Annotated in this window: 49 protein-coding genes and 3 pseudogenes (2 of these 52 cut by a window edge); 21 read left to right on the forward strand and 31 right to left on the reverse strand. The window is 54.1% G+C overall.

Translation table 11 applies throughout. The features are described 5' to 3' along the window. A protein-coding gene (locus AC6I4B_RS05280; RefSeq protein ID WP_497770141.1) for a DUF1460 domain-containing protein crosses the window boundary here: on the forward strand, positions 1-709 show its 3' portion. It extends 86 nt beyond the left edge of the window; only the last 709 of its 795 coding nucleotides appear in the window; the start codon falls outside the window, past its left edge; the stop codon is at positions 707-709. A gap of 112 nt (positions 710-821) precedes the next feature. On the opposite strand, the pseudogene AC6I4B_RS05285 reads toward AC6I4B_RS05280, so the two are convergent. The 6 genes and pseudogenes from AC6I4B_RS05285 to AC6I4B_RS05310 all read right to left on the reverse strand — a co-directional run. Further along, positions 822-1,055 (reverse strand): annotated as a pseudogene (locus AC6I4B_RS05285) (aromatic amino acid transport family protein); the annotation flags it as partial. A 111-nt stretch (positions 1,056-1,166) separates the two neighbouring features. Then, entirely contained in the window at positions 1,167-1,946 is a 780-nt protein-coding gene (locus tag AC6I4B_RS05290) for a heme ABC transporter ATP-binding protein (protein ID WP_497770143.1), read from the reverse strand. Continuing rightward, positions 1,939-2,934 (reverse strand): FecCD family ABC transporter permease, encoded by a 996-nt coding sequence (locus AC6I4B_RS05295; RefSeq protein WP_497770144.1) that lies wholly within the window; start codon positions 2,932-2,934, stop codon positions 1,939-1,941. The genes AC6I4B_RS05290 and AC6I4B_RS05295 overlap by 8 nt, the downstream gene beginning before the upstream one ends. Then, a complete protein-coding gene (locus AC6I4B_RS05300) occupies positions 2,934-3,749 on the reverse strand; it encodes a heme/hemin ABC transporter substrate-binding protein (protein ID WP_497770146.1) in 816 nt (271 codons plus the stop codon). Before AC6I4B_RS05300 ends, AC6I4B_RS05295 begins: the two co-directional genes overlap by 1 nt. After that, complete coding sequence (locus tag AC6I4B_RS05305; protein ID WP_497770147.1) at positions 3,746-4,777, reverse strand: hemin-degrading factor; 1,032 nt, start codon at positions 4,775-4,777, stop codon at positions 3,746-3,748. Before AC6I4B_RS05305 ends, AC6I4B_RS05300 begins: the two co-directional genes overlap by 4 nt. Before the next feature lie 62 nt (positions 4,778-4,839). Further along, positions 4,840-7,191 carry a TonB-dependent receptor domain-containing protein gene (locus tag AC6I4B_RS05310; protein WP_497770148.1) on the reverse strand — a complete coding sequence of 784 codons (2,352 nt, stop codon included), beginning with the start codon at positions 7,189-7,191 and terminating at the stop codon, positions 4,840-4,842. Positions 7,192-7,394: 203 nt separating this feature from the next. Between AC6I4B_RS05310 and AC6I4B_RS05315 the strand changes: the two genes are divergently transcribed. Then, complete coding sequence (locus tag AC6I4B_RS05315; protein ID WP_497770150.1) at positions 7,395-7,682, forward strand: Rdx family protein; 288 nt, start codon at positions 7,395-7,397, stop codon at positions 7,680-7,682. A gap of 64 nt (positions 7,683-7,746) precedes the next feature. Beyond that, positions 7,747-8,091, forward strand: coding sequence for a nitrous oxide-stimulated promoter family protein (locus AC6I4B_RS05320; protein WP_497770151.1), 345 nt, complete (start codon positions 7,747-7,749; stop codon positions 8,089-8,091). Between the two features lie 230 nt (positions 8,092-8,321). Here the strand turns inward: AC6I4B_RS05320 and AC6I4B_RS05325 are convergent, their stop codons facing one another. From AC6I4B_RS05325 to hypA, 9 genes are all read right to left on the reverse strand, one after another. Then, a complete protein-coding gene (locus AC6I4B_RS05325) occupies positions 8,322-8,456 on the reverse strand; it encodes a hypothetical protein (RefSeq protein WP_497770153.1) in 135 nt (44 codons plus the stop codon). After that, positions 8,456-9,319 carry a [formate-C-acetyltransferase]-activating enzyme gene (locus AC6I4B_RS05330; RefSeq protein ID WP_497770154.1) on the reverse strand — a complete coding sequence of 288 codons (864 nt, stop codon included), beginning with the start codon at positions 9,317-9,319 and terminating at the stop codon, positions 8,456-8,458. Before AC6I4B_RS05330 ends, AC6I4B_RS05325 begins: the two co-directional genes overlap by 1 nt. Continuing rightward, positions 9,285-11,582, reverse strand: a complete 2,298-nt coding sequence (locus AC6I4B_RS05335; RefSeq protein ID WP_497770156.1) for a formate C-acetyltransferase — start codon at positions 11,580-11,582, stop codon at positions 9,285-9,287. Before AC6I4B_RS05335 ends, AC6I4B_RS05330 begins: the two co-directional genes overlap by 35 nt. Positions 11,583-11,939: 357 nt before the next feature. After that, on the reverse strand, positions 11,940-14,021 hold the full coding sequence (gene flhA / locus AC6I4B_RS05340; RefSeq protein ID WP_497770157.1) for a formate hydrogenlyase transcriptional activator FlhA: 2,082 nt from the start codon (positions 14,019-14,021) through the stop codon (positions 11,940-11,942). Between the two features lie 74 nt (positions 14,022-14,095). Further along, positions 14,096-15,106, reverse strand: coding sequence for a hydrogenase expression/formation protein HypE (gene hypE, locus AC6I4B_RS05345; RefSeq protein WP_497770159.1), 1,011 nt, complete (start codon positions 15,104-15,106; stop codon positions 14,096-14,098). Then, positions 15,103-16,224, reverse strand: a complete 1,122-nt coding sequence (gene hypD, locus AC6I4B_RS05350; RefSeq protein ID WP_497770161.1) for a hydrogenase formation protein HypD — start codon at positions 16,222-16,224, stop codon at positions 15,103-15,105. The genes hypE and hypD overlap by 4 nt, the downstream gene beginning before the upstream one ends. Next, positions 16,224-16,496: a HypC/HybG/HupF family hydrogenase formation chaperone gene (locus AC6I4B_RS05355; RefSeq protein ID WP_497770163.1), complete on the reverse strand. Its 273-nt coding sequence runs from the start codon at positions 16,494-16,496 to the stop codon at positions 16,224-16,226. Before AC6I4B_RS05355 ends, hypD begins: the two co-directional genes overlap by 1 nt. Next, entirely contained in the window at positions 16,487-17,359 is an 873-nt protein-coding gene (hypB, locus tag AC6I4B_RS05360) for a hydrogenase nickel incorporation protein HypB (RefSeq protein WP_497770164.1), read from the reverse strand. Before hypB ends, AC6I4B_RS05355 begins: the two co-directional genes overlap by 10 nt. 3 nt (positions 17,360-17,362) lie before the next feature. Beyond that, entirely contained in the window at positions 17,363-17,713 is a 351-nt protein-coding gene (hypA, locus tag AC6I4B_RS05365) for a hydrogenase maturation nickel metallochaperone HypA (protein ID WP_497770166.1), read from the reverse strand. Between the two features lie 214 nt (positions 17,714-17,927). Here hypA and hycA point away from each other — a divergent pair, with 214 nt between their 5' ends. The 9 genes from hycA (at position 17,928) to hycI (ending at position 25,835) form a co-directional block, all read left to right on the forward strand. Next, entirely contained in the window at positions 17,928-18,395 is a 468-nt protein-coding gene (gene hycA, locus AC6I4B_RS05370) for a formate hydrogenlyase regulator HycA (protein WP_497770167.1), read from the forward strand. A gap of 83 nt (positions 18,396-18,478) precedes the next feature. Next, positions 18,479-19,087, forward strand: a complete 609-nt coding sequence (locus AC6I4B_RS05375; protein ID WP_497770169.1) for a 4Fe-4S dicluster domain-containing protein — start codon at positions 18,479-18,481, stop codon at positions 19,085-19,087. Beyond that, on the forward strand, positions 19,084-20,910 hold the full coding sequence (gene hycC / locus AC6I4B_RS05380; RefSeq protein WP_497770170.1) for a formate hydrogenlyase subunit 3: 1,827 nt from the start codon (positions 19,084-19,086) through the stop codon (positions 20,908-20,910). Before AC6I4B_RS05375 ends, hycC begins: the two co-directional genes overlap by 4 nt. Before the next feature lie 2 nt (positions 20,911-20,912). Next, a complete protein-coding gene (locus AC6I4B_RS05385; protein ID WP_497770172.1) occupies positions 20,913-21,836 on the forward strand; it encodes a respiratory chain complex I subunit 1 family protein in 924 nt (307 codons plus the stop codon). A gap of 16 nt (positions 21,837-21,852) precedes the next feature. After that, on the forward strand, positions 21,853-23,562 hold the full coding sequence (gene hycE, locus AC6I4B_RS05390; protein WP_497770173.1) for a formate hydrogenlyase subunit HycE: 1,710 nt from the start codon (positions 21,853-21,855) through the stop codon (positions 23,560-23,562). 93 nt (positions 23,563-23,655) lie between these two features. Continuing rightward, entirely contained in the window at positions 23,656-24,198 is a 543-nt protein-coding gene (locus AC6I4B_RS05395) for a formate hydrogenlyase complex iron-sulfur subunit (RefSeq protein ID WP_497770175.1), read from the forward strand. Next, positions 24,198-24,965 (forward strand): NADH-quinone oxidoreductase subunit B family protein, encoded by a 768-nt coding sequence (locus AC6I4B_RS05400; protein WP_497770176.1) that lies wholly within the window; start codon positions 24,198-24,200, stop codon positions 24,963-24,965. The genes AC6I4B_RS05395 and AC6I4B_RS05400 overlap by 1 nt, the downstream gene beginning before the upstream one ends. Beyond that, on the forward strand, positions 24,962-25,372 hold the full coding sequence (locus tag AC6I4B_RS05405) for a formate hydrogenlyase maturation HycH family protein (protein ID WP_497770178.1): 411 nt from the start codon (positions 24,962-24,964) through the stop codon (positions 25,370-25,372). Before AC6I4B_RS05400 ends, AC6I4B_RS05405 begins: the two co-directional genes overlap by 4 nt. After that, the gene (gene hycI / locus AC6I4B_RS05410; RefSeq protein WP_497770179.1) at positions 25,365-25,835 is read left to right on the forward strand and encodes a hydrogenase maturation peptidase HycI; all 471 of its coding nucleotides are present in this window, start codon (positions 25,365-25,367) and stop codon (positions 25,833-25,835) included. The genes AC6I4B_RS05405 and hycI overlap by 8 nt, the downstream gene beginning before the upstream one ends. A gap of 169 nt (positions 25,836-26,004) precedes the next feature. Here hycI and AC6I4B_RS05415 read toward each other — a convergent pair whose 3' ends face one another. The 11 genes and pseudogenes from AC6I4B_RS05415 to AC6I4B_RS05465 form a co-directional block, all read right to left on the reverse strand. Continuing rightward, a complete protein-coding gene (locus AC6I4B_RS05415) occupies positions 26,005-29,010 on the reverse strand; it encodes an alpha-mannosidase (protein ID WP_497770181.1) in 3,006 nt (1,001 codons plus the stop codon). A gap of 30 nt (positions 29,011-29,040) precedes the next feature. After that, positions 29,041-30,120, reverse strand: a complete 1,080-nt coding sequence (locus AC6I4B_RS05420) for an ABC transporter ATP-binding protein (protein WP_497770183.1) — start codon at positions 30,118-30,120, stop codon at positions 29,041-29,043. Between the two features lie 59 nt (positions 30,121-30,179). Further along, a complete protein-coding gene (locus tag AC6I4B_RS05425; protein ID WP_497770184.1) occupies positions 30,180-30,995 on the reverse strand; it encodes a carbohydrate ABC transporter permease in 816 nt (271 codons plus the stop codon). Beyond that, the gene (locus AC6I4B_RS05430) at positions 30,995-31,876 is read right to left on the reverse strand and encodes a carbohydrate ABC transporter permease (RefSeq protein ID WP_497770186.1); all 882 of its coding nucleotides are present in this window, start codon (positions 31,874-31,876) and stop codon (positions 30,995-30,997) included. The genes AC6I4B_RS05425 and AC6I4B_RS05430 overlap by 1 nt, the downstream gene beginning before the upstream one ends. Positions 31,877-31,984: 108 nt before the next feature. Then, the gene (locus tag AC6I4B_RS05435) at positions 31,985-33,241 is read right to left on the reverse strand and encodes an ABC transporter substrate-binding protein (RefSeq protein ID WP_497770187.1); all 1,257 of its coding nucleotides are present in this window, start codon (positions 33,239-33,241) and stop codon (positions 31,985-31,987) included. 97 nt (positions 33,242-33,338) lie between these two features. Continuing rightward, a pseudogene (locus tag AC6I4B_RS05440) lies at positions 33,339-36,373 on the reverse strand (beta-galactosidase). A 769-nt stretch (positions 36,374-37,142) separates the two neighbouring features. Next, complete coding sequence (locus AC6I4B_RS05445) at positions 37,143-37,634, reverse strand: DUF1240 domain-containing protein (protein WP_497770189.1); 492 nt, start codon at positions 37,632-37,634, stop codon at positions 37,143-37,145. Continuing rightward, the gene (locus AC6I4B_RS05450) at positions 37,624-38,121 is read right to left on the reverse strand and encodes a DUF1240 domain-containing protein (RefSeq protein ID WP_497770190.1); all 498 of its coding nucleotides are present in this window, start codon (positions 38,119-38,121) and stop codon (positions 37,624-37,626) included. Before AC6I4B_RS05450 ends, AC6I4B_RS05445 begins: the two co-directional genes overlap by 11 nt. A gap of 9 nt (positions 38,122-38,130) precedes the next feature. After that, positions 38,131-38,436, reverse strand: a complete 306-nt coding sequence (locus tag AC6I4B_RS05455; protein WP_497770192.1) for a hypothetical protein — start codon at positions 38,434-38,436, stop codon at positions 38,131-38,133. Then, on the reverse strand, positions 38,412-38,891 hold the full coding sequence (locus AC6I4B_RS05460) for a hypothetical protein (protein ID WP_497770193.1): 480 nt from the start codon (positions 38,889-38,891) through the stop codon (positions 38,412-38,414). The genes AC6I4B_RS05455 and AC6I4B_RS05460 overlap by 25 nt, the downstream gene beginning before the upstream one ends. Continuing rightward, positions 38,888-39,409 carry a DUF1240 domain-containing protein gene (locus tag AC6I4B_RS05465; RefSeq protein ID WP_497770195.1) on the reverse strand — a complete coding sequence of 174 codons (522 nt, stop codon included), beginning with the start codon at positions 39,407-39,409 and terminating at the stop codon, positions 38,888-38,890. The genes AC6I4B_RS05460 and AC6I4B_RS05465 overlap by 4 nt, the downstream gene beginning before the upstream one ends. Positions 39,410-40,173: 764 nt before the next feature. Between AC6I4B_RS05465 and AC6I4B_RS05470 the strand changes: the two are divergent. Then, positions 40,174-40,242 (forward strand): annotated as a pseudogene (locus AC6I4B_RS05470) (IS1 family transposase); the annotation flags it as partial. Positions 40,243-40,367: 125 nt separating this feature from the next. Here AC6I4B_RS05470 and AC6I4B_RS05475 read toward each other — a convergent pair. Together AC6I4B_RS05475 and ascF are read right to left on the reverse strand one after the other, a co-directional pair. Further along, positions 40,368-41,792, reverse strand: coding sequence for a 6-phospho-beta-glucosidase (locus AC6I4B_RS05475; RefSeq protein ID WP_497770196.1), 1,425 nt, complete (start codon positions 41,790-41,792; stop codon positions 40,368-40,370). Positions 41,793-41,819: 27 nt separating this feature from the next. After that, positions 41,820-43,274, reverse strand: a complete 1,455-nt coding sequence (gene ascF, locus AC6I4B_RS05480; protein WP_497770198.1) for a PTS cellobiose/arbutin/salicin transporter subunit IIBC — start codon at positions 43,272-43,274, stop codon at positions 41,820-41,822. A gap of 265 nt (positions 43,275-43,539) precedes the next feature. On the opposite strand from ascF, the gene AC6I4B_RS05485 reads away from it, so the two are divergent. The 5 genes from AC6I4B_RS05485 to AC6I4B_RS05505 all read left to right on the forward strand — a co-directional run bounded on the left by AC6I4B_RS05485 (position 43,540) and on the right by AC6I4B_RS05505 (position 50,696). Beyond that, entirely contained in the window at positions 43,540-44,553 is a 1,014-nt protein-coding gene (locus AC6I4B_RS05485; RefSeq protein ID WP_497770199.1) for a LacI family DNA-binding transcriptional regulator, read from the forward strand. A gap of 144 nt (positions 44,554-44,697) precedes the next feature. Next, positions 44,698-45,243, forward strand: coding sequence for an electron transport protein HydN (gene hydN, locus AC6I4B_RS05490; protein ID WP_497770200.1), 546 nt, complete (start codon positions 44,698-44,700; stop codon positions 45,241-45,243). Positions 45,244-45,281: 38 nt separating this feature from the next. Next, positions 45,282-47,432 (forward strand): formate dehydrogenase subunit alpha, encoded by a 2,151-nt coding sequence (fdhF, locus tag AC6I4B_RS05495; protein ID WP_497770202.1) that lies wholly within the window; start codon positions 45,282-45,284, stop codon positions 47,430-47,432. A 5-nt stretch (positions 47,433-47,437) separates the two neighbouring features. Further along, positions 47,438-49,666: a carbamoyltransferase HypF gene (gene hypF, locus AC6I4B_RS05500; protein WP_497770203.1), complete on the forward strand. Its 2,229-nt coding sequence runs from the start codon at positions 47,438-47,440 to the stop codon at positions 49,664-49,666. Between the two features lie 13 nt (positions 49,667-49,679). Then, on the forward strand, positions 49,680-50,696 hold the full coding sequence (locus AC6I4B_RS05505; protein WP_497770205.1) for a HoxN/HupN/NixA family nickel/cobalt transporter: 1,017 nt from the start codon (positions 49,680-49,682) through the stop codon (positions 50,694-50,696). An 87-nt stretch (positions 50,697-50,783) separates the two neighbouring features. On the opposite strand, the gene norW is transcribed toward AC6I4B_RS05505, so the two are convergent. Further along, on the reverse strand, positions 50,784-51,917 hold the full coding sequence (gene norW, locus AC6I4B_RS05510; RefSeq protein WP_497770206.1) for an NADH:flavorubredoxin reductase NorW: 1,134 nt from the start codon (positions 51,915-51,917) through the stop codon (positions 50,784-50,786). A gap of 8 nt (positions 51,918-51,925) precedes the next feature. Continuing rightward, on the reverse strand, positions 51,926-53,353 hold the full coding sequence (gene norV / locus AC6I4B_RS05515) for an anaerobic nitric oxide reductase flavorubredoxin (RefSeq protein WP_497770207.1): 1,428 nt from the start codon (positions 53,351-53,353) through the stop codon (positions 51,926-51,928). A 189-nt stretch (positions 53,354-53,542) separates the two neighbouring features. Here norV and norR point away from each other — a divergent pair, with 189 nt between their 5' ends. After that, entirely contained in the window at positions 53,543-55,060 is a 1,518-nt protein-coding gene (gene norR / locus AC6I4B_RS05520) for a nitric oxide reductase transcriptional regulator NorR (protein ID WP_497770209.1), read from the forward strand. Here the strand turns inward: norR and gutQ are convergent. Then, positions 55,057-56,022, reverse strand: coding sequence for an arabinose-5-phosphate isomerase GutQ (gene gutQ, locus AC6I4B_RS05525; protein ID WP_497770210.1), 966 nt, complete (start codon positions 56,020-56,022; stop codon positions 55,057-55,059). The two genes, norR and gutQ, sit on opposite strands and share 4 nt — an antisense overlap. A gap of 202 nt (positions 56,023-56,224) precedes the next feature. On the opposite strand from gutQ, the gene mltB reads away from it, so the two are divergent. Both mltB and AC6I4B_RS05535 read left to right on the forward strand, forming a co-directional pair. Continuing rightward, positions 56,225-57,295: a lytic murein transglycosylase B gene (mltB, locus tag AC6I4B_RS05530; RefSeq protein WP_497770212.1), complete on the forward strand. Its 1,071-nt coding sequence runs from the start codon at positions 56,225-56,227 to the stop codon at positions 57,293-57,295. Between the two features lie 227 nt (positions 57,296-57,522). Further along, positions 57,523-57,671: the 5' end (the start) of a metal ABC transporter ATP-binding protein gene (locus AC6I4B_RS05535; RefSeq protein ID WP_497771943.1), read on the forward strand. 529 nt of this gene lie beyond the right edge of the window; only the first 149 of its 678 coding nucleotides appear in the window; its start codon is at positions 57,523-57,525; its stop codon lies off the right edge, out of view.

The following is a 57,671-nucleotide window of genomic DNA, read 5'->3' on the forward strand; positions in this document are numbered from 1 at the left end:
CGATTATAGTGCAAATAAAGTAGATGAGATTATACGTACGAAAGTACTACCTAATGCTAAAGCCAGTGAAGGCGATTTGATAAGCATCGTTTCGTCAGCCTTTTTGCAGACGCCCTATCAGGGACAAACGCTAATCGGCTCTCAAAGCGAACCGGAACAACTGGTCGTAAACTTCCGAGGGGTCGATTGCTTTACCCTGATTGACTACGTTCAGGCGCTGACCAAAAGCGACTCGCGAGAAACGTTTCTTCAGCAGTTGGTGAAAACGCGTTATAACGATGGCAAAGTAGACTACCTCAACCGCCGTCATTTTTTCTCTGACTGGTTTAACAACGCTCCCGAGAATGCGCGTGATGTGACTCCTGAAATCAGCCCAAATTATCTTACGGCTCAAAAGCATCTTAATCTTAAGCCGGGCGGCGGAGAATATATCCCTGGGCTGGGAGTTAAACTCGTCGACATTAATTATATCCCAGGGTATGCAATCGATCGGGAGGTGCTTGAAAACTTGCATAATGGTGATTACGTGGGCGTTTATTCACCCATGCAAGGGCTGGATGTCACTCATACGGGGATTGTTATTCGTAAAGACGATACCGTTTGGTTCCGTAATGCCTCTTCACTGGCCGCTAACATGAAAGTGGTTGATACGCCATTTCTTGATTATATGAAATCAAAACCGGGTATCGTGGTGCTGCGAGCGAATTAATGTTTTTATTTAGGATATTATTCATCGCTGCCTGACCTCATTGGCGTCGTGCCACAAAGTCGTGATGAGCGGCGTAAAAAACAACGCTGTTATTTACGCCGCTCATCATGTTTTAACCAAACCGTGGCAGTAAGTTCAATGTGCTGCCGAACCAGCAAAAAATGACCGCGACGGCAAACACAATAACCACGGCGGGAATCGCTTTGCCGCCCCACACGGTGAACATTTTATCCGGGAATCGTTCTCTGGATTTTAATGCCAGGAACGCTGGGACAATCACTGCCCAAACGGTGGCACACAACCCCGCGCCGCCGATGGCATAAATAAAACCATTCGGGAAAATCAGCATAGTGTGTTGTGTGGCATGTCTTTTGGTGAATTAAATAATAATAACCTCCGGTAGCATTAGCGGGGGCGGTATTGCGCCCGCTAAGCGCCCATTCCATCAGGCTCTCAATTACGGTGCTAATGAAACCTGCGGAATATTGGCGTCCGGGTGCTGGGTCATGCTGATATCCGCGCCATACCATCGATGGATAACCGATTGCTGAATCACCTCTTGCGGCGTACCCTGCGCCACCAATTTCCCCTGATGCAACAGTAAGATCGAATCTGCCCACAGCGCCGCGAGATTGAGATCGTGCAGCACAATGCAGACATGCAATGCGCCGCGCTGGCTCAGCTTTTTCAGCAGACGTAGCAGATGCTGTTGGTAGTAAAGATCCAGCGCTGAGGTTGGTTCATCAAGAAACAGCCAGCCCTGGGGGCCGTCGTCACACCACAGTTGCGCCAGGCTGCGCGCCAACTGCACTCGCTGCTGTTCGCCGCCGGAGAGCGCCGGATAAAGCCGCCCAGCCAAATGTGTACAGCCGGTTTCCGCCATCACTCGCTGGATAAGCGCGGGGTCAACCGTGCCTCCCCAGGGCGCACGCCCCATTGCGATAACCGTTTCCACAGGCCAGTTGGCGTTGAGCTGTGTGCGTTGCAGCATCACCGCACGGCGGCGTGAGAGCGCCGAGGGCGACCAGTCGGCAAGCGGGCGGCCTTCAATCGATTGCTCGCCGCTATCGGCAGGTAAAAAACCGGTCAGCAGGCGCAACAGGGTCGATTTGCCCGCCCCATTGGGGCCAATCAACGCCGTCACTTCACCACGGCGCAACTGCACCGAAACATCGTCGATAACCCGACGTTTGCCGAGGCGTAAAGAGAGCGCGCGGGCGGTGTAATGTTTATCCATGAGCAGATTTCTCCTGACGAAAAATAAGCCACAGGAACCACGGTGCACCAAGCAGGCTGGTGATTAAACCCACCGGCATTTCTGCGGGCGCAGCCACGGTACGGGCAAGCGTATCGGCAATCAGCAACAGAATGGCTCCCGCCAGCAGTGAACCGGGAATAAGCGCGCGGTGATCCGGCCCCAGCCACATCCGCATCAGGTGCGGAACCACCAGGCCAATAAAGCCAATCACCCCGCTGATTGCCACTGAGGCCGCCACCAGCACGGCGCTGCACAGCAGTAACACCCGTTGCAGAACACGGACGTTAACGCCCAGGTAATGGGCCTCTTCATCGCCCAGTTGCAGCAGGTTGAGGCGTGCTGCCATCCACCACACCACCAGTGACGATGGCAGAATTAACGTGGCGGCAACCAGCAGCGTTGACCACTCGGCCTGCCCCAAGCTGCCCATCCCCCATAGCGAGAGCTGGCGCAACTGGGCGTCGTTGCTTATCCACGACAACATGCCGACCAACGCGCCACACAGGGCGTTAATCGCAATGCCGACCAGTAACAAGCGAGAGAGTGAACCGTCTCCTGCTTTACTGAGCACAAAAATAACCGCCATCACCGCCAGGCTGCCGATAAACGCCGCCAGCATCGGGGCGTACAACGCCACCAGCACCGGTACGGATATCGGCAGAACCAACCAAAACGCGACCGCGAGCACCGCACCACTGCTGATCCCCAGCAGGCCGGGGTCAGCCAATGGGTTGCGGAACAGCCCTTGCATCACGCAGCCGGAAAGCGCCAGCGCGGCGCCAACCAACAGCGCCAGCATTACGCGCGGCAGGCGAATGGTGAGCCAGATATGGCGCAGCACGTCGTCGCCGGGCGACCAGAGGCTGGCAAGCGGTAGTTTCATCGCCCCAAGCGTGGTGGCAAACAGCGTTAGGCTAATCAGCAACAGCAGCATTAGCCACAGTTGGCGGGTGAGGGCGGGGCGCATTAGGGCAGTTGCTCCGCTTTTTGCCGCAGTTGCAGCAGTGCTTGCGGGGTGCGTGGGCCAAAACCGAGCAGCGCCATATCGTCAACCACCAGGAGTTGCTGATGACGACCGGCAGGCGTTTGCGCCAGCCCCGGCTGCTTCCACAGCACCGCTTCGCCGCCCATGCCTTTCAGGCCATCGGCAGAGATAACCACCAAATCCGGCAGGCTGGCGATAACCCCTTCCTGCGACAGGGTGCGGTAATGGTCGAAGCCCTGCATCGCGTTCTGCAAACCGGCCAGTTTGATGGCGCTATCCGCCGCCGTTTTCTGACCAGCGGCCAGCGCACCGGAGCTGCCGTGGCTGAGAATAAACAGCACTCGTTTGTTCAGCGGCTGCGCCGGGATTTTGGCAAGGTCATCGTGCAGGCGATGGCGCAGGGTTTCCCCCTCGGCATTTTTGTCGAGCGCCTTTGCAATCACGCGGATTTTGTTGTCCATTGCCGCCGCATCGTAGCCGCCGGGCACGTTAACCACCTTCACTTTGCTGTCCTGCACTTTTTGCAGCACTAGCGACGGTTGCGCCTGGCTACTCGCCAGCACCAGCGTAGGGCGCAGCGAGAGAATACCTTCGGCGTTGAGCTGGCGCAGGTAGCCGACATCCGGCAACGACTGCGCCGCCGTCGGCCAGGTGCTGGTGCTGTCGCGCGCCACTAACTGCGGCTGGGCATCCAGCGCGTAGACAATTTCGGTGACGTCACCGCCAAGCGTGACAATCCGTTCGGCGGCGCTGGCAAACAACGGCAGTGCCGCCAGCAGTATCAACAGCCGTTTCATACTAATTGCCCTTCCGCCGTTAAGCTGTCTACCTGGTTGCGCCACTGCGTTTGTTCTGGGTGGCCTTCGCTGCGCTGGCCGTACAGTTGCGCAATTTGCGTGCCGTCTTTGGCGAACAGCTCCACGCTGGTGACGTGACCATCAACGGTCGGTTTGCGCGTCACCCATACTTCATCAAGGGCGTCTTCGCGTAGATGCAGGGTGAAATCGCGGTTGAAGATGTTGATCCAGCCGCGCATTGGCGTCAGCTTTTCGAGCGTGCCGGTGAAGATCTGCACACAGCCACGGTTGCCAACGAAGATCATAAACTCGTTGCCGTCCTGCTGTAGCGTTTCCAGCAGGCGCGAAAGCGCACGGTTGTCGATGCGGCAGGCGAGGTCATCGCTCACCAGGCGGAAAGCCTGCTGGCGGGAAAGGTTGTGTCTTCTCAATAACATAAAGAACTGGTGCACATCAGTCATCGCCCGCCACTCTTTTTCCAGCGCAGCGCCGTCTGCGCTGTCGGCGTAACGCACGCTTTCTGTCGGGCGAATAGCCAGCGGAGCCGGTGTGCTTTGGCTGTGCTCGGCAATCAATGCCTGCCAGGCCGCGCTATCGGTGGCATCGGTGGTGTAGACCTTCAGCACCGCGTCGCCATGCGGGTCGAAGAACTGAATGCTCTCACGGCCTTCATCGTTGAGGTAAAACGCGCAGGCCCACTGGCTTAAAAACAGACGCAGGTCGAGCGCGCGCGGGTTGAGTATCAGCCCTGCGTGGCCGTCGAGATGCTGGTGAGTGAACGCGCCAACCTGCTCGTGCACCGCGTATTCGTTACGGCAGATGCATTTGGTTTCGCCGACGTGTTCCAGCGCGGCGAGAATGGCGCGAATGTTGTCCTGGAGGCGAACCGCGTCATGACCGACACGGGCGGCGGTCAGCTCTGCTTCGCTAACGCCCAGATGCGCGGCGATGTCGCGGGCATATTTCACGTTGGCGTTGGCTTTGGCGTCCTGATAGCGCTGCCACAGTTCGGTGGGGGTGTTTTGCATAGCACTGTTCCTCTTATTATCCCCCGACCACAGGCCGGGGGGCAGGTTTGGTGATGTTGTTATCAGAAATCGACGTTCACGCCCAACTGCCAGGTCCGGCCCGGCATCACCGCCAGTGATTTGTCATTGGCGTCCTGATTCGTGGACGTTTCAATGTTGCGGCTGCTCAGGTAATCCCAATATTTACGGTCTGTCAGGTTGTACACGCCACCGTTGATACGCACGTTTTTCGCTACGCGCCAGTAGGCTGTCCAGTCGAGCATTCCGTAGCCCGGCACACGCATATATTCGTTGCTGGAATCGGTAATCGCCGTGCCGGTGTTGGTGTAGGTTTCACGGTTGGTGGCGGTGGCCTGTTTCCCTTTCACGAAGGTTGCGGTCAGCGCCGTACCGTAGCGTTTGGCTGGGTCATCCCAGGCGACGCCGACGATGGCTTTCATTGGCGCTACGCTATCGAGGTCAACGTATTTGTCGCCGTAGTAGCTCGACTTCGACTGCCCCTGGCTGTAGCCGTAGGCGAGGGTCGCACTCAGGCCGTTCACCTGCTCAAACCATGTGCCAAAGTTGAATTTCGCGCTGATCTCACCGCCGTAGATATAGGCTTTATCGCGGTTTTCCGCCTGATAAATGGTGTAGATATTGGACGGCACGTTGGCAAATTCAGCCGGATTTTTCGAACGCGTGTAGCGGCTGTAGGCGATAAAGTTTTTGTAGCTGTTGTAGAACAGCGCGGTGCGCATGGTCACGCCTTCCGCCACTTCCCCTTTCATGCCCCATTCCAGGTTATCGCTGGTTTCGGTTTTCAGGTCCGTGTTGCCGATAAGCGCATACTGCCCGCGACCGGCGTAGCTGGAGCCGAGGTTCCATGAGCCGTACAGTTGGCTGGTGTTCGGGAATTCCGCCCCGCGTTTGTACTGCACATAGGTCATCAGGCGCGGAGTGATATCGTACTGGAAGGTCAGCGACGGCAGTGTCTGGGTATCTGAGTTTTTACCGTACAGCGTCGATACCGACGATTCCGTTAGCACGCTGCTGTTAGTGGTCAGGCTGTTCAGATTCTGCGGTTTAGTGGACTGATGCACCACGCGAACACCGGGGATCACCGCAAAGTTATGGCTATCGAGATCGAAGTTGATCTGATCTTGCAAGAACGCGCCAAGGGTGTAGTCGCGGCTGTCGGCTTCCGGTTGCATTATCTCGCTGTACACGCTCGGCACAGGATTCTGGCTGAACGGGCGCTGCGTTTTGGTGGTGCTGGCATTCAAACCGGCGCTCAGGTCATGGCGACCCAGTGTTTTTGCCAGCGCGGTTTGCATCCCCCAGGTGTTGGTGTCGTAATCCGAGTAGACCGTTTCCATTGTGCCGCTGCTGCTGTCTGGCATGTAGGTGCGGTCGTGGGCTTCGGTATGCTGGTAGTACACTTTGGTCGACATGCTGTCGATGACGTCATTCATCGGCGTCCAGTCGTCTTTCAGGCTCAGCCCCCAGCGGCGCGTTTGGCTGGTTTGCTGGGCGTTACCGATGGTGCTGTCGCCGCTGTTGTCCCACACGTCGTAATGGGTGTGGTTGGTTTTATGGTAGTAGTCGAGGGTGCTGGTCAGCTTATGCTCATCGTTAGGCTGCCAGATACCTGAGGCCATAAACGCATCGGAGTGCCAGTTTGCCGGGAAGGCATCGACGCTGGCGCTGTTGGTGGTGGTTTCTTGTCCGTCACGACGGCTATAGACAAAAACACCGCGCAGGGTTTCATCGCCGCCCGCAGCGGTCAGGCCGTTGTGCCAACTGCGGTCGGATGAGTCGTAGCCGCTGCGATAGCTAAAGGCGCTGGTTTTTCCTGGGTGCAGATAGTCGTCTGCCGATTTCGGCTGGAAGGAGACATTACCGCCAATCGAAGTATTCGCGGTTTCTGTTGATGTCGCGCCGGACTGAATATCAATGCTGCCGTACATGTACGGGTCGATATAGTCACGGCCAATACCAAAGGTGTTAAGCCCGGCGCGGCTGACGTAGCTGCGTCCAGTGGCGTTTGGCTGGGCGATACCATCGACATCAATGCCGACACGGTTGCTCTCCAGCCCGCGAATGTTATAGCCGGTGTAGCCGCCACGGTCGAAGCCGCTTTTGCCATTGCCAGAACCGCCGCTTGCGCCCGTTGCGCCAATCAGCGGCTCGTAACGCATAATAGAACCAAAGTCGTTGCCGCCTTTGTCCTGCAATTCCTGCGCGCTAACGGCGTGTTGGTTGCCCGCTTTCAGTACCGGCGCGGGGGCCGTTACGGTCATTTGTTCTGCGGTATCGGTAGTTTTTTCCTGTGTATCAGCCGCGACGGCGGACGTCTGATACATTGCTGCGAGCAAGGAAGTGACCAGTAGGCTTTTTCTGCCCCACGCCTCTGATTGAATGGATTTGTACATAGTTGCCAGGCCTTAATCGTTATTAGTATTGGCTCACGCGTTACTTCCAGGTTCCGGCTTTTCCTTAAGCAAGAATGGCATTTCCTTCGTTATTTATCTCGAATACTAATGATAGGCATTATCATTTGCAACAATTTCGTAATTAATTCTCCACGACCTGGCAAAATCTTACGCTTTGCCTTTTGACTGATGATGAGAAAGAGATGACACAGAAAGCCGAAATTTCAATTACTTACTGCTCACAATGCAACTGGATGCTGCGCGCAACCTGGATGGCGCAGGAGTTGTTGCACACCTTTAACACCGATATTGCGTCAGTGACCTTAATTCCAGGAACCGGCGGGATTTTTACGATAACCGTTGGCGAAACGCGGGTCTGGGATCGTAAACGCGATGAGGGCTTCCCCGATGCCGCAGAGCTGAAACGTCGGGTGCGCGATGTCTGCTTCCCGGAAAAACCACTCGGTCATGTGGACAAACCGGCGGGATAAAGCGGCTGCGTTATGCTTTTTAAATGTGTATTATTAATGCATCTTTATCGATGAGGGACAGGCTATGGCAGGCAAACGCATCAGTCGTGAAAAACAGACCATTCGCAGCATGATTACGCTGTATCAGCGCCGCTGCCCGCAGGCGCTGGAGGATGCGCAGCATTATCAGGCGTTGAACGACTATGCGGATAAACGTCTGGACAAATGCGTGTTCGGCGAAGAAAAGCCAGCCTGCAAACAGTGTCCGGTGCATTGCTACCAGCCTGCGAAACGCGAGGAGATGAAGCAGATTATGCGCTGGGCTGGCCCTCGCATGTTATGGCGACACCCGATTTTGACCATTCGTCACCTGATTGACGACCGCCGCCCGGTTCCTGAACTGCCGGAAAAATACCGCCCCAAAAAGTAGTGACATGGTGCGGCAATAAACCCCACGCCGCCATCCGGAAGGGATTGGCGCATCGCCTGATGGCGCTACGCTTATCAGGCCTACGCGGGTTTGTACGTCACTATTTTGTGTAGGCCGGATAAGGCGTTTACGCCGCCATCCGGCATTCGGGCGCATTGCCTGATGGCGCTTTGCTTATCAGGCCTACGCGGGTTTGTACGTCACTATTTTGTGTAGGCCGGATAAGGCGTTTACGCCGCCATCCGGCATTCGGGCGCATTGCCTGATGGCGCTACGCTTATCAGGCCTACGCGGGTTTGTACGCCACCATTTTGTGTAGGCCGGATAAGGCGTTCACGTCGCCATCCGGCAAAGCCAACCCACATTATCCGCCAATCACCACTCGATATCCGGCGCGTTCAACCATCTCTTTAATCGGCGCAATCTCATGGGCTTCTGGCGCGGGAATTCCCGCCATCGCCCATTCCCGCGCCAGCAGCGAATACTTTGGCTCACCGTACTGATGAAACGGCAGCAAATGCACCTCGCTGACCGGCAGAGGGGCCAGAAACGCCAGCACCTGCGCCACGTTTTCCGCGTTTAGGGTATAGCCTGGGATCAACGGCAGACGCGGGATCACCTTAATGCCTTCAGTCACCAGCAGACGAAAGTTCTCCAGCACGCGCGGCTGATTCATATTCAGCACCCGTCGCGCCGTCTCGCTGTCCATGATTTTCAAATCAAACAGCACTTCGTTGCACGATTGTGCCAGCGGTAGCAGGCGGCGAGACGAGGTATCGCCCGCCGTCTCAATCGCAGTGCGAATCCCCCACTGTTGCAGGCGCTGCAAAAATTGGCGCGCAAACTCGGCCTGCATCAGCACTTCACCGCCCGAAAGCGTCACACCACCACCTGAGGCGCGGAAAAACACCTCATCTTTCAGCACTTCCCGCTCCAGTTCATCAAGCGTAACGTCGCGGCCAATCAGCTCCCACGCACCGGAAGGGCACTCGACGGCGTCCTGCATACAGGTAGCGCAGTGCAGGCATTTGCTCTCCCGGCGCACGGTTTCCATTTTTGGCGACATCGATTCTGGATTAGCGCACCACGGGCAGGTGTGCGGGCAGCCTTTGAAAAACACCACCGTGCGAATGCCCTGACCGTCGTTGAGCGAATAGCGCTGAATATTGAAAATGCGCGCCGTCTCAATCACCTCACAGCTGATGCGCGGTGCGGCGGATAATGTCATCCTGAATCTCCTTCGACAGCTCAACAAAGAAGGCGCTGTAGCCCGCCACGCGCACCACCAGACCGGCAAAGTCCTGTGGGCGCTGTTGGGCTTCGCGTAAGGTTTCGGCGTTGACCACGTTAAACTGGATATGCTGAAGTTTCAGCCTGGTGAAAGCGTGGAGGAAATCCGCCAGCTTATTCAGCCCGCTATCTCCTTCGAGTGTTGCCGGAGTGAACTTAACGTTCAGCAGTGTACCGTTAGACAGCAGATAGTTGTCGAGCTTGCTCACCGATTTCAGCACCGCCATTGGACCTTGACCGTCCTGGCCGACCATCGGCGACAGGCCGCCATCCGCCAGTTGTTCGCCCGCAAAACGCCCGTCTGGCGTTGCACCAACCACGGAACCCAGCGGCACGTGCGCGGAAACGGTATACGAACCCGGCGTAAACTGGCCGCCGCGCGGGTTACGGTATTTTTCCACCTCTTTGCAGTAAAAACGCAGCAGATCGGCGCTAATGTTGTCCACTTCGTCGATATCGTTGCCGTACTTGTCAAAGCGGTTAATCAGCCGCGCGCGGATTTTTTCCCCTTCTGGGGTGGCGAAGTTGGCTTTCAGCACCGCCAGCAGCTCGTCAAAACTCATGCGCTGTTGGTCAAAAACCAGGCCTTTTAGCGCGTGTAATGAGTCGCTCAGGTTGGCGATACCAATCCCCTGTACGCCGGAGAAGTTGTAGCGCGCGCCGCCTTCGGTGATGTCTTTACCGTTGGCGATGCAGTCTTCTACGAACGACGAAAGCAGCGGAACCGGCGCCCAGTCGCGGTGGCCGATATCGCAAATATTACTGCCTTCGACCATTAACTTGATGTAATGGCGAATCTTGTCGCGAATACTCGCCAGCAGGCCATCGTAGGTTATCTGCGTATCACCTTGGTGCTCGTGGAGCACAATTTCCATCACCTTCAGCAGGTTAAACATGGCGATATCGTGCAGCCCGTAGGTGCGCCCTGGAATGGAAAGCTCAACGCAGCCCACCACCGAATAATCACGCGCATCTTCCAGCGAAACGCCACGGTTGAGGAACGCCGGAACCACCACTTCGTCATTGAAAATTTGCGGAATACCAGTGCCTAACCGCACGGTTTCAGCGGTTTTGCGCAGGAATGGGCGGTCGATCAGTTCGTTAACGCGCACGCCGAGGTTTGGCTGCGGCAGGCGTACATTTTGATACGCGTCCAGGCAGGTGAACGAGAGAATATTCACCGCGCTGCGGCCATTTTCGGTCAGCCCGCCGAGCAGGGCGGTGTAACCGGTGGGGAAGCCCGCGAAATAACGCGCACTGCTGGTGGAGCGCAGCAGCACGATGTCGTTGCATTTTACCCATAGCGACTCCAGCAGCTCTTTTAAGAATGCCGGGTCTTCGCCGTGGTTCAGCGACGCCTGCCAGAACGGCAGCATGTACTGGTCAAAGCGGCCCAGCGAGATGGAGCTGGCATTGGATTCGTACTGCAAAATGATGTTCATGTACCAGAACAACTGGCAGGCCTGATAGAAGTTTTCTGGCCGTTGCCCGGCGTTGTGCCGTGAAACCTCGGCGATGGTTTTCAGCTCCTGGCGGCGCTGCGGGTCGCTGCATTGCGCTGCCATGCTATCTGCCAACGCGACATAGCGCAGGATATGGCGCTGTGAGGCTTCAAGCAGGATTAACACCGCCTGATAAAACGCGTTGTCCGGCTGTTGGCGCAGGTGTTCACGCATTTCTGCAACTAACGCATCGAGGCCGTTATTCAGCAGGCGCGGGTAGTCGATAATGATATGGCCCTGGCCTTTGTCGGTTTGGTTGACGCTGAAAATTTGGGTGCTGACGGCGGCTTTCACTTCATCGGTCATCTGGGCGTTGATGAAATCTTTCATCGAGCGTTTTTCCCAGTACGGGAACAGCGTGTCGCGATACAGCCGTTTGTCGTCGTCGCTGATATTGAAACGATCCTGTGGGCGGGTCGGGAATTGATCCAACTCTTTTAGCAGCCAGTACGGGTCCATTTCTGGTGACATGATCCCCGCGCGCGGTTTGACGGTGCGGTTAGCGGCGATCAGTTCGTCATCGCGAATGCTAATCGCGACGTTATCCAGAATATGCGCGGTGGCTTTGGCGCGGCGAATAATCACCGGCTCGCCTTCGGTCTGGCGATGGCTTTCGGTATACAGAATGGCGCGCTCAAGGGAGATTTCACGCGGATTGGCAAAGAGGGCCTCTTTCAGGCGTTGGATTCGATGGGTCATGGTGCTGGCTCCTCGGTGGATTAACCTGACGTGTGTTATGGCTTCTACGTTAGGCAAATGCATGGCGCACAGACAGAAGATAATGGGGCGATTTACTGGATTATTGTGATCAAACGAGAAAAATGAGATCTCAGTTTTGTCCTGCGTGGGGCGATGTGTGCGGTATTGCCGGATGGCGGCGTGAACGCCTTATCCGGCCTACAAAACTACAGCGTGCGAGGTTTGTAGGCCTGATAAGCGCAGCGCCATCAGGCATTGTGCCACCCATTGCCGGATGGCGGCATGAATGCCTTATCCGGCCTACAAACCCAAACCTGTGTAGGCCTGATAAGCGTAGCGCCATCAGGCATTGACCGTTTACAGCAATGCGTCTTTATCAATACCGAGGCGCTTCATCCGTGACAACAAGGTGGTGCGTTTCAAGCCCAGACGTTGTGCCGCGCCTTTTGCCCCAGCGACAACGCCATTAGTCTCTTTTAGCACCCGCACAATCAACTGATATTCGTCTTCGCCGTCTTTCGCCGCTTCGGCAACCGGTGCAGGTTCTGGCTCATCGCGGGCAAATGCCAGCTCTGGCAGCGACAGTTGCAGCACGCTGCCGCGCGTCAACAGCACCGCGCGCTCAATCACGTTTTCCAGCTCACGCACGTTACCCGGCCACTCCATCTGGCTTAAGGTGCGCAACGTTTCCGCCGGAATACTGTCGATGTTGCGCCCCAAACGGCGGGCGATTTTAAAGGTAAAGGCCTTCACCAACAGAGGGATATCTTCCGGGCGCTCGCGCAGCGGCGGCAGGTGGATCGGAAATACATTCAGTCGATAGTAGAGATCGCTGCGAAATTCGCGATCCAGCACCATCTGTTTGAGATCGCGGTTGGTGGCGGCGATCAGTCGCACGTCGGTTCGGATCAGTTTATTACTGCCTAAACGCTCGAACTCCTGCTCTTGCAGTACGCGCAGCAGTTTGGGCTGTAGCTCCAGCGGCATATCGCCCACTTCGTCGAGGAACAGCGAGCTTTTATCTGCCAACTCAAAACGGCCAATACGCTGAGCGCTGGCGCCGGTAAACGCCCCGCGTTCGTGACCGAACAGGTCGCTTTCCAGCAGGCCTGCGGGCATTGCCGCACAGTTCATCTTGACCATTCGGCGGCTGTTGCGCCCGCTCAGGTTGTGAATGGCGCGCGCAATCAGCTCTTTACCGGTTCCGGTTTCACCAAGAATCAGCACCGTGCTGTCGCTGGGCGCGACCATTTCAACTTGCTTGAGCACGTTGAACATCGCTTCGCTGCGACCGATGATTTCGCCAAACTCGCCATCGACATTATTAAGCTGCTCGGTTAACGCCAGGTTTTCGTCCACCAGCCGCTCTTTCAGGCGATGAATTTCCTGATAGGCGAGGGCGTTATCGACGGCAATCGCCACGCGTTCGGCAATCTGTTTCAACAGCTTGAGGTTGGCGGCACAAAAGACTTTTTCATCGCACTGGGCAAGTTTCAATACGCCCAGCATTTTGTCGCCAGACATCAGCGGCAGCAGGCACAGCGTCTGGATTTTGTCATCCCACATCTCAAATAGCTGGCGCTCGTACGGGGCGAGTTTGTCCTGCTCGTTGAGATTGAGCATCAGCATTTCTTTGCTCTTAAACACCCGCTCGGTCAGCGTGCCAGACTCGTTGACTTCGCTCTGGTCGTGCACGGGGTCGTTAACGTCGATGTAGTGCGTCGAGTAGATATTGAGCTTGCCTTTGCGGTTGCTGTGCAGCACCACGCTGATGGCGTCGATATTAAAGTAGTAGTGAATCTCTTTGGCTACCGCGCTGACCAGTTCGTCCATGTCCAGGCGCGACAGCACGGCGTTGGTGATGGCAACCAGAATACGGAAGTTATCCCGTTCGCTGCACAGCAAATCGTAGTCAACGTTGTTGGTGACTCGGCTTTGAATTTGCTCAGTCACCACCGCGACAATCTGCGTGAAGGTATGCAGGCGCTGGTACTCTTTTTCCGTCCACGGGCGGTCGTCCTGGCGAATAAACTCACAGCCGCCAAAGATGCGCCCCTCTGCCGCCAGCGGCAGCAGGCAGTAGTGGCCGAACGGGCGATACAAGCCGCTGTGCGCCAGTTGAGGCCAGGCTTCGCTAAATTCGTTATAGCTGCAATGCAGCGCGTCGGGGCGTGACAGCAGACGTCTTACCGGGCCGTTGGCCAGCAGGTTGTCGTCTTCACTGGTATGCGGTGTCGTGCTTTCCGGCGTGGCGTGATAGCTCGCGCGGTGATTCCCCGGTTGCAGCAGGATGATAGCCGCGCTGTCAGCCAGGGCTGATTGTTTTGCCAACTGCGCCAGCGTTTCGCTAAGCGCAGCTAAGTCAGGTTGTTGGAGAAGTGTCCGGGTAATATCAAAAAGCCCTTGCTGGCCGAGATCGCCCATCGGTGTATACGACATGTAACTTGCCCACAATGCACCTTAAAAGATGCGATAAAATAATAATAATTAACGTTCAGGCTTTCAGCGGCCTGTTAACAAATTCGGGGAAGCGGCTCGGCATGGGGAAGATCCAATGTCCGCTTCACGCCGTACAATCCGGCAACGCGTACTCCTCGGCGTTCGGTAACCTCGCCGATAATAGCGGCATCCGCCCCTAAAGGATGGGCATGTAGTGCGGCAAGCACTTCGTCGGCGGCTTCGCGGCTTACGCCAATCACCAGTTTAGCTTCATTGGCAAAGTTAAGTGCGTCAAGCCCCAATAATTCGCACACGCCGCGCACCGCATCTTTCAGCGGTAGCGATTGTTCGTGGATTTCAATCCCGTAGCCGCAGGTGGCGGCAAACTCGTGCGCCACCGCGTTGACGCCGCCACGGGTGGCATCGCGCAGCGCTTTGACACCAGAAATTGGCCGCAGACGCTGAATCAGCGGCGTTAGCACCGCGCAATCGCTCATCAACTCGCCATCCAGGCCGAGCTGTTCACGCAAATTGAGGATAGTCGCGCCGTGGTCGCCCAGCGTACCGCTGACAATCAGCACGTCGCCTGGCGTTAGCGTGGCGGCGCCCCAGTGAATATCGGCGGGAATCGCGCCCATGCCTGCGGTGTTGATAAACAGCTTATCCGCTGCACCGCGCCCGACCACTTTGGTGTCGCCGGTCACGATGGCGATATCTGCCGCTTTTGCGGTTGCTGCCATGCTGTTGACCACCGCTTCGAGGGTTTCCATCTCTAGTCCCTCTTCGATAATAAACCCGCAGGAGAGGTAGCGAGGGATTGCGCCACTGACGGCAACATCGTTAGCTGTGCCGCAGACCGCCAGTTTACCGATATTCCCGCCAGGAAAGAATAGCGGGTCGATGACATAGCTGTCGGTCGAGAACGCCAGACGGTCGCCGTGGGCGGTTAATGATGCCAGTGACAGTCTCGCTTGGTCTTCTTGTTCTGCCAGCCACGGGTTGGCAAAGGCTTTCATAAACAGGCCGTCGATCAACTGCTGCATGGCCTGGCCGCCACTGCCGTGGGCTAACTGGATACTTTTCATGCTTCTGCTTCCTGACTGCGATATTGATACCATGCGGCGCACGCGCCTTCAGACGACACCATCAGCGCGCCAAAGGCGCTTTGTGGGTTGCAGGTCGCACCGAATAGCGGGCATTGATGTGGCTTGCAGCGGCCTGTGAGCACGTCGCCACAGCGGGCGCGCGGGTCGTCGCAAACGCGCTGCGGCTGCGGTTTAAAGTGCGCTTCGGCATCAAAGGCGTGATAGTCGGGGGTAAGCTGCACGCCGGAGTCGTTAATTAACCCCAGCCCGCGCCATTCGCTGTCGCCCTTAACCGCAAACACCTCCGCAATGGCCTGTTGCGCCAGCAGGTTGCCGTCGTCCGGCACTACGCGGCGATACTGGTTCTCAACGCGGCTGTTGTCGGCAATTTTTTGCTCCACCAGCATGTTCACGCCTTGCAGCAAATCCACCGGCTCAAAGCCTGCCACCACCAGCGGGCGATGATAGTCGCTGGCGATAAAACCGTAGGCATGAGTGCCAATCACCATGCTGACATGCCCGGGGGCGAGAAAGGCGTCGATGCCGTTGTCCGGCTGGTCGAGCAGGCTGCGTAGCGTCGGGATAAGTGTAATATGCTGGCAGAAAAAGAAGAAGTTACTGACGTTGTGCGCTTTCGCCTGTTGCAGCGTAATCGCGGTGGTCGGCATAGTGGTTTCGAAGCCTAAACCGAAGAATACCACTTTGCGTTCTGGGTTCTGCTGCGCCAGCTTTAAGGCGTCCATCGGCGAATAAACGATGCGGATATCCGCGCCGCGTGATTTCGCCTGCGTTAGTGAGCCGTTTTTCCCCGGCACGCGCATGGCGTCGCCGAAAGTGCAGAAAATCACCTCTGGATGGCTGGCGATTTCAATACAGGTGTCGATGCGTCCCATCGGTAACACGCACACCGGGCAACCTGGCCCGTGGATAAACTCGATGTTATCTGGCAGCAACTGATCCAGGCCGAATTTAAAAATGGCATGTGTGTGTCCGCCGCACACTTCCATGATGCGCAGTGGGCGCTCGGCGGTATAAGCCAACAGTTTGGCGCGGGATTTGAGGTGTGCGATTAGCTGCATAACCTGTTCCGGCGCGCGGTACTCATCAACAAAACGCATTACCGTTCCTCACCGTACAGCAGCGCGCCGACGTCCGGCTCGACTTCAAACATATTTTCCAGCGCCGCCAGCGTGTCGCGCGCTTCTTCTTCATTAATGATGCTCATGGCGAAACCGACGTGCACCAGCACCCATTGGCCAATACGCGGCTGACCGTGTTCATCCACCGCGCCAACCAGCGTCAGGTCTACGTCGCGTTTAATGCCGCAGACATCGACTTTCGCCTGGACGCCATCAATCGAGGAAATTTGCCCCGGAATGCCTATGCACATCGTTGTGCCTCCAGCCAGTTCAGCCACTCGTCCATGCCTTCTCCGCTGGTGGCGGAAAGCAGGATGATGTCGATAGTCGGGTTAACCTCACGTGCGCAGGCAATGCACTTCTCTACGTCAAAGTTGAGGTACGGCAGCAGGTCGATTTTGTTCAGCAGCATGACCGATGCCGCCGCGAACATATGCGGATATTTCAGCGGTTTGTCTTCGCCTTCGGTGACCGAAAGTACCGCCACTTTATGGCGCTCGCCGAGGTCGAAGCTCGCCGGGCAAACCAGGTTGCCGACGTTTTCAATAAACAGAATGCCGTTGCTCTCAAGCGGCAGGCGCGGTGCGGCGTCGGCAATCATCTGGGCGTCAAGGTGGCAGCCTTTACCGGTGTTCACCTGAATGGCCGGTGTGCCGGTGGCGCGAATACGCGCTGCGTCGTTAACCGTTTGCTGGTCGCCTTCAATCACCGCACAGGAAACTCGCGCTTTCAGGCGCATCAGGGTTTCACTCAGCAGCGTGGTTTTACCGGAGCCAGGGCTGGAAACCAGGTTCAATACCAGTTGTTCGCGGGCGGCAAAGCGCGCGCGGTTACGGGCGGCAATCTGGTTATTTTTATCCAGCACGTCGATTTCAACTTCCAGCATCCGGCGCTGGCTCATGCCCGGGGCGTGGGTTCCGGCTTCACCGTGACCGTAGTGCAGGTCGCCGTTATCCGCGCGCTGCGGTTGAAATTCTTGCGTTCTGACGCCGGTAATCGACAGTGCCGGACGGCCTGCCGGTGCGAAGGGGGCGCTGCGAAACAGCGAGTGCGGGTTACGTTCGTCGCCCTCTATATAGAGGTTACCTTCGGCACAACCACAGGTGGTACACATACTTTACTCCTGATCAATTTCAATTCGCTGAATCTGTAAACCGTCGTCGGCGACGATGCGCAGCTTGTCGCTGTTGCAGTGCGGGCAGCGTCGTACGTGTACTGACACCAGTTGAACGTACTGCTGACAGGGTTCACACCAGCACTCTGCTTCTTGCTCCTCGACATGCAGTTCACAGCCTTCAGCCAGCGTGCCTCGGCACACCAGATCAAAACAAAAGGTCATCGCGCTGGTCTCTACGCAAGAAAACGCGCCGACCTTGATCCAGACGCCAGTGACGCGTTTCGCGCCGTTCTGTTGCGCCTGTTGTTCGACTATTTCCAGCGCTCTCTGGCAGAGCGTAATTTCGTGCATGAGGCCTCCTGTTTTCGTCATACGTGTGATTAATGCAATAACGATGCCAGAGATTCAAAAACGGCGGCAAAGACTGTCGATGACGATGTCGCAATGACGAAATGACATGTCACCATCGCCATGTCGTAACAGTAAAAATGTTTAAAATCATTGGGTTAAAAACATGGCATGAAAAGTGCTTAGGTAGCGTGTTTCTATTAACCGGGTAACCGACATGACTATTTGGGAAATTAGCGAGAAGGCCGACTATATCGCCGATCGTCACCGCCGCCATCAGGACCAATGGCGTGTGTACTGTAACTCTCTGGTTCAGGGGATCACGTTATCAAAAGCGCGTTTGCATCACGCCATGAACTGCGCACCAGAGAAAGAGTTGAGCTTTGTGCTGTTCGAACACTTTGTGGTGTCCGTAAGCCTGGCCGACGGCTTTAACAGCCACACCGTTGAGTACTACGTGGAAACGCGCGATGGCCTGAATAAAGAATGCGTTGCACACGCTGAACTGAGCGCTAACGGCTTTATCGACGACAGCGTCAATATCCGCGACCGCGAGCAGGTACTGGAGCATTACCTGGAAAAAATTTCGCCCGTATACGAGACCCTGTATGCGGCGCTTGAGAGCGATAGCCCAGTGAATTTTTCCCTGCTGGCGCGTGAACCTCATCAGGCATCTCTCGCCTGAAATACCGGTGTGTCGAGGGGTGTCGAAATGACACTTGCTCTGCATGATTTCGTCAAAAATGACTGTCACCTGAGGAAGACCTGGTGAATCGTTTTGTAATTGCTGACTCTACCGTTTGTATCGGTTGCCGCACCTGTGAAGCGGCCTGTGCGGAAACGCATCGCCAACACGGCCTGCAATCCATGCCACGGCTTAGAGTAATGCTCAATGAAAAAGAATCCGCGCCACAGATGTGTCACCACTGTGAAGACGCGCCGTGCGCCGGGGTTTGCCCGGTAAATGCGATTACCCGTGTGGATGGCGCGGTACAGCTTAATGAGAGCCTGTGCGTGAGCTGCAAACTGTGCGGGATTGCCTGCCCATTTGGGGCAATCGAATTTTCTGGCAGCCGCCCGCTGGATATCCCGGCGAATGCTAACACGCCAAAAGCGCTGCCTGCGCCACCGGCTCCCGCGCGCGTTAGTACGCTGCTGGACTGGGTTCCGGGCGTGCGTGCCATCGCCGTGAAGTGTGACCTGTGTCATTTCGACGAACAAGGCCCGGCCTGTATTCGTACTTGCCCAACCAAAGCGCTGCACCTGGTGAACAACATGGACATCGCCCGCGTCAGCAAGCGCAAACGTGAGCTGACCTTCAACACTGACTTAGGCGATCTGTCGCTGTTTCAGGCGCAACAAGGAGAGGCGAAATGAGCGTGATGACGTTAATCAATAGCGCAGTGGCATGGTTTACCGCCGCCGCCGTGCTGTCCTTTTTGCTGTCGTTTAACCGCTCGCTGAGCGGCGTGGTTGCCGGTGTCGGCGGCGCGCTGGGCAGCCTGTGCGCGGCGCTGGCCGGGGTGCAGGTGCTGGTACATGGCCTTCCGGTTATGGGTAGCCTGTCGCTGGTGCATTATCACCTGCTGGTGACACCGCTGAACGCCATTTGGCTGATTGCGCTGGGGTTGTGCGGCCTGTTTATCAGCCTGTTCAACATTGACTGGCACCGCCATCCCAACACCAAAAGCAACGGCCTGCTGGTGAACATCCTGCTGGCTGCGGCGGTATGTGCCGTGGCGGCGAGCAACGTTGGCTCCCTGGTGGTGATGGCTGAAATTATGGCGCTGTGCGGTGCGTTCCTGACCGGTTGCGCCTCCTCCGGCAAGCTGTGGTTTGCGCTGGGCCGTCTGGGCACTATTCTGCTGGCGGTTGCCTGTCTGCTGCTGTGGCAGCGTTACGGCACACTGGACTTAGGGCTGCTGAACGAACGCGCGCAGATGCTGCCAATCGGTTCTGATATCTGGGGGCTGAGTGTGCTGGGCTTCGGCCTGCTGGCAGGGATTATCCCGCTGCACGGCTGGGTTCCGCAGGCACATGCCAATGCCAGCGCACCGGCTGCTGCGCTGTTCTCTACCGTGGTGATGAAAGTGGGCCTGCTCGGTATTCTCACCGTTTCTCTGCTGGGTAACGCTCAACCGCTGTGGTGGGGCATTGCGCTGCTGGTGCTGGGGATGATTACGGCCTTTGTCGGCGGCCTGTACGCGCTGATGGAACACAATATCCAGCGTCTGCTGGCGTACCACACGCTGGAAAACATCGGCATTATCCTGCTCGGTCTGGGCGTGGGGATCACCGGTCTGGCGCTGCAACAGCCGGTGATGGTGGCGCTGGGTCTGACCGGTGGCCTGTACCATCTGCTCAACCATAGCCTGTTTAAAACCACGCTGTTTCTTGGCGCGGGCGCGGTCTGGTTCCGTACCGGTCATCGCGACATCGAAAAACTGGGCGGTATCGGCAAGCGTATGCCAGTGATTTCTCTGGCGATGCTGGTTGGCCTGATGGCGATGGCGGCACTGCCGCCGCTGAACGGTTTTGCCGGTGAATGGGTTATCTACCAGTCGTTCTTCAAACTGAGCACCAGCGATGCCTTTATTGGCCGTCTGCTTGGGCCATTGCTGGCCGTTGGCTTGGCGATTACCGGGGCGCTGGCGGTGATGTGTATGGCGAAAGTCTACGGCGTGACCTTCCTCGGTGCACCGCGTACCGAAGAAGCAGAAAACGCCCGCTGTGCGCCGCTGCTGATGTCCGTCAGCACCGTAGTGATGGCGCTGCTGTGTATCGCTGGGGGTGTTGGTGCGCCGTGGCTGCTGCCGCTGCTGAGTACGGCTGTGCCATTGCCGATGGCGACCGCGCACACCGTGGTTTCTCAACCGATGATTACCCTGCTGCTGATTGCCTGCCCGCTGCTGCCGTTCATCATCCTGGCACTGCTCAAAGGCAACCGCCTGCCAAGCCGTTCTCGCGGTGCGGCGTGGGTGTGTGGCTACGACCACGAACAGTCAATGGTGATTACCGCGCACGGTTTTGCCATGCCGGTGAAACAGGCCTTTGCCCCGGTATTGTCTCTGCGTAAGTGGCTCAACCCGGTGTCTTTGGTTCCGGGCTGGCAAAGTGCGGCAGCGCCGCTGCTGCTGCAACGTCTGGCGCTGGTTGAACTGGCGGTGCTGGTCGTGATTGTCATCTCTCAAGGAGCCTGAACATGACGGTCTTATTTGCTTTATTGCAGGCGCTGGTGTTGTTTGCCGTTGCGCCGTTGCTCTCCGGTATTACTCGCGTGGCGCGCGCACGGTTGCATAACCGTCGTGGCCCAGGCGTGATGCAGGAGTATCGCGACATTATCAAACTGCTGGGCCGCCAGAGCGTAGGCCCGGACGCTTCTGGTTGGGTGTTCCGCCTGACGCCGTTTGTGATGGTTGGCGTGATGCTGACTATCGCCACGGCGCTGCCCGTGGTCACCATTGCCTCGCCGCTGCCGGGTGTGGGTGACTTGATAACCCTGATTTACCTGTTTGCCGTCGCGCGTTTCTTCTTTGCTATCGCTGGTCTGGATACCGGTAGCCCGTTCACCGCCATCGGCGCAAGCCGTGAAGCGATGCTGGGCGTGCTGGTCGAGCCGATTCTGCTGCTCGGTCTGTGGGTTGCCGCGCTGGTCGCCGGTTCTACCCATATCAGCAACATCACCGCCACGATTTACCAGTGGCCGGTGAGCCGCAGCGTTCCGCTGGTGCTGGCGTTCTGCGCCTGTGCCTTCGCCACCTTTATCGAAATGGGCAAACTGCCGTTCGACCTGGCGGAAGCCGAGCAGGAGCTTCAGGAAGGCCCGCTGTCCGAATACAGCGGTAGCGGTTTCGGTGTGCTGAAGTGGGGCATTAGCCTGAAACAGCTCGTGGTGCTGCAAATGTTTGTCGGCGTCTTTATCCCGTGGGGACAGATGACCAGCTTTAGCGTCAGCGGCCTGCTGGTCGCGGTGATTGCTGCCATCGTCAAACTGGTGGTTGGCGTACTGATTATCGCCCTGTTTGAAAACAGCATGGCGCGTCTGCGTCTGGATATCACTGGCCGTATCACCTGGACCGGCTTCGGTTTAGCCTTTTTAGCTTTCGTCTCCTTGCTGGTGGCGTGATAAGAGAGTTTTGAGCATGTCTGAAGAAAAAGTGGGTCAACACTACCTTGCGGCGCTGCATCAGGCCTTCCCCGGTGTGGTGCTGGACGAAGCCTGGCAGACCAAAGATCAGTTAACGATCACCGTTAAGGTGAACTACCTGCCGGAAGTCGTCGAGTATCTTTACTACCAGCAGGGTGGCTGGCTGTCGGTGCTGTTCGGCAATGACGAACGTAAACTGAACGGTCACTACGCCGTGTACTACGTGCTGTCGATGGAGAAGGGCACGAAGTGCTGGATTACCGTGCGCGTGGAAGTGGACGCCAACACCCTTGAATATCCTTCCGTAACGCCACGCGTTCCGGCGGCGGTTTGGGGCGAGCGTGAAGTGCGCGATATGTACGGCCTGATCCCCGTCGGCCTGCCGGACGAACGCCGCCTGGTGCTGCCGGATGATTGGCCGGACGAGCTGTATCCGCTGCGTAAAGACAGCATGGATTACCGCCAGCGCCCGGCGCCGACGACCGATGCGGAAACCTACGAGTTCATCAACGAACTGGGCAGCAAGAAAAACAACGTCGTGCCGATTGGCCCGCTGCACGTCACCTCCGATGAACCTGGCCACTTCCGCCTGTTCGTTGACGGCGAGAACATCATTGATGCCGATTACCGTCTGTTCTATGTCCACCGTGGCATGGAAAAACTGGCGGAAACCCGTATGGGCTACAACGAAGTCACCTTCTTGTCTGACCGTGTTTGCGGTATTTGCGGCTTTGCACACAGCACCGCGTATACCACCTCCGTCGAGAATGCGATGGGCATCGTCGTGCCGGAACGTGCGCAGATGATCCGCGCCATTCTGCTGGAAGTTGAACGCCTGCACTCGCATCTGCTGAACCTCGGCCTGGCGTGCCACTTCACCGGTTTTGACTCCGGGTTTATGCAGTTCTTCCGCGTGCGTGAGGCCTCCATGAAAATGGCGGAAATCCTCACCGGTGCGCGTAAAACCTACGGCCTGAACCTGATTGGCGGTATCCGTCGTGACTTCCTGAAAGACGACATGATCCAGACCCGTCAACTGGCGCAGCAGATGCGCCGTGACGTGCAGGACCTGGTGGATATTCTGCTGAGCACCCCGAACATGGAACAGCGCACCGTCGGGATTGGTCGTCTTGACCCGCAAATCGCCCGCGACTTCAGTAACGTTGGCCCAATGGTTCGCGCCAGCGGTCACGCGCGCGACACCCGCGCCGATCACCCGTTTGTGGGCTATGGTCTGCTGCCGATGGAAGTTCACAGCGAGCAGGGCTGCGATGTTATTTCGCGCCTGAAAGTGCGTATCAATGAAGTGTTTACCGCGCTGAACATGATTGACTACGGTCTGGACAACCTGCCGGGCGGCCCGCTGGCGGTGGAAGGTTTCACCTACATTCCACACCGCTTCGCGCTGGGCTTCTCTGAAGCACCGCGCGGTGACGATATCCACTGGAGCATGACCGGCGACAACCAGAAACTGTACCGCTGGCGCTGCCGTGCGGCGACCTACGCCAACTGGCCGACCCTGCGCTACATGCTGCGCGGCAACACCGTGTCCGACGCGCCGCTGATTATCGGTAGCCTCGATCCTTGCTACTCCTGTACTGACCGTATGACCGTGGTCGATGTGCGTAAGAAGAAAAGCAAAGTCGTGCCGTACAAAGAGCTTGAGCGCTACAGCATCGAGCGTAAGAACTCGCCGCTGAAATAATTGAGCCATTGCGTGAGGTTCCCCTCAGCCCGACCCTCTCCCTTCCAGGGAGAGGATTAGGGGCAGAAAACCGCACGCAAGCTGGGAGCAACTATGTTTACCTTTATTAAAAAAGTCATTAAAACCGGCACTACGACGTCGTCTTATCCGCTGGAGCCGATGCCGGTTGATAAAAATTTCCGTGGCAAACCGGAACATAATCCACAGCAGTGCATTGGCTGCGCGGCGTGCGTGAACGCCTGCCCGTCGAATGCCCTGACGGTGGAAACCGACCGCGCTACCAACCAACTGGCGTGGCAGTTCAACCTGGGGCGCTGCATTTTTTGTGGTCGCTGTGAAGAAGTGTGCCCAACGGCGGCGATTAAGCTGTCGCAGGAATACGAACTGGCGGTATGGAAAAAAGAAGATTTCCTTCAGCAGTCTCGCTTTGATATCTGCAACTGCCGGGTGTGCAAACGCCCATTTGCGGTACAAAAAGAGATTGATTACGCCATTGCGCTGCTGAAACACAACGGCGACAGCCGTGCGGAAAACCACCGCGAAAGTTTTGAGACCTGCCCGGAATGTAAGCGTCAGAAATGTTTGGTGCCTTCCGACCGTATTGACCTGACTCGCCACATGAAAGAGGCCATCTGATGAGCAACTTAATAGGGCCACGCGACGCCAACGGTATGCCAGTACCGATGACGGTAGAAGAATCTATCGCCAGCATGAAAGCCTCGCTGCTGAAAAATATCAAACGTTCTGCCTACGTTTATCGCGTGGACTGCGGTGGCTGTAACGGCTGTGAAATTGAGATTTTCGCCACGCTTTCGCCGCTGTTCGACGCCGAACGTTTCGGGATTAAGGTCGTACCGTCACCGCGCCATGCTGACATTTTGCTGTTCACCGGAGCAGTTACTCGTGCGATGCGCTCCCCGGCGCTGCGTGCCTGGCAGTCTGCGCCAGATCCAAAAATCTGTATCTCGTACGGCGCTTGCGGTAACAGCGGCGGTATCTTCCACGACCTGTACTGCGTCTGGGGCGGAACCGATAAAATCGTGCCGGTGGATGTGTATATTCCAGGCTGCCCGCCAACGCCTGCGGCAACGCTGTACGGTTTTGCGATGGCGCTTGGCCTGCTGGAGCAGAAAATCCACGCCCGCGCACCGGGTGAACTGGACGCGCAACCGGCGGAAATTCTGCATCCAGATATGATGCAACCGCTGCGCGTTAAAGTTGACCGCGCCGCGCGCCGCCTGGCGGGTTATCGCTATGGCCGCCAAATTGCCGACGACTATATGCTGCGTCTGGGCCAGGGCGATACCCAGGTTGAGCAATGGCTGGCAACGGAAAACGATCCGCGTTTGACGGAAATCGTCACGCAACTGAATCACGTAGTAGAAGAGGCACGTATTCGATGAGCGAACAGGTGGTGTTCAGTCAACTGAGCCGTAAATTTATTGATGAGAACGATGCAACGCCCGACGAGGCGCAGCAGGTTGTCTATTACAGCCTGGCGATTGGCCACCACCTCGGGGTCATCGACTGCCTCGAAGCCGCGCTGACCTGCCCGTGGGATGAATATCTGGCATGGATTGCTACGCTGGAAGAGGGCAGTACGGCACGGCGTAAAATGGAAGGCGTGCCGAAGTATGGCGAAATCGTTATCGACAGCAATCATGTGTCGATGCTGGCTCACGCGTTTGATAAAGCCCGTGCGGCGCAAACGCCGAAGCAGCAGGAATGGAGCCAGGCGATGCTCAACATGCTGCACGCCATTCATCAGGAAAGTGCAATTTACTTAATGGTTCGGAGGCTCCGTGACTGACGTTTTATTATGTGTTGGCAATAGCATGATGGGCGACGATGGCGCAGGCCCGTTGCTTGCTGAAATGTGTGCTAGCGCGCCGAAGGGCAACTGGGTAGTGATTGATGGCGGCAGCGCGCCGGAAAACGACATTGTGGCGATTCGCGAGCTGAACCCGGAGCGGTTGCTGATTGTTGATGCTACCGATATGGGGCTGAATCCTGGCGAGATCCGCATCATCGACCCGGACGACATTGCGGAAATGTTTATGATGACCACCCACAATATGCCGCTCAACTATTTGGTTGATCAGCTAAAAGAGGATGTGGGCGAGGTGATTTTCCTCGGTATTCAGCCGGATATCGTCGGGTTCTATTACCCGATGACGCAGGCGATTAAAGATGCCGTAGACGTCGTTTACCAGCGCCTGGAAGGCTGGGAAGGCAACGGCGGGTTTGCGGAGTTAGAAGCGGCAGAAGAGTAGCGGTAAAGCCGGATGGCGCTAACGCTTATCCGGCCTACGATGAACATTGAGTCGTTGAGTGGTACGTTGTGGAGGGGCATTATCAGCATTTCCACAATGTTACTCCCACGGATTAGTTATTGTGTAGGCCGGATAAGCGCGAGCGCCATCCGGCACAGACGATACGGATCTATTCGACGCTAACGACCAGCGTTTTAATCTCAAAAGGCGTAAAGGTGAGCATCACTTTGCCCTCTTTTATCGTAACGGGTTCACCGTTTTCCTCCATCAGATTGCACAGTTGCCCTTGCGTAATTCGCGGGTCTAACGTGACCATCGCCAGGGTGTGGCAACCATCAAACTCATAAAGGCGAAGCGCCAACCCTTCTCCGGCTTCGGTTTGCTTGATGGTTTCCACGCAGACGTGCGGTGAATCGCAGCGAATAAAACTGCTGGCGACACGATGATTGCTGCCTGTAACGCTGCCCTCATGGGTACACAGTTTGAGAGGGTTATTAAAGAGATACGCTTCGCGGTTAACCTGGCCTTCCACCTCATCGCCGCAGTGCGGGAACAGCGCGTAGCTGAAAGTGTGCTGCCCGCGATCGGCATCAACGCCGGGGGAATTCTGCGAGCGCAGCAAGTTAAGATCGAGAATACCGTTCTTCGCATAGTGCCCATATTTGCAATCGTTGATAAGCGCCACGCCATAATCGCGCTCGGAATAATCAATCCATTTATGCGCGCATATTTCAAACTGAGCCGCGTCATAAACATTGCGCGTCAGCGTACTGCGCTTAAATTTGCCGAACTGGATATCGCAATTAACGTCATCGCTAAATACCGCCACATCGAACGAAGTACGCAGCATTTTTAAGTTTTCATGCCAATCGACAGTCGTGGTAAAGGTGATGAGTTTGCTGCCTGGCGTCAGGCTAATGGTCTGCTGTAGCGTTGAATTCCCATAGCGGTAATGCTGCTCAACAATCGCCAGTGGGCCTTCCTGACGCGACGTGACCTCGCTAAGAACAAAGTATTCTGGCGTCCGGTTCCGCCACGTAATATCAATATCCCAGCAGTTACCGCAGATATCGTCATACACCGCCAGTTGGTTGCCGAGCGTATTATCGCGCAGAACCGATTTGCCCGTTTCTGTATCGATAATCTCGCTGATGTGTCCCTGCGCATTAAAAACGATGCGAATTACCTCATTTTCAAGACAGGTATCCTGCACCGTCATGGCAGGGATCGCAGGTGACGGTAGGTTATCCAACTCCGTATAACCGAAGGCTGGCAGCGTGATATGACGGTAGCCGTCTGCCATCGCAACCCAGGCTTCGCGGGCAAAGCCCGTAATATTATGGGCAACCGTATTACCGGCGGGGACGGCGCAATATTCTGCAAACTCTGTGAGATAGTGTTGAGTCAGTTGCTCTACCTCCGCCAGTAAAATAGCGTAGCGGGCGACAGATTCATCATAAACGCGTTTTATTGATGAACCCGGCAAAATATCATGGAACTGATACAGCAACACTTCCTGCCAAATTTGACGCAACTGCTCTACGGGATAGGCGGCTTGAGTATAGAAAGACATTCTGCTGGCGGCGAATTCCAGTTCGCGCAATGCATTTTCCATTTTACGATTGTAGAATTTATTTCTCGCCTGAGTTGTCAGTGTGCCCTGATGTTTTTCTAAATACAGCTCACCTTTATAATGCGGATAATTGCGCTGGTCTTTGGCAATATGATGGAAAAAGTCGCAGGCTTTTCCCTGTTTTACCGGGGAAATACCGTTCAGGTCTTTAATTCGTTGCAGCCGTTCCAGATGTTCTGGCCCTGGGCCACCGCCGCCGTCACCAATACCAAACAGCATCAGGGCGCTGTCGCAGACGCCTGCATCCTGATAGTTCTTTTCTATAAATTTAATGCCGCGTGGTGCGGCCGGGCTATTATAGTTTTCCTCTGGCAGCATATGCGTTAATACGCCAGTACCGTCAATGCCGTGCCAGATAAACGTATGGTGCGGGAATTTATTATGCTCATTCCACGACAGCTTTTGCGTCATAAAATAATCAATTCCACTTTTTTTCATAATCTGTGGCAGGTTGGCGTTATAGCCAAATACATCAGGAAGCCACAGCATATTGGTGACTTGCGAAAATTCCTGCTGCCAGAACTGGCGACCATAGATAAACTGCCGTACCAGCGATTCTCCCGACGGCACGTTCATATCCGGCTCTACCCACATATCGCCCTGAATTTCGAAACGTCCAGCTTTAACCTGCTGTTTAACGCGTTCAAATAACTGCGGGTGATCTTCTTTTATCCACTGAAATAGCTGTGGTTGGCTGGCACCAAAATGGTAATCAGGATAGCGTGCCAGCAGATCCAGCGCGGTGGAGAAGGTGCGCGCGCCTTTGCGCTTTGTTTCGCGCAGCGGCCACAACCAGGCCAGATCGATATGTGCGTGACCAATGCCGGTGACGGTAATCGTGGGGTCGCCGCCTTTTTTATTCAGCTCGGTTGCCAGGCATTGTCGGGCAGCGGCAATGGCGTCGTCAGAATAACCGGTAGCCAAATCCAGCGCCTGCTCCAGACACACCACCAGCCGTCGGTAACGGGGCGATTCAGCATCCAGGCTTTTTAACAGATCGAACAGCACCCAGGCGTCATAATAGAGCGCGCGTAGTTCATCATGACATACGGCGATTTCAGCCAGATCCAGCGTACCGCTGCCCAAATTACCGAACAGATCGTTACAGGCCAGATCCAGCCACAGGTCTACTTTGCCATTCGGGCAGTTCTCCGCAGTCAGTTGCCAGACGGTTTTACCCGGTAGCCCCAGGCTGGTTTCAAACGTGGAATCGACGTTGGTCAGGCCGCGTATGGGGTTTCCCTGGCGGTCGTAAATCAGCGATTCGCCGCCGCAGTCAAAGTGCAGTACCACATGCTGACTGCGGGCGGATTCTGGAATCGTGCCGCAGACATTGACCCAGGCGCAGTCCCACAGCTTGCCCCAGCTTTCTCCTTTTTTGAATTCAACAGGCGTGCCCTGTTGGCGCTGTGCGAAGGGGACCGGCTCCGGCGTGACGCTCCCAAAAACCGTAACTTCAGCCACCGGAGAATAAATTGTGTCTTTTATTTTCTTAATCAGATAATCAATATCTTTCAGCGACTTCTCATAAAACTTGAGCATAATGAATTCCTTTCAATCATGAAGTTCGGATTAATAAATGCGCTGTTCATCTTCGCCAAACATTAACAATGCGCGGCTAAAAAAACGGGCGGTATAGTGAGTGTTAAGCGTCAGATCGCGTCCGTGGCGTGTTTCTATAATCAAACTCCCGCCCGCCGGATTACGGGCATAAGCAAATGTCTCGCTGCCGAGTTGTTCCAGCATATCGATGGTGAGCGTGAGCGAAGCATCTCCTGCATCATCAAATTGCTTTGGTCGAATACCGATTTTTACGCGGCTGCCTTGTGCAACCCGCGTTTTAATGGGAATGGTAATGTGGTCTCCGGAAAATTTTGGCAGGGAAACAACCACGCCTTTTTCACTTTGGGAAATAATCTCACCGTCGATAAAATTCATTTTGGGTGAACCGATAAATCCGGCGACAAAAAGGTTGGCTGGGTCGTCGTATAATTCCAGCGGTGAGCCTACCTGTTCTATTTTCCCTGCTCGCAATACCACGATTTTGTCTGCCAGGGTCATGGCTTCTACCTGATCGTGGGTGACATAAATCGTGGTGGTTTGCAGCTCCCGATGCAGACGGGCAATTTCAATACGCATTTGCACACGCAGTTCGGCATCAAGGTTGGAGAGCGGTTCATCGAATAAAAAGACTTTTGGATCACGAACAATCGCTCGGCCTATTGCCACGCGCTGCCGCTGACCGCCGGATAACGCTTTCGGCTTACGTTTTAGCAGCGGTTCCAGCTCTAACGCGCTAGCGGCCTGCAATACCTTTCTTTCTATTTCCTCTTTCGACACGCCCGCATGTTTGAGGGCAAACGCCATATTTTCTTTTACCGTCATATGCGGGTAGAGGGCATAGGTCTGAAACACCATCGCAATGCCGCGCTGTGAAGGATCAACATCATTCATGCGTACGCCATCAATCGTCAGCTCACCAGCAGAAATTTCTTCCAGCCCGGAGATCAGGCGTAACAGCGTTGATTTTCCGCAACCGGAAGGGCCGACAAATACCACAAACTCACCGTCATTAATGTTTAAATCGACATCCTTGATAATTTCGATTTTGCCAAATGATTTTTGTATACCCGTTAAATTGACTTTAGCCATTTTACTAACCTCTCTGGCAGGTATTTTTCCTACCACGGTAATCGAGTGGATATGTCGTTCTACTTAACTGAACCCAACATTCCCTGAACAAATTGTTTTTGCATTGCGAAGAAGACCAGTAACATTGGCGCGGTGGCTATCACGGTGACCAGCATAATGATGCCGAAATCAGGCAAATAAGCAGAACCCAGTGATGAAATCACCAGCGTAAATGTTTTCTGTTCATTAGATTGCAAAACAAGTAATGGCAAGATGTAGCTATTCCATGCCGACATAAATACGATAATAAAGGCGGCGGCGTACGTTGAACGCATTACGGGAATATAGATAAACAGAAATATCTTCCACTCTTTTAACCCATCCACCCGCGCGGCATCGCGCAAATCAGCAGGAAAGGCTTTGGTACTCTGGCGAAAATAAAAGATAAGGTATACCGAGGTAATACCGGGCAAGATCACCGCTAAATGTGAGTTGATAAAGCCAAACGTCGCCAGCAGCGTGAACAGCGGGATCATCGTGGCGGCAAAAGGGATCATCATGGTTAATAATAGTCCCTGGTAAATTTTTTCTTTTACCCGCGAGCGAAATATCTCAAAACCATAGCCTGCCATTGATGAGATTAATAAAGTTAATATTGAACCGATAATGGCTATTTTGCTGGTATTCCATAATATCAGCCCAATATCAAACAGTTCATTCAGCTTTTGAAAATTGACGATGAGCTGATGACCAAATGACATCTTCCCTTTGATAATATCGTTACTGGAGTTGGTTGCACCAATAATCATCCAGATAAATGGGAACACTGAAAGGAAAGAGATAACTACCATAAACAGGTAGGTTAAGCTACGGCGAATCACTCTGAACCCATTCATTAATCACGCTCCCGTGCCAGCCAGAATTGAATAAATGCCAGCATGGCGACTAATACGACAATGACGTAAGAAACCGTCGCGGCATAACCATAATTGGGGACAAATTTAAAGGAAAGATTATAAATATACATTGAGAGGGTTAAGGTACTGTTGACCGGCCCTCCTGCTGTAATATTCATCGTCTCATCAAATAGCTGTAACGTACCGATAGTTGAGGTGACGGTAGTAAACAGGATAACCGGTTTTAACATCGGAACGGTGATGGATAAAAATTGCCGGGTTTCTGATACGCCATCAATGCGCGCCGCTTCATAAATCGACCGGTCAATGTTTTGCATCGCTGCAATATAAAAAATCATGTTATAGCCCGTCCAGTGCCAGGTGATCGCCGAGGCAATGACTATTCGCGCCCAGAAGGGGTCGGATAACCATGAAATGGGTTCGGAGATAATCCCTAACGCCAGTAAGGCGTAGTTAATGATGCCGTCAAAAGAGAACATACTTTTGAACAGGATCGAGTAGGCCACCAGCGAAGTGATACAAGGTAAAAAGACAGCCGTGCGCCAGAGGCTACGGAATTTGAGGTTAGGTATATTAAGACATGCGGCGACGATCATCGCCAGTATAATCATGACCGGCATCTGGATGACTAAGAAAATACAAGTATTAAACAGTGTTTTATGGAACACTGGATCGCCAACCAGTCGGTATATATTATTCAGACCGACAAACCGAGTGATCATGCCCTGTCCTGCATGGAATGACAGCCATAATGATTTCACTACCGGATAGAGGGTGAATGTCAACACCAAGAATAGTGCAGGTAAAACAAATACCCAGCTATTAATCATTATGGTCTGTTTAGGACGCAATAACGCCATAACTAATCCTCATATAACAGGGCGGGAGATCCCTTGCCCATAATACCTGTCATGCTTCGGGTTGCAGCGTCTGACCGCAACCCGAAGTAGTAGACTAAGTACACAAAGTTATTGAATTTGCGTTTTGACCTGTTCCTCAGTATCACTTAACGCTTTATCGATAGATTTGCCTTTCAATATTTGCGGAAGTTGCTCATTAAGTGCCATCGCGGCTTCATCAGAATAGATACCATAATTAATGCTAGGAATAATTTTCAGCCAGTCGCTAAAGTTGCTCCAGATTGGTGTATTACCAAAATAAGGATCGGGCGCTTTATAAGCATCACCCTCTTTGGCCAACAGATTTGAACCCATCGCTCCCCGGCTTTTCAGGATTGACTGATAAAAATCAATATTTTTGACATAAATATCACTTAGAAAACTAATTGCAGTGTCTTTTTGCTTACTGCTGGCGAGAACGTACCAACTGGAGCCGCCGAGGTTAGATGCGTGGGTTGCGCCCTTCACCCCTTCCATGACCGGAATTTCTGCCACCCGCCATTTACCCGCCTGTTTAGGTTCTGCTTTGATAGTGCTGATCCCCCAGACACCGGTTATCACACTGGCGACGTTATTTTTTTCATTATTCAGCGTATTGGTGGCTTCCGACCAACCAAATACCGGTTTGACGATCCCGGAATTATTAATTTTGACATAATATTGCAGCGCAGCTTTTAATGCGTCGTTGTTTGCGATAGTTGGCTGATTATCTTTATCAAAAAACCATGAACCTGCGGACTGCAACATAATATTGATCAACAGGGTATCATTAGGGTCGATAGCTAACATTTTTTTGCCGGTTTTACTGTCCACCTGTTTGCCAATTTCTATATAGCGATCCCAGGTCAGGTTTTTCATATCCGCTTCGCTGAAACCGGCCTGTTCAATAATGTCCTTACGATAAAATAGCCCCGTTACCCCGGAATCAAACGGGACGCCATAGGTTTTATTCTCATGCTTCATTGTTGCTATTTTCTGATTGGCGAAAACGTTGTAATCAATTTTCCCGTCAAGAGGCTCAAACGCCCCTGGATAGAACTGGATATAGCGCTGTATTTTATTATCTTCCACTAAAACAATATCCGGCAGCCCCTCTGTTACGCCGGAAGTCAGCATGGTCTGGATTTTTTGCTCAACGTCAGATTTCCCCATATCGACGACATTAAAAGTCACATCGGGATGGGTTTTACGGTAGATCTCTCCCGCTTCTTTCATAATGGGAATATTGAAATTAGGATCCCACGACCAGATAGTAATTTCCTGTGCCTGAACGCTAAATACCGCGCTTAATGCCAGTGATGCGACAAATAGTTTACGCTTGATCATATCCATGATTCCTTTTGATATTTGATGTTCTGAGTCTTTTCCCTGTCACCAACCATTTATGATAGATCTGCTCATCCATGAGCAAATCCGGCAAAACTCACTGATACGCGAGGGTAAAAGACCAGTGATATTCTGGCTCTTGCAATAAATATTCAGGATGAACGCTCATGGTCCAGGAATCATCGCCGCCGACGCCCATATGGAAGCCATCAAGAGTCAGCCATACCCCTTTTTCTTCCTGCATCAAGTGCCAGTGCGAGGTTTCCATCAACTGACGTCTGCCGTATGGGCTGAGTGAAAAATGGAAATGACCGCGAACCTGCCAGCGCTGCCATGAGAGCGCGCGAGTATCGCAACGCAGACCGTTTTCAGAAGGTGAGATGTACGGCGTGGTCATGGCCGATAACGGCTGCGTCCAGCGAGAAAACTGTGCTGCCGACAAGCGGTCAGGATAATTTTCATGCGGGCCACGACCAAGCCAGGTGACAGGCGAGTTATCCGAGACTAACTGGCACACCGCGCCGATGCGGGGCAGGGGAGGCAACCTCATATCCCGTTTGACATCAATCGCCACCTGTAATTGCCCGGCATTATCCACGGTCATCGTCCACTGGCTGATGATAATGGGCTGCTGATGGTCGCTATCGGTCGCTAAATAATAGGCGTGGAGCGCTTTTACCACGATGCCGTCCTGCGTGGCTTCGGCGGTGCTGCGATGGCAATGGTGCGCTAAATCATACAGTCCGGCAGCTTTCCAGCGGCCGTCCCAAATATTCATATTCAGGGTTGCTGGGTCGCCGCTACCGACATCGTTATCCAGCGGCGCGCGCATAAACTGATCGACCAGCGGCTCCAGAAGCTGCGGTTCGCCATCTACCCGCCATTGTGAGAGCGCGCCGGTTTCCCGACACACCTGCCATTGCTGGTTTTGCCAGTCAATTTGGTAATATTGATCGGTGGTGCAAAGTTCAGGGGCTGCGATAAATTTCACCGCTTTAACGGCGGGCAGCGGCGTTGGCAGATGCCACTGTTCCTGCGCGCAACAGTGACCCGCTTCAGCCCACGCGGTGGGCGCAATATGCTCGACGCGAAGATTCAGCCAGACCATTTCATCATCTGGCTGGGCATCAAACCCGGTTGCGCTAAGGACAATTTGCTGGGTTTCGCCAGGTGCCAGTAACAACGGCAGCGTACCCTGCTGGCGAACTTCACCCTGCGCTTCAATCGCCCAGTACAGGCGTTCATTATCGCTATTTCTGAACAGAAACTCGCTGCTGACAGCAATGGTCAGAGGCTGGGTGCTGAGCAACTGAAACTGGAAATACTGCTGATGATATTTGGCTTCTGACAGGCTGGGATGCGGGGTGCGATCCGGGAAAACCACCCCGTTCATACAGAACTGGCGATCGTTAGGGGCATCGCCAAAATCACCGCCGTACGCCCACCACGGATTGCCTTGCGCGTCGTAACGGGTCAGGCATTGATCGGCCCAGTCCCAGATGAAGCCGCCCTGTAAGCGCGGGTACTCCCGAAAAGCTCGCCAGTAATCGGCAAAGTTACCCAGACTATTGCCCATCGCATGGGCATACTCACATAAAATGAGCGGGCGATTTTCACCGGGTAAACTCAGCCATTTTTTTATCGACCATTTTGGTGGGTTTTCTTCGAGCGTGGTGTCAACGCGCGCATACATCGGGCAAATGATATCGGTCGCCTGGGTATTGGCTCCGCCGCCTTCATACTGCACCGGCCGCGTGGGGTCTTGTTGTTTAACCCAGTTGTACAGCGCGGTATGGGTAGCCCCGAAACCGGATTCATTGCCCAGCGACCAGATGATAATGCTGGCATGATTACGGTTGCACAGCACCATGCGGGTGACACGCTCGGCGTAAGCGGCAAGCCAAAGCGGATCGTCCGATAAACGGTTCACTGGCTCCATGCCATGCCATGCGATTCGATATTGGCTTCATCAATCACGTACAGACCATAGCGGCTGCATAATGCATACCACTGTGGTTGATTAGGGTAATGAGAGCAGCGCACGGTGTTAAAATTATTCTGCTTCATCAGCAGGATATCTTGCACCATGTCAGCGTAACTCACGGTGTGGCCCGTTATCGGGTGGTGCTCGTGGCGATTGACGCCGCGAATTAATACCGGCTTGCCGTTAACTTTGAGCAGGCCATCCTGAACCTCGATTTTCCTGAAGCCGACATCACAGGCTTCGCTCACGATTGCCTGATCGTTTGCGTCCAGTAACGAGATAACCACCCGATACAGCCAGGGTTGTTCGGCGCTCCACAATAATGGCTTATCGACGGTGAGTTGGATGTTCAGACGCTCGGCATAATCGTTATGCCCGCGTCCGACATGCTCCGTAGCGGAGGCGATTTCGTGTTCGCCGCGCCAGAGCGCCGTTTTAATTCGGTAGCCACTGGCGGGGGAAACATTATTGAGCGTGATAGTTGCCGATAATGTGCCCTGACGAAAAGTGTCATCCAGGGTGGTTTCAAGACAATAATCGGCAATCGACTGCGTTGGTAAATGGAGTAACGTGACCGGGCGGAAAATACCGCTCATGCGCCACATATCCTGATCTTCAAGATAAGTCCCCGCGCTCCAGCGCAATACCAGGACGCACAGGCGGTTGCTGCCTGGTTTAAGAACCTCGCTAAGATCAAATTCAGCAGGCAGGCGGCTATCCTGCGAATAACCAATCCACTGACCGTTGCACCACAGATAAAATGCCGAATCCACGCCACCCAATATTATTCGCGTCTGCCCCGATGCTTGCCAGTGGTCAGGCACGGTGAAATCCAGGGAATAACAGCCGGTGGGGTTTTCATGTGGGACATCAGGCGGGGTGACGGGAATGGGATAGCGAATATTGGTATAGATGGGGGTGTCATATCCCTCGGTTTGCCAGTTGGAAGGGACGTTTATGGGTTTCGCATCCGGCAATATCCCCGTCAGCCAGGCCTCTGGTACATCCTGAGGGCAGGCGAAATAGCTAAATTGCCATTCACCATTGAGTGATATTTCGGCCTGCGACGTTTGATCGTCTCGGGCTGAAAGGGCATTTTCCCATCCATGTAGTGGTGTATGCGCTTTGAGTCGATTAATTTCACTGATGGATTGGCGTTGCCAGTCATTTCTTGAAAGAATATCGACAAGTGATGATATATTTGAAGTGTATGAGACAGGTTTCATGATCTTATCCATTGAATCCTTTAAGTAATATACTTGTTAAGAATGACGGCAATCATTAATCGACGTGACGATAAGCGCTAGCCCGCCGGATATCGCCACAACGTATACCCTTGAGGTTATTTTGGTGATAGTTTTTTTGCCGAAAAAGTATACGAATGTCGCAAACTAATAATTATTATTTTTATTAGTTTGTGTCTAATCTGGTTTTTGATTAACAATGGAAGCTATTTGTATTTATATATAATAAATATTGTTTTTTAATCTTATATAATATTATTAAATGTATTTGTATGGTCTATATATTTGTGATGTAAATAATAGAGTGATAAAAAAAGGTTCATCGCAGGTTAGCGTGAACCAATAGAAAACGGCAGTCAGAACGTTTAGGTTTGTATTCGCCAAAACACACCTTGAACCTTCAAAACTGCCGTTGCCATGAATGCTAACCTGACTTCTTTTTTCTGGAGAGGGTTCAGTGTCTCTGAAATCCCGGCAGGTCATCAAACGGAGCCGCTGGTTGTTGCTGCGCAATCCGGAAAACCTACCGGTGGGACATGACGTCAGGCTGTCAGAATTACTGGAGGCGTCCTGGGAAAGCGGCATAAAGGCACTGAGGCAGTTCGCTGAAAAATTAAAGGGCTATGTGGCCGGGATAGTAGCCAGTGCGACACACAGACTGAATACCAGCGTACTAATTGGAGTCATTATCCTTTTCAGGATGGTATTCAAACTGCTCACACATTTTAGGATCCTTTACGTAGTCAGTGCCTGAAAAGGGACCTTTTTGGCCACACGAATGATAGTCAGCAAGGGGAACGAATGAAATATACAGTGACAACGGGAAAGCAAGAATAAATGCGAGGATGATATATCCCCAGACAGCTTTTATCACTTTACACCATAACTTCGTGATGCCGACAGTAAAGGGAAGGAACAAAAACAAGAACACTAATACATCAAAATATCCCATAACAGGCAAATATAGTAATGCAAATACATCACGCCAACTATAGTAGACAGCATCTGCACCTGCGAAGACATCCTTGATTGTAGCCCAACTTGTACGGGTAAAAAAAATCAATGCACCAGTAAGTACCATAATGAAAAAAAGACATGCAAGAATGAATTTCACTCTTTCTTTTAATGTCATGTTCTTCATCACCAATTCATTTTTATTGTTCATCAGATTTATCCTTTTCAGGATGGTATTCAAACTGCTCACACATTTTGAGGTCTTTTACGTAGTGAACACCTGAAAAGGGGCCTTTTTGACCACACGATTCATAAACATTCAAGATATAAATAGAAATCACTATAGATAATGGAATGGCGATAAAGAAGGCGATAAGACCATACCCCCATACTATATTTATCGCTTTGTGCCACAACTTAGCGAGATTGAAAGTAAATGGTGAAAACAGAAGCAACAATGCAAATATATCAAAATACCCCGCGACGGGAAGAAAGAGCAATATAAAGACGTCTCTAAAATCGTAGTAGAATGTGTCCGCACCTGTAAAAATACTTACTATGACAACACCGCTAGTATTCGTAAAGAAAATGAGTCCCCCAGTGAGCATGGCAATAACAAACACACCAGCAATGTTAAATTTTATTCTTTCCTTTAGCGTTGTAAAAACTCTCACTTCTAACGTTTCTTTTTTGAACATAAAATTCCCTTACCAGCCTGTATTCATCAGGCCAAACATAAATGGACTGGTATGTTCAAGGTTCCATTTCTCTATTTCCGCCCGTGACTTCATCCCTTCTCTAATCGCTGAAATTAACTTATCAGATAAATGATACTTACGATCCAGATAATCTAGCGCAAGTGTAATTGAAAAACCAACCACAACAAGAAGCACTATTCCTGCTGCAATGGGGAGTATGACTCCAAAAGATGCAGCGACCGTAGTCAGAACCCCGCCAACCGCAACCAAAACCTTCGTCACAAATATCGTCACAATAATCTTGGCAATATCCATCGTAATATTACCAATAAAGGTCGCCACATCATGGTCTGATTTAAAGATAAGTTGAACAGTACCGCCAATGAAAACCAGATGCAGAATTTGGCACCTTCAAGAATGCTGCCATTAATACCCGCTTTACCAATACCTAACTCAAGTATCTGAGGCGAGTTAATTCTATATCTTGTCCCCCGGAGGATACGCCGCAACGACGCATAACCGGTAATTTTGACATAAGCTTGCCCACCATATTGATACGGAATGGCTTTGATACCTAATCCCTTTAGTCGGTAGACCAGTTTACCTGCGTCAGCATAACTCGCGAGCTTTGAGAGATTTTTTGCCCCCGCGATGCCGTCCTTAATATTACCTACATAGGTGGTGGCAAGAATCACAGGCTTACTGTTGTCCAAATCATCAATCACGCCCTGCACTTGTCCTTCCTGCCTCTGCCTGATGAAATTTGTCATGATGACGTCCTGTCTTTTTCATCCTTGGATTTATCCTTTTCCGGATGATATTCAAACTGCTCACACATTTTTATTTCTTTTACATAATAACTGCCTGAAAAGGGGCCCTTTTGACCACATGATTGGTAGTTGCTCAATGAGTAAAATAAAATTATCAGAGATAGTGGAATTGAGAGGAGCAACATCAGCCATCCATATACTGCTACAGCCTTCATCCCTGTCAGAAGATACTCCAGTAAGTTTCGGGTAACGGGAAAAAACATCATGGCAACAATAAGAATATCAGCATAAAAAAATGCCGGAAGCCAAAGGAAAAGCGGTATAGTTTTCCAGTCATAGTAAACAACGTCTTTTTTATATAGTATATCGGCAAGCTCAGAACCGCCGACTGTAAAGATAAAAACGGTTGCAGCAGTAGTGCAACTAAATAAAAATAATGCGGTCAGCCTCACTTTTACTGAGATATTGGTCAATGCCCGCCTTGCCATGCGCTCCTGATTCTCTCGTTTTCCAGACATGACATATCCTTACCAGTGTGTATTCATCAGGCCATACGTAAATGGGCTGGTGTGTTCAAAATTCCATTTTTCGATTTCGACCTGCGTCCTCATACCTTCTCTAATTGCTGAAATCAATTCATCCGACAAATGATATTTCTTATCCAGTTCATCCAGCGCCCAAGTAATAAGAAAACCCACTGCGATGAAGGATGCTGCGGTATCAACTGATTGATGGGCACCTTACCGCTCAGGGTATCACCCAGGTAATCCGCCCATGATGGATTCTGTTTATTTAACTCAGGCATTCCTGCCTCCATAGATTCGGGAAACAACTATCGTGGGCAAATAACAGAAAGCGTCCTGCACTTGTCCTTCCTGCCTCTGCCTGACGAAATTTGTCATGATGACGTCCTGTTTTTTTCATCCTCGGATTTATCCTTTTCAGGATGGTATTCAAACCGCTCATACATTTTGGGATTTTTTACATAGTCAGCGCCTGAAAATAGACCTTTTTGCCCACACGAGTCATAACCATTCAAGATATGAATGGAACTCGCTATGAATAGTTGAATTGCGAATAAGAAGGCAACAATACCCCAGACAATATTTATCACTTTGTACCACAACTTCGCGAGATTGAAAGTAAATAGCGAAAACAGGAGCAATAATGCAAATATATAAAAATATCCCGCGACGGGAAGAAAGAGCAATATAAAGACGTCTCTGAAATCGGTGATGCCTCTAATTGGTTGAATTAGTGCATGATGTCCACTTTTGAATTTTTCTCACGCTCTGTTGAGTTGCATGAAAAAGTCATCGGTGCCTTCATTGAAAAATACATGTTCTACTAATTGGAGTTATTACCAAAAAAGGATCGGCTGCGAATGGAAAGTCGGGGAATGGAAGGGCGGGCTGACGGGGTTCGGTATTTATTACTGACAGACAGCGCCAGGTCAGCGCTGTCTGTCAGTGCAAGTTACGCTAAATCTTCACCGTTGCTGGCAATTACTTTTTTATACCACCAGAACGACTTTTTGCGCGTGCGCGCCAGCGTGCCATTGCCTGCGTCATCACGGTCTACGTATACCAGCCCGTAGCGTTTGCTCATTTCGCCGGTCGATGCCGCCACCAGATCGATACAGCCCCAGGTGGTGTAGCCGATAACCGGAATACCGTCCTCAATGGCATCGCCCATCGCACGGATATGTTCGCGCAAATAGCTGATGCGGTAATCATCATCTATCTGTCCATCGGCGTTAACCACGTCTTTCGCGCCAAGACCGTTCTCTACCAGGAATAGCGGCTTCTGGTAGCGGTCATACATCATATTCATGGTGATGCGCAGGCCGAGCGGGTCAATGCCCCAGCCCCATTCGCTGGCTTCGATATACGGATTTTTCAGCGATTTCACAATATTTGCCGCATTGGTGTTATTGGCGTTCATCTCCGCCGAGGCACAGCGCGAGGCGTAATAGCTGAAAGAGACAAAATCGACGGTGTTTTTCAAAATCTCGGCATCGTCGGCTTCGCGCTTAATCACCACGCCTTTTTCGCGAAACACGCGGGCAGAGTAGGCCGGATACGCACCGCGAGCCTGCACATCAATAAAAAACAGGTTTTCCCGGTCTTTTTCCAGCGCCGCCCACACGTCCTCTGGCTTACAGGAGTATGGGTAAAAATTGCCGCCCGCCAACATACAGCCGACCTGATTTTGCGGGTTAACTTCATGGGCGATTTTGGTCGCCAGCGCGCTTGCCACCAGTTCGTGGTGCGCGGCCTGGTACTTCACTTGATCCTGATTTTCACCTTCTTCAAACACCAGCCCCGCACCGGAAAACGGGCTATGCAGCATGATGTTGATTTCATTGAACGTCAGCCAGTATTTCACCAGCCCGTCAAACGCCTCAAAACAGGTGCGCGCATAACGAGTGAAAAACTCGACCATTTTGCGGTTACGCCAGGAGCCGTATTCCGTGACCAGATGCATCGGCACATCGAAGTGGCACAGCGTGACCAGCGGCTCAATAGCGTATTTTTTGCACTCGCTAAACAGGTCGCGATAAAAGGCGATGCCCTCAGGGTTTGGCGTCAATTCATCGCCGTTAGGATATAAACGACTCCAGGCGATGGACGTGCGGAACACGCTAAAGCCCATCTCCGCCATCAGGGCGATATCTTCTTTATAGCGATGATAGAAATCGATGGCCTGGTGGCTGGGGTAAAACTCGTCTTCACGCAGCGTAAAGCGTTTTTCCTGCCCCAGTTTTACCGGCAGCCGGTTAACGCCGTGGGGGATCATATCGACCGTTGTCAGCCCTTTTCCGCCTTCGCGATAAGCCCCTTCGGCCTGGTTGGCGGCCAGTGCGCCACCCCAGAGAAATCCTTGCGGAAATGTGGACATGCGTTACCTCAACTTACTGAAAAATAATTAAATGCCTGCTGCATTAATATCGGTATTCGGCGTGGACTGGCGTTGGCGCGCCTCGGCGGCGGCCTGTTCAGGCGGGATATCTTCAAAGCCGAGAATCAACGTCAGCACAAACGACAACACCACCGCCAGCGCCATCACACCAAACACCCAAACGATGGACATCGGGTTTGCCGGATCAAAGAACTGTACGCTGGTGAACAGCCCCGGAGCCGCCATCGAGTGGCTGGCTAGTCCGGCAATACCCGCGACAGCCCCGCAGATAAAACCGCTAATCAGGCTGGCAATCAGCGGGCGCTTCAGGCGTATCGCTACGCCGTATAGCGCGGGTTCAGAAATACCAGCCAGAATCGCCGAAGCCGCTGCCGCCAGCGCCGTCTGGCGCAGTTCTGGGTTTTTTGTTTTCCAGGCCACCGCCAGCGATGAACCGCCGAGTGACAAATTGGCGCCAATTTCCGATGGCATCACCATGCCTTCTTTGCCGGTTTCAGCGATGGTTTGAATAATGGTGGGCGTAAAGACGCGGTGCATCCCGGTCATCACCAGCAGCGGCCACAGCGCGCCCATAATGGCGACGGACAGCCAGCCCAGATAGCCGTGGATGGTGTACACCAGCGCTGAAATTGCGCTACCGATCCAGATGCCGATAGGGCCAATCAACAAGATTGCCAGCGGGGCGGCAATCAGCACGATCAGCATCGGTTTGAGGAAGTTTTTAGTCACCGCAGGGGTAATTTTATCGACCCAGCGTTCGATATACGAAAGACACCAGGTCATGACCAGCGCGGGAATCACGGTGTAGGTGTATTTCACGGCGGTAACTGGAATAAACGCAAACTCGACGTGCTCGCCCTGCGCCGCTTTTGCCATCAGCTCAATAAAACTGGGGTGCACCAGTACCCCGGCGATGGCGATAGCCAGCGACATATTGGTTTTGAATTTGACCGCAGCCGAGGCCGCGACCATCAGCGGCAGGAAGAAGAACGCCCCGTCGCCAATCACCGTTAAAATCGTTAGCGTCGGCGCACCTTTTGGCAGCACGCCGGACATTTCAAGGATCATCGCCAGCAGCTTGACCATCGATCCGCCGATAATCGCCGGGATCAGCGGTGACATCGTGCCGATCAACGCATCGAGGATCCCCGCGCCGATGCGGCGTAGGGTTAATTTAGGTTTGCCGACCGGTACGGCAGGCTGCATGTCGGCTGGCAACAGGCTGACCACTTCGCGGTAGGCCTGAGAAACGGTATTGCCGATAATCACCTGGCACTGGTTTTCATTGCGTACCACGCCCAGCACTCCGCTGAGGCTTTTCAGCGTTGCGCTGTCTACGCGGGTGTCGTCTTTCAGCACGAAGCGTAAGCGGGTCATGCAGTGCGTGACGGCGGTGATATTTTCGACACCGCCCAGCGCGGTGACTACCGAGTGCGCCAGAGCCGCATAATTTTTAGACATCGGATTTTATCCTGTTTTATCAGTAGGGTACTTGTCGCTCAACGCCGGATGAATCGCGGTGATGAAACGTTGCATAGGAAACCGGTTCCACAAAATCATGATGTGTTTATTTTTAACCAGCAAGATCTAAATTTTGTTTATTAATTATTCGTGAAACCGATCACAAGAAAGGCCGTGGGCGATTTATTCAGCGCGCTGGCAGTTGCTGAAAATAGCCAAATGGTGAAGTACACTCATGCCAAACGATTTCTTAAGGATATGAATCATGACGACGATGCTGGAGGTGGCGCAGCGGGCGGGTGTCTCGAAAGCCACCGTATCCAGGGTGCTATCGGGCAATGGGTATGTCAGCCAGGAGACAAAAGACCGGGTGTTTTTAGCCATCGAGGAGAGCGGCTACCGGCCAAATCTGCTGGCGCGTAACCTGGCGACCAAAAAGACGCAAACCCTGGGGCTGGTGGTGACGAACACGCTGTACCACGGGGTTTACTTCAGTGAGTTGTTGTATCACGCCGCCTGCATGACTGAAGATCAGGGGCGGCGGCTGATTCTGGCCGACGGTAAACACAGCGCCCAGGAGGAGCGGGATGCGATTCAGTACCTGCTCGATTTACGCTGCGACGGTATTATTATTTATCCCCGTTTTCTGAGCGTCGATGATATTGACGATATTATTGAGCAGCAGCAGCGCCCGGTGCTGGTGATTAACCGCCGCTTGCGCCGTAATAGCAGCCACTGTGTTTATTGCGATCAAAAAACGGCGAGCCAGCAAGCGGTAGAAAAATTAATTAGCCTCGGTCATCGGGATATTGCTTTTATTACCGGTTCACTGGATTCCCCCACCGGTATTGAGCGACTTTCTGGCTATAAAGACGCGTTGACTAAGCACGGCATTACGGTGCGTAATGAGCTGATTGTTGAAGGTAAATGGACTCCTGCGACCGGTGCTGCCGGGGTAGATACGCTGCGCGAACGGCAGGTCACTTTTAGCGCGCTGGTTGCCAGTAATGATGATATGGCGGTTGGGGCGATAAAGCGCCTTCACGCTCATGGAATAACGGTTCCGCAGCAGGTATCGGTTATTGGCTTTGATGATATCGCGCTGGCGCCGTATATTATTCCGTCGCTTTCCAGCGTGCGTATTCCGGTAACGGAAATGATTAAAGAAACCATTAATCGGCTTATTTTTATGCTCGATGGTGGGGATTTTAAATATCAACAGACTTTCCCTGGCGAGTTGATTGAACGTGAATCAATGATTGCCCTGACACCCCGCTGACGTCGTCAACTGTCATCGTCATTAGTGACGATGACACGCCTCTCTGCCGCGCCCTTTCCAAAATAGTATTAATAATCAATGAACTAAAAGTTGGCTCGAATAATGCATTCTCCCGCGTATTCACTGTCATTGCTGGAGAAGTTGATGAACCGTTTCATCATTGCTGATGCGAGTAAATGTATTGGCTGCCGTACCTGCGAAGTTGCATGTGTGGTTTCCCACCAGGAGGATCAGGACTGCGCCGCCCTCACGCCGCAATCTTTCCTGCCGCGTATTCACGTTATTAAAGGCGTTAATGTTTCTACCGCCACCGCTTGCCGCCAGTGCGAAGACGCACCGTGCGCTAATGTCTGCCCGAACGGTGCAATTAGCCGCGACAAAGGGTTTATCCACGTCATGCAGGAACGCTGCATCGGCTGTAAAACCTGCGTAGTGGCTTGCCCGTACGGGGCGATGGAAGTGGTGGTGCGTCCGGTCATTCGCGACAGCGGCGCAGGACTTAAAGTGCGCGCTGAAAAAGCCGAAGCCAACAAGTGTGACCTGTGCTTCCACCGCGAAGCAGGCCCCGCCTGTATGGAAGCGTGTCCAACGCATGCGCTGTTCTGCGTTGACCGCAGCAAGCTAGAACAACTGAGTGCAGAAAAACGTCGCCGCGCTGCGTTGGACGGCGCTGCCGCTATTTCTCTTTAAATTGTCCCTTAATTTCTCATTTAACAGGTCTGTTACTGATGAAAAAAATCACGAGTGTGTGCCCCTACTGTGGAGCAGGTTGCAAACTGAAGCTGGTTGTCGATAACGGTAAAATTATCCGCGCCGAGGCCGCCGATGGTAAAACCAACCAAAATGAACTGTGTCTGAAGGGCTATTACGGCTGGGATTTTCTCAACGATACTCAACTGCTGACGCCCCGTTTGACACAGCCGATGATCCGCTATGAAAAGGGCGGCAAATTCACGCCTGTGAGCTGGGATGAGGCAATTCGCTATACCGCGAAACGCCTGGGCGAGATTAAAGCCCACTACGGGCCGCGCGCGATCATGACCACCGGTTCATCGCGCGGCACTGGCAATGAAACGAACTATGTGATGCAGAAATTCGCCCGTGGCGTACTGCACACCAATAATGTGGACTGCTGTGCGCGTGTCTGCCACGGCCCATCGGTGGCTGGGCTGCAAGACGTGCTGGGCAACGGGGCGATGAGCAACGGTATCAGCGATATCGAAAACTCACGCTGCCTGCTGATTTTTGGCTACAACTGCGCCGACTCGCACCCTATTGTGGCGCGCCGGGTAATCAAAGCCCGCGACAAAGGGGCCAAAATTATCGTTTGCGACCCGCGCCGCATTGAAAGCGCGCGTATCGCAGACCAGCATCTACAAATGCGTAACGGCAGCAATATGGCGCTGGTGAACGCCTTCGCGCATGTGCTGCTGGAAGAAGAACTGTACGACAAAGAATACGTGGCGCGTTACACCTCCGGGCTTGAAGAATTGCGTGAGGTGGTGAAAGAGTACGCGCCAGAAGCGGTTGAGGAGCTAACCGGCGTTTCGGCGGCGCAAATCCGCCAGGCGATGCGCACCTACGCGGCAGCGCCGTCAGCCACCATTATGTGGGGGATGGGCGTCACGCAGTTTGGTCAGGCGGTCGATGTCGTTAAAGGGCTGGCAACGCTGGCGCTGCTGACCGGTAATCTGGGGCGTGAAAACGTCGGCGTTGGTCCTGTTCGCGGGCAAAACAACGTGCAGGGCGCGTGTGATATGGGCGTGCTGCCGAACCAGTTCCCTGGCTATCAGGATGTCACCGACGCCGCCGTGCGGGAAAAATTCGCGCACGCCTGGGGTATTGACGCCAGCCTGATGGACGACAAAGTGGGCGTGCGGATTACCGAAGTGCCGCATCTGGCGCTGGAAGGCAAAGTGAAAGCCTACTACATCATGGGCGAAGATCCGTTACAGACCGAGGCCGACTTAGGCCTGGTGCGCAAAGGTTTTGACGCGCTCGACTTTGTGGTGGTGCAGGACATCTTTATGACCAAAACCGCCGAACAGGCCGACGTGCTGCTGCCCGCCACTTCCTGGGGCGAGCATGGCGGCGTCTTTACCTGTGCCGACCGTGGCTTCCAGCGTTTCGAAAAAGCCATCGAGCCGACCTGTAACGTCAAGCGCGACTGGGAAATTATCAGCCTTATCGCCAGCGAAATGGGCTACCCGATGCATTACGACAATAACCAGCAAATCTGGGACGAAATGCGCGAGCTGTGCCCGCTGTTCTTTGGCGTCACCTACGAAAAAATGGGTGAAATGGGCCATGTGCAGTGGCCATGCCCAACGCTCGACCATCCAGGCACGCCGTATTTGTACGAGGGCAACCAGTTTGCGACGCCGGACGGCAAAGGCCATCTGTTTGCCGCGCCGTGGCGTGCGCCCGCCGAGCGCCCTGATGAACAATTCCCGCTGGTGCTGTGTACCGTGCGGGAAGTGGGGCACTACTCTTGCCGTTCAATGACCGGCAACTGCGCGGCGCTGCAATCGCTGGCGGATGAACCCGGCTTTGTGCAGATTCATCCGCGCGATGCGCAACAACTGAACGTGAGCGATAAACAACTGGTGTGGGTTTCTTCGCGTCGCGGCAAGGTGATTAGCCGCGCCAACGTGAGCGAACGTATCAACCTCGGCAGCGTCTACATGACCTACCAATGGTGGATTGGCGCTTGTAATGAACTGACTCAGGACAACCTCGACCCTATCTCCAAAACGCCGGAAACCAAATACTGTGCGGTGAAGATTGAGGCCATTGAGGATCAAAACTGGGCCGAAAACTATGCGCTACAAAGCTATCAGGCCATGAAAACGCGCCTGAAAGCGGCGGTAGCCGGGTAATTATCATGCGTGCAAACGGTGTGCAGATTCGTATCTGCGGCAAAGTTCAGGGGGTGGGGTTTCGTCCCTTTGTCTGGCAGTTAGCGCAACAGCGCGGTTGCCTGGGCGATGTCTGTAATGACAGCGCCGGGGTGCTGCTGCGCCTGCTTGGCGATGACTCAGCTGGGATAATTGCCGCACTTCATCAGCACTGCCCGCCGCTTGCGCGCATTGATAGCACTCATGTTGAGCCATTTAACTGGCCGACGCTCCCCACCGATTTTGTCATTCGCCAGAGCGGCGCGGGGGCGATGAGCACACAAATTGTCCCCGATGCGGCAACTTGCCCGGCTTGCCTCGCGGAGATGAACGACCCGCAGGAGCGGCGCTACCGCTACCCGTTTATCAACTGCACCCACTGTGGGCCGCGCTTTACAATTATTAACGCCATGCCGTACGACCGACCGTTGACGGTGATGGCGGCGTTCCCGCTTTGCCCTTGCTGTGAGGCGGAGTACCTCAATCCCTACGACCGCCGTTTTCATGCTCAGCCGGTGGCCTGCGCCGAGTGCGGCCCGTGGCTGACCTGGCATCGCGCGGGCGAACAGCAAGAAAAAGAGGCGGCGTTACAGGCGGCGGTTGATGCGCTTGCCGCAGGCGAAATTGTCGCCGTGAAGGGCATTGGCGGTTTTCATCTGGCCTGTGATGCCGGTAATCCGCAGGCGGTGGCAAGACTTCGCGCGCGTAAACATCGCCCGGCCAAACCGCTTGCGGTGATGCTCGCCAATGCCGACGGCTTGCCGCCGCAGGCGCGCGCGTTGCTGCAAACACCCGCCGCACCGATTGTGCTGGTGGATAAATCGCAGGTAGCTGGCGTATGTGAAGCCATTGCGCCGGCGCTGGCGGAAGTGGGGGTGATGTTACCCGCCAACCCACTACAGCATTTGCTGATGCAAGCGCTGGCGCGCCCCCTGGTGATGACCTCTGGCAATTTAAGCGGCAAGCCACCGGCGTTAAGCAACGAACAGGCGTTGGCGGATCTCCGGCAGATTGCCGACGGTTTTTTGCTGCATAACCGCGATATTGTTCAGCGCATGGATGACTCTGTGCTGCGACAAAACGGTGAAATGCTGCGCCGCTCGCGGGGTTATGTGCCGGACGCGCTACCGCTGCCGTCGGGTTTTCACGATGTGCCGCCGATGCTGTGCCTGGGGGCGGATATGAAAAACACCTTTTGTCTGGTGCGCGATAGCCAGGCGGTATTGAGCCAGCATTTTGGCGACCTGACCGACGACGGCGTAGAAACTCAGTGGCAGCGGGCGCTGCGTTTGATGCAGGCGATTTACGACTTCACCCCACAGGCGGTGGTGTCGGATTTTCACGCAGGCTATCGTTCAAGCCAATGGGCCGCCGCTAGCGAATTACCGCAACAGCAGGTGTTGCATCATCATGCGCATATCGCCGCCTGTCTTGCCGAGCACAACTGGCCGCTTGATGGTGGCGAGGTGATTGCGATGGCGCTCGACGGCATTGGCATGGGCGAAAATGGCGCGCTATGGGGCGGCGAGTGTCTGCGCGTGAGCTATCGCGACTGTGAACATGTAGGCGGCCTGCCAGCGGTAGCGTTGCCAGGGGGCGACCTCGCGGCGCAGCAACCGTGGCGCAACCTGCTGGCGCAGTGTCTGGCGTTTGTCCCGAACTGGGCAGAATTTCCTGAAACCGCCGTGTTGCAACAGCACAATTGGCCGCTGCTGGCGAAAGCGATTGAGCGTGGGCTGAATAGCCCGCTGGCCTCATCGTGTGGGCGGTTGTTTGACGCAGTGGCCTGTGCGCTGGGCTGCGCGCCCGACTCGCTGAGCTACGAAGGCGAGGCGGCATGTCGGCTGGAAGCGCTGGCGGCAAGCGGTCGTGGTGTGGCGCATCCGGTGGTGATACCGGTGCGTGATAACCAACTCGACCTGGCGGCTTTCTGGCAAACGTGGCTGGGCTGGCGGGCGACGGCGGGCGAAAAAGCGTGGGCGTTCCACGATGCGCTGGCGCACGGCATTGCGGCATTAATGCGCCAACAGGCGCAGCGGGCACAGATTTCGACGCTGGCGTTTGGCGGCGGCGTGCTGCACAACGCGCTGCTGCGCGCACGTTTAACGCACTATTTAGCGGATTTCACCTTGCTCTTTCCCACGCGCTTACCGGCGGGGGATGGGGCCATTTCATACGGACAAGCGCTGGTTGCGGCGGCTCGTCATCAGGGTTAAGAGGTTACTCATCATGTTGTGGAATATCCTTCGCCGCCAGCCGCGCGCGTCGCTGTTGGTGCTGGTGTTGCTATTGGCCAACCTTGCCGCCTGGTGCTGGGCGTGGCAGGCATTTGGGGATAACGGCGCGTTGATGGCCGCCAGCCTGCTGGCGTGGGGCTACGGTTTGCGTCATGCGGTGGACGCCGACCATATCGCCGCCATTGATAATGTCACGCGCAAAATGATGCAACAGGGCCAGCGCCCGTTTGGCGTCGGCGCGTGGTTCTCGCTGGGGCACTCGTCGATTGTGGTGCTGGCATCGGTGGCGATAGCCGCCACCGCGACGGCGTTTCAGCAGAAAATGGGCTGGTTTCACGATACCGGTAGCCTGATTGGCACGGCGGTTTCAGCGGTGTTTTTGCTGGTGATGGCGCTGATTAACCTGATTATTCTGCGCAGCGTGTGGCACAGCTTTCAGGCGCTGAAAAACGGTGAACCGGTTGCCGCCGATGTGGCGGTAAGCGGTGGGATGATGAGCGCGTTATTCAGCCGCACTTTCCGTTTAATCGGCAAAAGCTGGCATATGTATTTGGTCGGCTTTTTGTTCGGTTTAGGTTTTGATACCGCGACCGAAATTGGCGTGCTGGGGATTTCTGCCGCTAGTGCCTCTCACGGGATGTCGATGTGGTCGATTATGGTCTTTCCGGCGCTGTTTGCCAGCGGCATGGCGTTGGTGGATACGCTGGATAATATTTTAATGGTTGGGGCGTATGGCTGGGCGTTCAATAAGCCGCAGCGGAAGCTTTATTACAACATGACCATTACCGCCGCTTCTGTGGTGGTGGCGCTGTTTATTGGCGGGCTGGAAGCGCTGGGGTTGATTATGGATAAGTTCGCGCTGACCGGCGGGCCGTGGAGCGCGATTGCCGCGTTAAGCGATAACCTGGGGAATGCCGGTTTTGTGGTGATTGGCCTGTTTGCGCTGTGTTGGCTGGTGTCGATTGTGAATTACCGCTGGCGCAATTATGACGCGTTGGTAGTGCGTTAAGCCGGATGGCGGCTAACGCCTTATCCGGCCTACGGTTACGGTGGTGTTTATTGTAGGCCCGGTAAGCGCAGCGCCACCGGGCAAGTCTTAACTGGCGAGCGACTTCAACAAGCCAAACGCCTCTTTCATCCGTTCTTCGCTGACGACAAACGCCCGTAACTGCTGGTTTTCGTCGTAACCCTGCGCCAGCATCCCGTCGGCGCGCGTTTCAATTTTCCAGTTCAGATCTTGACGGCGGGTTTCACCGGCTAAATGCAGCGGCAGATCCGGCGTTTTCACCTTCACCAACATATTTGGCAGCTTCAGCTCACCGGGCTGACCCAGCATGTTCTTCGCCAGACACATCGCACTGAGCAAAATCGGTTGCAGGAACGGCATCACCGTACCGTTGATCTCCGCACAGTCGCCCAGCGCGTAAATATCCGGGTTGCTGGTTTGCAGCGTGCTGTTCACCTTCACCCCACGGTTAATCTCTAACCCCGCAATTCGCGCCAGCGCGGTTTCCGGGCGCAAACCGGTGGCGGCAATCACCGCATCAACATCAATATGGCGCTCACGGTCGAAGTGAGCGCGGATGCCGCTTGGCGTCTGCTCCAGCGACTGCAACTGGCTTTTCAGCAACAGATGAATCCCCATATCGGTTAAGCGGTGTTGCAGGCGGCTGCTGACTTCTGGCGGCATCAGGGAGGACAGAATGCTTGCGGAGTTATCCACCACTGTGACCGATTTACCCGCGCGGCAGAAGTCCATCGCCAGCTCGCTGCCAATCAGCCCCGCACCGATAATCAGCACCCGTTTGGCATCGTGCAACGTACTTTGCGCCGCGCCAAACTCTTGCTGGCTGTTGAGCGTCAGCATCAGATCTTTGCCAGGCACTGGCGGAACAATCGCCGCCGCGCCGGTTGCCAGCACCAGTTTGTCGTACTGCCACTGGTGGTTCTGGCTTTTCACCACATGCGCTTTGGCGTCGATGCCTGTCACCCAGGTCTGCGGGAACAGATTCAGGTTGTACTGCTCGGCAAATTCGCCCGCCGTTTGTAGCGTCAGGTCGGCAGCGGTTTGCCCCCGGCTGACCACGTGGCTTAAATCCGGCTTGTTGTACTCGTCGATGCTGTCGGCGGCAATGAGCGTCAATTTGACGCTCGCATCCAGCTTACGGATATTTTTTACCAACTGGCGCGCGGCGAAGCCTGAGCCAATAATGACAATGCCATGATTCATTTTGCCTCCTACGCTAATACGTCGAACACGTCTTTGCCGAGTGAGCATTCTGGGCACAGGAAGTTATCCGGTACTTCGCTCCACGGTGTACCTGGTTTAACGTCCTGAGTTGGCTCGCCTTTGGCGGGGTCATAAACCCACTGGCAAACCCCGCACTGCATACATGGGCCAAGATCGGCTTGCGTCGCGGGGCTGTTTTCTTGCGCCACCGCTGGGGCCGCACCCATTTCTGGCAGTGGCGCCAGCGCCCACTGGCGGGCAATATCGCGCCCGTGCTGACGGCACAGTTCCAGCGCGTCAACGTCTGGACGCCATTTGGCTTTCAGGCTCAACGACATTTCGAAACCCGCATCCTGCAAGCGGGTGGATAAACGGTCTACCGCGCCGCCGCTCCAGCCGTGTGAACCAAATGCGCTGGCGCGTTTATTGCGAAAACGCAGGCCGGTAATCTCTTCGACCAGGCCGGCAATTTTCGGCATCATCACGTTGTTCATGGTGGATGTCCCGACCAGCACCCCTTTAGAGCGGAAGACGTTAGTCAGGATCTCGTTTTTATCGCTGCGGGCGACGTTAAAGATTTTCACCGCCACGTTCGGGTCAACTTCGTTGATGCCTTGGGCAATCGCGTCCGCCATCATGCGAGTATTATTGGACATGGTGTCGTAGAAAATGGTGATGCGATCTTCCTGATAATCTGCTGCCCATTTCAGATACAGTTCCACGATTTGCGTTGGGTTGTCGCGCCATACCACACCGTGAGAGGTGGCAATCATATCGACCGGCAGGTTAAAGCCGAGGATCTCGTTAATTTTCGGCGTTACCAGGCGGCTGAACGGCGTCAGGATGTTGGCATAGTAGCGCTGGCACTGTTCGAACAGCTCAGTCTGGTCAACTTCGTCGTTGAACAGGCGTTCGTCACAATAGTGCTGGCCAAAGGCGTCGTTGCTGAACAACACCGCATCGCCGGTCATGTAGGTCATCATGCTGTCCGGCCAGTGCAGCATCGGGGTTTCAACGAAGATAAGCTGCTTGCCGTTACCGATATCCAGCGTATCGCCCGTTTTCACCACGTGGAAATTCCACTCTGGGTGATGGTGGTGGCCGTTGATAGAGTCGATAGCGTTAGCGGTGCAGTAAATGGGGGTATCGGGAATCTGCGTCATCAGCTCGGTTAACGCACCGGCATGGTCTTCTTCTGCGTGGTTAATGATGATGTAGTCGATGTCGGCAAGGTCGATTTCACCGCGCAGGTTTTGCACGAATTCACGGCTGAATTTATGATCGACGGTATCAATCAGCACATTTTTTTCTTCACGAATCAGATAGCTGTTGTAGCTGCTGCCACGCAGTGTTTTGTATTCCGTACCGTGGAAATCACGCACTTCCCAATCACGTTGGCCAACCCAATGAATGTTGTTTTTAACCAGAATAGACATAGCAACCTCAATCAATAATTCAGTGTTTCTCAAAAAGATGTATTGCTTATTGCAGGTAGTGTGCCAACTTTTTAATTCGTTGATTTGTATGGTTTTAATTGTTTTTATGCTATTTTGAATTGTCAAAATGACTATGCTTTTTATTGTCAATATGACACTATGCATTGTCAAAATGACTGTGAGGTTGCTATGAGCTTTTCCGTGAATGTGCTGGCAGGGATCGCCATTGAATTACAACGCGGAGTGGGGCATCAAGACCGTTTCCAACGGCTGATAACCACGTTACGCCAGGTGCTGGAGTGCGACGCTTCGGCGCTGCTGCGTTATGAGGCGCGGCAGTTTATTCCGCTCGCCATCGACGGGCTGACGCAGGATGTCCTGGGCCGCCGTTTCACGCTGGAAGGGCATCCTCGGCTGGAGGCGATTGCTCGCGCTGGTGACGTGGTGCGTTTCCCCGCCGATAGCGACCTGCCAGATCCTTACGATGGTTTAATCCCCGGGCATGAAAGCCTGAAGGTTCACGCGTGTATTGGGCTGCCGCTGTTTGCCGGACAAAACCTGATTGGCGCCTTGACGCTGGATGGCATGTCACCGGATCAATTCGATGTCTTTAGCGACGAAGAACTCAGGCTGATTGCGGCGCTGGCTGCCGGGGCGCTGAGCAATGCGCTGCTGATTGAACAACTGGAAAGCCAGAATATGCTGCCAGGCTCCGTCAGTAATTTTGAGCAAATTAAAGCGACGCAGATGATTGGCCTGTCGCCGGGTATGGCGCAGCTCAAAAAAGAGATTGAGATTGTTGCCGCTTCTGACCTGAACGTGCTGATAAGCGGTGAAACCGGCACAGGGAAAGAGCTGGTGGCGAAGGCGATTCATGAAGGTTCGCCGCGCGCGGTAAGCCCGTTGGTGTATCTCAACTGTGCGGCGTTGCCGGAAAGCGTGGCGGAAAGCGAACTCTTTGGTCATGTTAAAGGGGCGTTTACCGGGGCTATCAGCAACCGTAGCGGTAAATTTGAAATGGCGGATAACGGCACGCTGTTTTTGGACGAGATTGGCGAGCTGTCGCTGGCGTTACAGGCCAAACTGCTGCGCGTGTTGCAGTATGGCGATATTCAGCGCGTCGGTGATGACCGCAGCCTGCGGGTGGATGTGCGCGTGTTGGCGGCGACTAACCGTGATTTGCGCGAAGAAGTGCTGGCAGGGAATTTCCGTGCCGACCTGTTCCACCGCCTGAGCGTGTTCCCGCTTTTTGTGCCGCCGTTGCGCGAACGGGGTGAAGATGTGGTGCTGCTGGCGGGGTATTTCTGCGAGCAGTGCCGGTTGCGTCTGGGGCTGTCACGGGTGGTGCTGAGCGCGGGGGCGCGGGCGCATTTGCTGAGCTATGATTGGCCTGGCAACGTGCGTGAGCTGGAACATGCGGTGCATCGCGCGGTGGTGCTGGCGCGGGCGACACGCAGCAGCGGTGAAGTAGTGCTGGAAGCGCCGCATTTTGCTTTTCAGGATGCCTCGACGAACGTTGTGGCAGAAACGCCCGTACCGGCTCCACAGGTGCAGAGCCTGCGCGAGGCGACGGAGCATTTTCAGCGCCAGATGATTAGCCAGGCGTTGGATGAGCATCATCAAAACTGGGCGGCGAGCGCGCGGGCGCTGGAGACTGACGTCGCCAACCTGCATCGGTTGGCGAAGCGTCTGGGGCTGAAGGGTTAGAGAATCCCCGCCTGGTAGAAGTTTTGCAGGTTAATCGCGCCCACTAAACGGTGGGCGTCGTCCACCACCGGTGCGGCGCTGATTTTCAGCTTCATCAGTTGATCTTTGGCGTCGATAGCGCGCGCCTGGTCGTTCAGCGTTACGCCGCCTGTGGTCATTGCCGCGCTAACGGTATCAGCCAGCACACCGCCGTCTACCAGCCAGCGGCGCAGATCGCCGTCGGTAAAGACGCCAAGCACCTGTGCCTGATCATTGCATACGGCGACCATTCCCATCCCGGTACGGCTCAGTTCGAGCATCGCGTCCATTACGCTTGCGTGGTGCGACACCTGCGGCACGTCGGCGTCTTTGCGCATCAGATGATGCACACGGTTTAACAACCGTGCGCCCAGCGCTCCTGCCGGATGCGAGCGGGCAAAATCTTCCTCATTGAAACCGCGCGCCTGCATTACGGCGATCGCCAGCGCGTCGCCCATCATCAGCGTATTGACGGTGCTGGAGGTTGGGGCAAGGTGCATTGGGCAGGCTTCGCGTTCTACTGAGATATCCAGCACGGCATCGGCGGCGAGCGCCAGCGGTGAGTTGGCTTTGCCGGTCATCGCCAGCAGCACCACGGATTTCTCTTTTAAACGTGGGATAATGTGGTCTAGCTCTTTTGCGCCACCGGAATAAGAGATAAACAGCATGACGTCGCGGCTTTCGACCATCCCTAAGTCACCGTGCAGCGCTTCTGCCGGATGAACGAAGAACGCCGGTGTGCCGGTGCTGGCAAAGGTCGCCGCCAGTTTTTTGCCAATGTGACCGGACTTGCCCATCCCGGAGACAATCAGTTTGCCTTTGCAGTCGAGAATGGCTTGTGCAGCTTGCACAAAAGTCTCGTCAAGACGGTCGGGTAGGCGGCTGGCTTCCTGTAATTCCAGTAACAGGGCTTTACGCCCGGCGTCTAACAAAAAATCACTCATGACTTTCTCCGTTAATTAGCGCGTCACACGGTCCAATTTGCGCGGCGATGATAAAACATTCTTGCCGAACAGAGAATTGATTGAATCATGGATAGTACGCTGGCGGAGTTTTTTTTCCCGTCGAGGTGTTCGGTACTTCCTTGCAGCGTGGCGGATGCTTTACCATATTTAACTCTTGCTGATTTTGTATAACGGAAGTCCCATGTTGAAGCGTCGCGTTCTGGCTTTACTCCCTTTGTGTGTCCTGCTCGCTGCCTGTAGCAGCAAGCCGAAAACGGCTGAATCACCGGCAACAACCTCCGGCGGTTTTCTTCTTGAACCCCAGCATAATACGTTGATGCCAACCGGCGATTTCGCCAATAACCCGGCTGCCGAGCAGTTCATCAATAAAATGGTGAGCAAGCATGGATTTGACCGCCAGCAGTTGCACGAGATCCTCTCACAGGCAAAACGCCTGGATTACGTTCTGCGCCTGATGGACAAACAAGCGCCGACCAGCCAGCCGCCGTCAGGCCCGAACGGGGCGTGGCTGCGCTACCGTAAACAGTTCATTACCCCAGATAACGTGCAAAATGGCGTAGCATTCTGGAACCAGTATCAGGGCGCATTGCAGCGCGCTTCGCAGGTTTACGGCGTCCCGCCGGAAATCATTGTCGGGATTATCGGCGTCGAAACCCGCTGGGGCCGCGTGATGGGTAAAACCCGTATTCTTGATGCGCTGGCGACACTCTCCTTTAACTATCCGCGCCGTGCGGCGTACTTCTCCAGCGAGCTGGAAACCTTCTTGCTGATGGCGCGCGACGAAAAAGATGACCCTCTGGATCTGAAAGGTTCGTTTGCCGGGGCGATGGGCTACGGGCAGTTTATGCCGTCGTCCTATAAAGAGTATGCGGTTGATTTTAATGGCGATGGCCACATCAACCTGTGGGACCCTGAAGACGCTATCGGGAGCGTTGCTAACTACTTTAAACAGCACGGCTGGGTGAGCGGCGACACGGTGGCGGTGCAGGCAATGGGCCAGGCTCCGGGGCTGGATAACGGCTTCAAAACCAAATACAGCATTTCGCAGTTGTCGGCGGCAGGCTTAACGCCAATGCAGTCGCTGGGCAACCATCAGCAGGCTAGCCTGTTGCGCCTGGATATCGGCACGGGCTACCAGTATTGGTACGGGCTGCCGAACTTCTACACCATCACCCGCTACAACCGCAGTACCCATTATGCGATGGCGGTTTGGCAACTGGGGCTGGCGGTATCTGAGGCTCGCGGGCAGTAATTTCCCTCCTTTGCGCCTCTCCGTCCGGAGAGGCGATTGTTACATTTTGCATCATTTCCTGGCGTTTACATCCGCACGTTAATTTCATATTGTTATGTTATAACATCAATTAACGAGGTGGACATGTTGAGTACATTGTTTATGGCCTCCGGCACGGCCAGGCTGCTGTTGGCCTGTGTGTTGCTGGTGGCGCTGTGGCTGGCGGTTTGGTGGGCGGTCGCGCTGCCATGATTGAACTGGACAACCTGGTAGTGGGCTATGAAGGTGTGGCGATTACGCCAGCGCTGAGTGGCACGATTCATAAAGGCAGCATGACGGCGATTGTTGGGCTGAACGGCTGTGGAAAATCAACGTTATTGAAGACGCTGGCGGGCTT

It is taken from the genome of Kluyvera fluvialis, from assembly GCF_059725275.1.

Excerpts from the sequence above, each read along its gene's own strand:
- AC6I4B_RS05290 (WP_497770143.1), bottom strand. The coding sequence starts at position 1,946 with ATGGATAAACATTACACCGCCCGCGCGCTCTCTTTACGCCTCGGCAAA.
- AC6I4B_RS05295 (WP_497770144.1), bottom strand. The coding sequence starts at position 2,934 with ATGCGCCCCGCCCTCACCCGCCAACTGTGGCTAATGCTGCTGTTGCTG.
- AC6I4B_RS05300 (WP_497770146.1), bottom strand. The coding sequence starts at position 3,749 with ATGAAACGGCTGTTGATACTGCTGGCGGCACTGCCGTTGTTTGCCAGC.
- AC6I4B_RS05305 (WP_497770147.1), bottom strand. The coding sequence starts at position 4,777 with ATGCAAAACACCCCCACCGAACTGTGGCAGCGCTATCAGGACGCCAAA.
- AC6I4B_RS05310 (WP_497770148.1), bottom strand. The coding sequence starts at position 7,191 with ATGTACAAATCCATTCAATCAGAGGCGTGGGGCAGAAAAAGCCTACTG.
- AC6I4B_RS05315 (WP_497770150.1), top strand. The coding sequence starts at position 7,395 with ATGACACAGAAAGCCGAAATTTCAATTACTTACTGCTCACAATGCAAC.
- AC6I4B_RS05320 (WP_497770151.1), top strand. The coding sequence starts at position 7,747 with ATGGCAGGCAAACGCATCAGTCGTGAAAAACAGACCATTCGCAGCATG.
- AC6I4B_RS05325 (WP_497770153.1), bottom strand. The coding sequence starts at position 8,456 with ATGTGGGTTGGCTTTGCCGGATGGCGACGTGAACGCCTTATCCGGCCT.
- AC6I4B_RS05330 (WP_497770154.1), bottom strand. The coding sequence starts at position 9,319 with ATGACATTATCCGCCGCACCGCGCATCAGCTGTGAGGTGATTGAGACG.
- AC6I4B_RS05335 (WP_497770156.1), bottom strand. The coding sequence starts at position 11,582 with ATGACCCATCGAATCCAACGCCTGAAAGAGGCCCTCTTTGCCAATCCG.
- flhA (WP_497770157.1), bottom strand. The coding sequence starts at position 14,021 with ATGTCGTATACACCGATGGGCGATCTCGGCCAGCAAGGGCTTTTTGAT.
- hypE (WP_497770159.1), bottom strand. The coding sequence starts at position 15,106 with ATGAAAAGTATCCAGTTAGCCCACGGCAGTGGCGGCCAGGCCATGCAG.
- hypD (WP_497770161.1), bottom strand. The coding sequence starts at position 16,224 with ATGCGTTTTGTTGATGAGTACCGCGCGCCGGAACAGGTTATGCAGCTA.
- AC6I4B_RS05355 (WP_497770163.1), bottom strand. The coding sequence starts at position 16,496 with ATGTGCATAGGCATTCCGGGGCAAATTTCCTCGATTGATGGCGTCCAG.
- hypB (WP_497770164.1), bottom strand. The coding sequence starts at position 17,359 with ATGTGTACCACCTGTGGTTGTGCCGAAGGTAACCTCTATATAGAGGGC.
- hypA (WP_497770166.1), bottom strand. The coding sequence starts at position 17,713 with ATGCACGAAATTACGCTCTGCCAGAGAGCGCTGGAAATAGTCGAACAA.
- hycA (WP_497770167.1), top strand. The coding sequence starts at position 17,928 with ATGACTATTTGGGAAATTAGCGAGAAGGCCGACTATATCGCCGATCGT.
- hycC (WP_497770170.1), top strand. The coding sequence starts at position 19,084 with ATGAGCGTGATGACGTTAATCAATAGCGCAGTGGCATGGTTTACCGCC.
- AC6I4B_RS05385 (WP_497770172.1), top strand. The coding sequence starts at position 20,913 with ATGACGGTCTTATTTGCTTTATTGCAGGCGCTGGTGTTGTTTGCCGTT.
- hycE (WP_497770173.1), top strand. The coding sequence starts at position 21,853 with ATGTCTGAAGAAAAAGTGGGTCAACACTACCTTGCGGCGCTGCATCAG.
- AC6I4B_RS05395 (WP_497770175.1), top strand. The coding sequence starts at position 23,656 with ATGTTTACCTTTATTAAAAAAGTCATTAAAACCGGCACTACGACGTCG.
- AC6I4B_RS05400 (WP_497770176.1), top strand. The coding sequence starts at position 24,198 with ATGAGCAACTTAATAGGGCCACGCGACGCCAACGGTATGCCAGTACCG.
- AC6I4B_RS05405 (WP_497770178.1), top strand. The coding sequence starts at position 24,962 with ATGAGCGAACAGGTGGTGTTCAGTCAACTGAGCCGTAAATTTATTGAT.
- AC6I4B_RS05415 (WP_497770181.1), bottom strand. The coding sequence starts at position 29,010 with ATGCTCAAGTTTTATGAGAAGTCGCTGAAAGATATTGATTATCTGATT.
- AC6I4B_RS05420 (WP_497770183.1), bottom strand. The coding sequence starts at position 30,120 with ATGGCTAAAGTCAATTTAACGGGTATACAAAAATCATTTGGCAAAATC.
- AC6I4B_RS05425 (WP_497770184.1), bottom strand. The coding sequence starts at position 30,995 with ATGAATGGGTTCAGAGTGATTCGCCGTAGCTTAACCTACCTGTTTATG.
- AC6I4B_RS05430 (WP_497770186.1), bottom strand. The coding sequence starts at position 31,876 with ATGGCGTTATTGCGTCCTAAACAGACCATAATGATTAATAGCTGGGTA.
- AC6I4B_RS05435 (WP_497770187.1), bottom strand. The coding sequence starts at position 33,241 with ATGATCAAGCGTAAACTATTTGTCGCATCACTGGCATTAAGCGCGGTA.
- AC6I4B_RS05445 (WP_497770189.1), bottom strand. The coding sequence starts at position 37,634 with ATGAACAATAAAAATGAATTGGTGATGAAGAACATGACATTAAAAGAA.
- AC6I4B_RS05450 (WP_497770190.1), bottom strand. The coding sequence starts at position 38,121 with ATGTTCAAAAAAGAAACGTTAGAAGTGAGAGTTTTTACAACGCTAAAG.
- AC6I4B_RS05455 (WP_497770192.1), bottom strand. The coding sequence starts at position 38,436 with ATGGATATTGCCAAGATTATTGTGACGATATTTGTGACGAAGGTTTTG.
- AC6I4B_RS05460 (WP_497770193.1), bottom strand. The coding sequence starts at position 38,891 with ATGACAAATTTCATCAGGCAGAGGCAGGAAGGACAAGTGCAGGGCGTG.
- AC6I4B_RS05465 (WP_497770195.1), bottom strand. The coding sequence starts at position 39,409 with ATGTCTGGAAAACGAGAGAATCAGGAGCGCATGGCAAGGCGGGCATTG.
- AC6I4B_RS05475 (WP_497770196.1), bottom strand. The coding sequence starts at position 41,792 with ATGTCCACATTTCCGCAAGGATTTCTCTGGGGTGGCGCACTGGCCGCC.
- ascF (WP_497770198.1), bottom strand. The coding sequence starts at position 43,274 with ATGTCTAAAAATTATGCGGCTCTGGCGCACTCGGTAGTCACCGCGCTG.
- AC6I4B_RS05485 (WP_497770199.1), top strand. The coding sequence starts at position 43,540 with ATGACGACGATGCTGGAGGTGGCGCAGCGGGCGGGTGTCTCGAAAGCC.
- hydN (WP_497770200.1), top strand. The coding sequence starts at position 44,698 with ATGAACCGTTTCATCATTGCTGATGCGAGTAAATGTATTGGCTGCCGT.
- fdhF (WP_497770202.1), top strand. The coding sequence starts at position 45,282 with ATGAAAAAAATCACGAGTGTGTGCCCCTACTGTGGAGCAGGTTGCAAA.
- hypF (WP_497770203.1), top strand. The coding sequence starts at position 47,438 with ATGCGTGCAAACGGTGTGCAGATTCGTATCTGCGGCAAAGTTCAGGGG.
- AC6I4B_RS05505 (WP_497770205.1), top strand. The coding sequence starts at position 49,680 with ATGTTGTGGAATATCCTTCGCCGCCAGCCGCGCGCGTCGCTGTTGGTG.
- norW (WP_497770206.1), bottom strand. The coding sequence starts at position 51,917 with ATGAATCATGGCATTGTCATTATTGGCTCAGGCTTCGCCGCGCGCCAG.
- norV (WP_497770207.1), bottom strand. The coding sequence starts at position 53,353 with ATGTCTATTCTGGTTAAAAACAACATTCATTGGGTTGGCCAACGTGAT.
- norR (WP_497770209.1), top strand. The coding sequence starts at position 53,543 with ATGAGCTTTTCCGTGAATGTGCTGGCAGGGATCGCCATTGAATTACAA.
- gutQ (WP_497770210.1), bottom strand. The coding sequence starts at position 56,022 with ATGAGTGATTTTTTGTTAGACGCCGGGCGTAAAGCCCTGTTACTGGAA.
- mltB (WP_497770212.1), top strand. The coding sequence starts at position 56,225 with ATGTTGAAGCGTCGCGTTCTGGCTTTACTCCCTTTGTGTGTCCTGCTC.